The 43,423-nt window shown below is 38.0% G+C and carries 33 protein-coding genes and 1 pseudogene (1 of these 34 cut by a window edge); 8 read left to right on the top strand and 26 right to left on the bottom strand.

Annotated elements, in window-relative coordinates:
- From AUF14_RS15660 to AUF14_RS15630, 7 genes are all read right to left on the bottom strand, one after another.
- A partial coding sequence (locus AUF14_RS15660; protein ID WP_133154529.1) for a hypothetical protein occupies positions 1-232 on the bottom strand: 232 nt, incomplete at its 3' end.
- A 470-nt stretch (positions 233-702) separates the two neighbouring features.
- Complete coding sequence (locus AUF14_RS15655) at positions 703-2,382, bottom strand: SpaH/EbpB family LPXTG-anchored major pilin (protein WP_049221179.1); 1,680 nt, start codon at positions 2,380-2,382, stop codon at positions 703-705.
- Between the two features lie 11 nt (positions 2,383-2,393).
- Positions 2,394-3,140, bottom strand: a complete 747-nt coding sequence (locus tag AUF14_RS15650) for a pilin N-terminal domain-containing protein (protein WP_016181105.1) — start codon at positions 3,138-3,140, stop codon at positions 2,394-2,396.
- Positions 3,141-3,545: 405 nt separating this feature from the next.
- The gene (locus tag AUF14_RS15645) at positions 3,546-5,039 is read right to left on the bottom strand and encodes a helix-turn-helix domain-containing protein (RefSeq protein ID WP_016181106.1); all 1,494 of its coding nucleotides are present in this window, start codon (positions 5,037-5,039) and stop codon (positions 3,546-3,548) included.
- Positions 5,040-5,973: 934 nt separating this feature from the next.
- Positions 5,974-9,258, bottom strand: coding sequence for a vWA domain-containing protein (locus AUF14_RS15640; RefSeq protein ID WP_049221177.1), 3,285 nt, complete (start codon positions 9,256-9,258; stop codon positions 5,974-5,976).
- Between the two features lie 728 nt (positions 9,259-9,986).
- Entirely contained in the window at positions 9,987-11,417 is a 1,431-nt protein-coding gene (locus tag AUF14_RS15635) for a 6-phospho-beta-glucosidase (RefSeq protein WP_049221176.1), read from the bottom strand.
- 17 nt (positions 11,418-11,434) lie between these two features.
- Positions 11,435-12,826, bottom strand: coding sequence for a 6-phospho-beta-glucosidase (locus tag AUF14_RS15630; RefSeq protein WP_016181109.1), 1,392 nt, complete (start codon positions 12,824-12,826; stop codon positions 11,435-11,437).
- Positions 12,827-13,043: 217 nt separating this feature from the next.
- On the opposite strand from AUF14_RS15630, the gene AUF14_RS15625 reads away from it, so the two are divergent.
- Positions 13,044-13,961, top strand: a complete 918-nt coding sequence (locus AUF14_RS15625) for a MurR/RpiR family transcriptional regulator (protein WP_016181110.1) — start codon at positions 13,044-13,046, stop codon at positions 13,959-13,961.
- 42 nt (positions 13,962-14,003) lie between these two features.
- Here AUF14_RS15625 and AUF14_RS15620 read toward each other — a convergent pair whose 3' ends face one another.
- From AUF14_RS15620 to AUF14_RS15610, 3 genes are all read right to left on the bottom strand, one after another.
- Complete coding sequence (locus tag AUF14_RS15620) at positions 14,004-15,914, bottom strand: beta-glucoside-specific PTS transporter subunit IIABC (protein ID WP_102866116.1); 1,911 nt, start codon at positions 15,912-15,914, stop codon at positions 14,004-14,006.
- An 85-nt stretch (positions 15,915-15,999) separates the two neighbouring features.
- A complete protein-coding gene (gene licT / locus AUF14_RS15615) occupies positions 16,000-16,842 on the bottom strand; it encodes a BglG family transcription antiterminator LicT (RefSeq protein ID WP_049221173.1) in 843 nt (280 codons plus the stop codon).
- A 426-nt stretch (positions 16,843-17,268) separates the two neighbouring features.
- The gene (locus tag AUF14_RS15610; RefSeq protein WP_016181113.1) at positions 17,269-17,466 is read right to left on the bottom strand and encodes a hypothetical protein; all 198 of its coding nucleotides are present in this window, start codon (positions 17,464-17,466) and stop codon (positions 17,269-17,271) included.
- Positions 17,467-18,001: 535 nt separating this feature from the next.
- Between AUF14_RS15610 and AUF14_RS15605 the strand changes: the two genes are divergently transcribed.
- Both AUF14_RS15605 and AUF14_RS15600 read left to right on the top strand, forming a co-directional pair.
- On the top strand, positions 18,002-19,189 hold the full coding sequence (locus AUF14_RS15605) for an IS110 family RNA-guided transposase (RefSeq protein ID WP_002297293.1): 1,188 nt from the start codon (positions 18,002-18,004) through the stop codon (positions 19,187-19,189).
- A gap of 116 nt (positions 19,190-19,305) precedes the next feature.
- Positions 19,306-19,767: pseudogene (locus AUF14_RS15600) on the top strand (type 1 glutamine amidotransferase domain-containing protein); the annotation flags it as partial.
- Between the two features lie 258 nt (positions 19,768-20,025).
- Here AUF14_RS15600 and AUF14_RS15595 read toward each other — a convergent pair.
- The 3 genes from AUF14_RS15595 to AUF14_RS15590 all read right to left on the bottom strand — a co-directional run bounded on the left by AUF14_RS15595 (position 20,026) and on the right by AUF14_RS15590 (position 21,451).
- Positions 20,026-20,310, bottom strand: a complete 285-nt coding sequence (locus AUF14_RS15595) for a hypothetical protein (RefSeq protein ID WP_227131702.1) — start codon at positions 20,308-20,310, stop codon at positions 20,026-20,028.
- Positions 20,311-20,422: 112 nt separating this feature from the next.
- The gene (locus tag AUF14_RS22570) at positions 20,423-20,572 is read right to left on the bottom strand and encodes a hypothetical protein (protein WP_016181115.1); all 150 of its coding nucleotides are present in this window, start codon (positions 20,570-20,572) and stop codon (positions 20,423-20,425) included.
- A 177-nt stretch (positions 20,573-20,749) separates the two neighbouring features.
- On the bottom strand, positions 20,750-21,451 hold the full coding sequence (locus AUF14_RS15590; protein WP_218064618.1) for a helix-turn-helix domain-containing protein: 702 nt from the start codon (positions 21,449-21,451) through the stop codon (positions 20,750-20,752).
- A 352-nt stretch (positions 21,452-21,803) separates the two neighbouring features.
- On the opposite strand from AUF14_RS15590, the gene AUF14_RS15585 reads away from it, so the two are divergent.
- On the top strand, positions 21,804-23,339 hold the full coding sequence (locus AUF14_RS15585; RefSeq protein ID WP_049221171.1) for a helix-turn-helix domain-containing protein: 1,536 nt from the start codon (positions 21,804-21,806) through the stop codon (positions 23,337-23,339).
- Positions 23,340-23,385: 46 nt separating this feature from the next.
- On the opposite strand, the gene AUF14_RS15580 is transcribed toward AUF14_RS15585, so the two are convergent.
- From AUF14_RS15580 to AUF14_RS23125, 4 genes are all read right to left on the bottom strand, one after another.
- Positions 23,386-25,038: a SpaH/EbpB family LPXTG-anchored major pilin gene (locus tag AUF14_RS15580; RefSeq protein ID WP_049221169.1), complete on the bottom strand. Its 1,653-nt coding sequence runs from the start codon at positions 25,036-25,038 to the stop codon at positions 23,386-23,388.
- Positions 25,038-25,751, bottom strand: coding sequence for a pilin N-terminal domain-containing protein (locus tag AUF14_RS15575; RefSeq protein WP_049221167.1), 714 nt, complete (start codon positions 25,749-25,751; stop codon positions 25,038-25,040). Before AUF14_RS15575 ends, AUF14_RS15580 begins: the two co-directional genes overlap by 1 nt.
- A 2-nt stretch (positions 25,752-25,753) precedes the next feature.
- Complete coding sequence (locus tag AUF14_RS15570; protein ID WP_102866115.1) at positions 25,754-28,984, bottom strand: SpaA isopeptide-forming pilin-related protein; 3,231 nt, start codon at positions 28,982-28,984, stop codon at positions 25,754-25,756.
- Positions 28,985-29,722: 738 nt separating this feature from the next.
- Positions 29,723-29,845 carry a hypothetical protein gene (locus AUF14_RS23125; protein WP_256137776.1) on the bottom strand — a complete coding sequence of 41 codons (123 nt, stop codon included), beginning with the start codon at positions 29,843-29,845 and terminating at the stop codon, positions 29,723-29,725.
- An 818-nt stretch (positions 29,846-30,663) separates the two neighbouring features.
- Here AUF14_RS23125 and AUF14_RS15565 point away from each other — a divergent pair.
- Genes AUF14_RS15565 through AUF14_RS15550 form a run of 4 tightly spaced genes read left to right on the top strand, consistent with a single transcriptional unit; the run spans position 30,664 to position 33,515 of the window.
- Entirely contained in the window at positions 30,664-31,251 is a 588-nt protein-coding gene (locus tag AUF14_RS15565) for a TetR/AcrR family transcriptional regulator (protein WP_049221017.1), read from the top strand.
- Positions 31,252-31,253: 2 nt separating this feature from the next.
- The gene (locus AUF14_RS15560; protein WP_016181123.1) at positions 31,254-32,111 is read left to right on the top strand and encodes an ABC transporter ATP-binding protein; all 858 of its coding nucleotides are present in this window, start codon (positions 31,254-31,256) and stop codon (positions 32,109-32,111) included.
- Positions 32,108-32,821 (top strand): hypothetical protein, encoded by a 714-nt coding sequence (locus tag AUF14_RS15555; RefSeq protein WP_049221015.1) that lies wholly within the window; start codon positions 32,108-32,110, stop codon positions 32,819-32,821. Before AUF14_RS15560 ends, AUF14_RS15555 begins: the two co-directional genes overlap by 4 nt.
- Complete coding sequence (locus AUF14_RS15550; protein WP_049221014.1) at positions 32,805-33,515, top strand: hypothetical protein; 711 nt, start codon at positions 32,805-32,807, stop codon at positions 33,513-33,515. Before AUF14_RS15555 ends, AUF14_RS15550 begins: the two co-directional genes overlap by 17 nt.
- Before the next feature lie 42 nt (positions 33,516-33,557).
- Here the strand turns inward: AUF14_RS15550 and metG are convergent, their stop codons facing one another.
- From metG to prmA, 9 genes are all read right to left on the bottom strand, one after another.
- A complete protein-coding gene (gene metG / locus AUF14_RS15545; RefSeq protein WP_049221012.1) occupies positions 33,558-35,567 on the bottom strand; it encodes a methionine--tRNA ligase in 2,010 nt (669 codons plus the stop codon).
- Positions 35,568-36,230: 663 nt separating this feature from the next.
- Positions 36,231-36,575, bottom strand: a complete 345-nt coding sequence (locus AUF14_RS15535) for a DUF2200 domain-containing protein (protein ID WP_016181127.1) — start codon at positions 36,573-36,575, stop codon at positions 36,231-36,233.
- 15 nt (positions 36,576-36,590) lie between these two features.
- Entirely contained in the window at positions 36,591-37,142 is a 552-nt protein-coding gene (locus AUF14_RS15530; RefSeq protein WP_227656352.1) for a helix-turn-helix domain-containing protein, read from the bottom strand.
- 66 nt (positions 37,143-37,208) lie between these two features.
- The gene (locus AUF14_RS15525) at positions 37,209-38,378 is read right to left on the bottom strand and encodes an NAD(P)-dependent malic enzyme (protein ID WP_049221006.1); all 1,170 of its coding nucleotides are present in this window, start codon (positions 38,376-38,378) and stop codon (positions 37,209-37,211) included.
- Positions 38,365-39,747 (bottom strand): class II fumarate hydratase, encoded by a 1,383-nt coding sequence (gene fumC / locus AUF14_RS15520; protein WP_049221004.1) that lies wholly within the window; start codon positions 39,745-39,747, stop codon positions 38,365-38,367. Before fumC ends, AUF14_RS15525 begins: the two co-directional genes overlap by 14 nt.
- 131 nt (positions 39,748-39,878) lie before the next feature.
- Positions 39,879-40,325, bottom strand: a complete 447-nt coding sequence (dtd, locus tag AUF14_RS15515; RefSeq protein ID WP_049221002.1) for a D-aminoacyl-tRNA deacylase — start codon at positions 40,323-40,325, stop codon at positions 39,879-39,881.
- A 10-nt stretch (positions 40,326-40,335) separates the two neighbouring features.
- Positions 40,336-42,543, bottom strand: coding sequence for a RelA/SpoT family protein (locus AUF14_RS15510; RefSeq protein ID WP_016181132.1), 2,208 nt, complete (start codon positions 42,541-42,543; stop codon positions 40,336-40,338).
- A 72-nt stretch (positions 42,544-42,615) separates the two neighbouring features.
- A complete protein-coding gene (locus AUF14_RS15505; protein ID WP_049221000.1) occupies positions 42,616-43,359 on the bottom strand; it encodes a 16S rRNA (uracil(1498)-N(3))-methyltransferase in 744 nt (247 codons plus the stop codon).
- 1 nt (position 43,360) lies between these two features.
- On the bottom strand, positions 43,361-43,423 hold the 3' portion of the coding sequence (gene prmA, locus AUF14_RS15500; protein WP_049220998.1) for a 50S ribosomal protein L11 methyltransferase. Its footprint extends 885 nt past the window's final position; only the last 63 of its 948 coding nucleotides appear in the window; its start codon lies beyond the right edge, outside the window — the gene reads right to left on this strand; it ends in the stop codon at positions 43,361-43,363.

Below are 43,423 nucleotides of genomic sequence, written 5' to 3'. Positions count from 1 at the left end.
CTTTCAATTTGAGGCGCTGTTCTTTATCACTCTCTTCGCTTTGCCTGCTAAACGTGATTCGCCAACGATTTGTATCTTCTAATGATTCATATTCATAGGAGACTTTTAAGAACTTTTCATCAATTAGTTCCGTTTTCGTTGTTTCGGCATACGCAGTAACCAGTGATGGTAGTGTTTCTGTAATAAAAGAAAATAGTAGAACAACCAACATGAGTAAGTGCTTCTTTTTCATTTCATAAATTCCTCCTTTCACCCTTTTTTCACCCACTCTCCCTTCCGCATAACAATATGATAACTGATATCATTTCCTCTCGCTAAATGTGTTTTTTTATATTTTTTAGTTATCTAAATTGGATATTTTAGCGTTGTTTTATCTTCTTTTGTAACCTTTAGTGTTATTGAACCCAATTACTTAATTTGATTTAAAGAATAATAAAGTTTGATTGTCGTAAAAAAAATTTGCCTTTTGAATTTTTCGTCAAAAAACAAAAAAAGGCCTCAGAAATGTCTATTTCTGAGGCAAGTATGATTATATTTTATCGATTCTCTTTTTAACCATTTATTTAACCAATAGATTTCCGCTTAATTATTCAAGGAAAAATCAACTATCAAGACTTTGCTGAAATCCGCGATTTACGATTTTAGTAGAAAAAAAAGATGAGGCAAATACTCGCCTCATCTTAATAACTATTCAGTTGTTAATTATGCTGTATGTTGTGTCTTGCGATAGCGAACGACCGCGATTCCCATCAGTGAAAGTCCAATTACTAGGAAGGCAATGATCCCCGCCCCACCAGTAGATGGTAGGAAGCCGCCTCTAGAAACGTTAGCAACTTTTTGTAATGACGTTGCTTCTGAATAAGTATCTTTGTCCACAATGAAAGTAACCGGTCCGCCTAACTTAAATCCGTCAGGTGCTTTGGTTTCCACTAATTTGTACGTGCCATATTTAAGGCCTTTGATTTCAAATAATCCACCGTCTGCAGAGGTAATTTTGATTGCCTCTTCATATTTGTCATCTACAATATCTTTCCAAGTGTAATTATTTGCATTGCCTTGCAAATACTTTGTACCCGCTTCATTGGTAATTACGAATTCTGCGCCTTTTAAGGTTTGAGTGTCTTTCCCCTCTTCGTGTTTTACGAATTTCTTACCACCAGTGGTAAGTGCAGGAGGCGTTTCTTCCGGTACTATTGGTTCAACGTCAGTTTCACCCGTTTGTTGCAAATCTACATAGAAGTTGTTTTCAATATCCTGATCAACTGGCGTATCTTCCGTAAGTTTGACCGTGTAGACAATCTCAATTTTTTTCCCAGCATATTTTTTCAACCATGTAGCAGTATTTATTGATTGAATAGAATCTCTTACGTCATCTAATCTCATCGCAATTTGGAACCCAGCTTTTTTGCCCGTAGCAGCATAACCAGTATCAAAGTTAAACTTCTCCGTTACGGCAACAGGACTAATTGGTGAATCAATCTCTCCCTTAATATCTTCTGGCGTCCCTCCAATAACCTTGATAGAATCAAATTTATCAAAGCGTACGCCATCATGAGTCACTTCATCTTTAAAGACCAATTTACGATAACGTGTTTGTCTTGTTCCATCCGCATTCGTAATCACATCGCCGATATGCATAGGAATTTGATACGTCACCTTATATTTAATTTCTTTTCCAATATCATAAGAAATACGATCTTGATTCACATCTTCTGCCGAGCCATCATCCTTCAGAAGCTCTTTAACAGGTTTGTTTGCTAATTTGTTCTTTGGATACAAGTGAATGTCGTGATTCGCACCTGGGCTACCAGTAATCTTTTCAACTGGCAACGCTAAAAGAACAAGCTGATCAAATTGACCAACACCTTCTTTTTCAGTTTCTTCAAACCAATAAACTCGATAAACACCATTCGCATCGCGGTCAGGCAAGTTTTCAAAAACTACCGTCCCATCGGTGCCAGTGGATTTAGCACCTACTCCGCTTACTGGAACTTTTTTAGCTCCGCCAGTAGGCAGATTGCCTTCGAATGTTTGCTTCGTTGCTTCTTTCATGACCTTCTTGACTGCCGCTTCATAAACTTCTTTAGTTTCAGAACCTGTAATTCCTTCTGCCTTCAATAGATCATAAAATGCATCTGTAACGTCCCACGGTCTGAATTCAACACCTTCTAAGCCTTCATACTTATCAAAGTCTGGATCTATTTCACCGGTGTTGGTTTTTCCTGTTGGAAAATCATCCATTTTTTTCTTGTGTAGTGTTACTTTAATCATTTCTGGTGCAGCCGCCGAGGCGCTCTGCCCAAAACTAAATAAACTCATGCCTATTGGCAGCAAACAAACAAGTGCCATCAACAAACTGACTAATCTCCCTCTTGTTTTCATTATTTTTCCCCCTATTTCTTCTTTTGTATTTTTTTGAATCCTAAAAGCCCGATAAAAATGAGTAATGCACCTAAAACCGTATAGTTTCGAATTAAATCGTTGGTTGAAGGATAATTCTTTCCTGTAGCATTTGAACCATCCAGGTTAGAAGGCGCTGATCTTTCGCTGGAACGCTCCTCTGTCTCAGTTGGTAACGTTGAGGAGGAGATGGGTGGCGTGCTAACATCCTTATATTTCCCATAAATCAGGAGACGCTTGGCTTCTTCTTCTGTCTCTGGATGCTTCTGCGGTAAATAGAGAATAATCGGCAACATATGATACTTTCCTGTTTCGCCGCTTGCCAAAATCAGATACGCTGCATCCTTTTCGCCGCTAAGACGAGGAACATCGAACGAGACATTTCCGCCGCCGTCAACTCCCAGCTCTTCTTGGTTCCACTTGACAAATTGCTCTTCTTGAATGAACTCAGCCATCTTTTCTTTCGTCGAATACGTATTTAGCAGAAATTCCTTTGCCTCCTTTTCATCCCCTCCGTGCTCTTCTCGCCAACTGGTTAAATCATACACATCGAACGTTAGCTTTTCGGTTCCATCGACTCTTTTCCCATCCTCTCCCCACGTATGTATCCACAACTCTACCAACGCATTACTTTGTTCTTCATTTTCTTCTGCGCTTTGCTCATCTGCTGCAAAGACCGTCATACCAAAACAACAAATTCCTAGAAGCAGACATCCTATGAAGGAAATCCTTTTTCCCATTTCCAGCCCCCCTTCTGTCACGGAATTAGTAAATTACTGATAAGCAATCAAAATCCTAGATCTCAAGTGGATTCCTGAATAATCTGCCTATCAGTATTGATATGCTTTGTACTTTTTAATACATTCACATGTCCATTACTCCTCCCACCGATGTTTTCTCCTATTTCTTCATCCATTACCATAGTACATGATATTATTTCTTCGTGTTTTTTCCTTTTTTCGCATTTTTAAGTTATTATATTCATCTTGACATCAGTTATTTCTTTATTTCTATTCATTAACAGAGTTATTCGACTCATTTTTTTTATATTATATTTCAAATAGTAAAACTCATATGTTTTAAAAAAAAGAACTCATTTGGGTGGATTACGCAAAATCTAAATGAGTTCTTTCCATTCTTCTTATTTATCCCGAAAGATCACTGATTAGCTGTTGGAGCTGAACAATGTTTTGATTGGTTAAAAAAGGATCGATGATCACTGTAGGGTAATCATAGGGCACTTCCTCCACACTACTTGAAGTAATCAACGCGTCGTATTTCTTCAATTCATTAATCGAAATCCGCGAGTCACGGGAACGCTCCTCTACAAAATGAATCTTAAAGTTTCCATAGATCCGTTCTTCAATCTGTTCTGCCAAGAAAGTTTCTTCTGTTGGCGACAATTCAGAAAGCAGTAGAATCTTTAGAGGCTGATCCGCGCTCGCTAATAAATTTAAACTTTGAGGAACCATTGTTATCAACAGATAGGTGTAATTCCAGATAAAATCAGTTTCTTGGTAAATACGGTATTTCTTCACAAAGGATTCGGCGATTTTCAGTACCTTCTTCACCGCTTGATAATGAGTTTCCATCATCTTTTCTAAAAAAATCCCTCGTTGACGGTATAAAATATCAATGTAGCGCCCTTTAGGTGGATACATTCGTTGATCATTCACCAGCACAATGGTCAGCTCGTTCATTTCAAGATCCCCCAACGAATGACCTAACAAACGATTAAAATCTTCAACCAGCTCATAATGCTTTTGATACAAATCACGATAGATTCTACTTTGCTTCATCGCAGATTTCCATTGATCCTCGCTGAAAATCAGCATATCCGCATACGACAACCACAAACAATCCTTAATATCTTCCTCCGTTAGCCGAACTCGGAAAAACTCTAAAGCGATTCTCTCAAACGCTTCTAAGGTTTCTTCGTCAGGCAAGCTTAACGGACTCACCAATTCATTTGCAGGATATCGTCGACCGTTTTTGATTCGCCATAGACTGATATAAATGTTGTAGCTTAATCGTTTTCTAAAAATATGGCGATTTTCTAAATGATTGACCTGAATGAACTGATCCACCAAATCGGTGATCGCTTTAACCTGGTATTCCTTTAAATTTGTAAAAAGTGAATCAACATGATCCGATTTTTCTAAAAAATAGCGATAATAGAAATGTCGGATGACACTTTCCTTTCCCTCAATCCGCAACGGCCGATAATCCAGCTTAATCCCAGCCTTCTTTAACGCGGTTTCAATTTTCTTCAAATAACGTTGTGTATTGGACGCACTAAGATATAGTTTTTCTGCTAAATCACTAATACTTGAACATTTCTCATAAAGTAATTCCTCGATAATCTGAAATTCCGGTGCCTGTTGAAGAACATCCGCGTACAATCGATTGATACTCACATGCGGTTTGACATTGATTTGATAAAGTCCCTTGAATTTCTCAATATGGAAATCCTCTTGTTCATCGTTAATCAGTTTGACATCCTTCAATAAAATTGGTAATGAGCATTCTAGCTCTTCTAATAATTGATCACTCGGCAACCCAACTTGGCTTGCATATAGCAACTCAACAAAACGCAGTCGCCTCAAACTGCTCGTACCCAAAACCTCTCTGAAATCCATTTCATCATCCCCTTTGTTCTTCCCCTTTTAGAACGTAACAAATGACTATTTTTTAAATATGAAAAATATCGGATGCTCAGCATACTGAATTTACAACTCACATAAAACTTCAACCAACAGTGACCAACCATCATATATGTGAATCATCAACCTTCGCTGATACCCGAATAAAAAATGTATCTTTTCATATCAAAATAGCCATCGAATCTATATTAGTTTAATCAAATCCACCTCTTATACTTAATATCCTCAGAGCAATTTAATGTTTTTGTTTATTAATTTCCCCAATATAAAGATTATTTAATAACTGATAAAAATATTGATAACCCTCTTTTGATATAATATTCAACCCATTTTCTTTACGATTTCTTTCCTTATATACATGATAACCAATCTTATTTTTTCTTGCTTTTTTATTATTTATTTATTTATAGTTATTAAAAAGCTCAGGAAATCAATAAACAATTAATTCGTAAATAATTTGTCGTTATTTAGTTCTTTTTTTTTAGAATCATTAAAAAATAGTATTACTCATTTTGGAAATGCTAATTAAAAAATTTGAATTATTGCTAATGTTTATTAAAAATTGAAAAAGACTTGGATATAAAGTTTGTTACATTTAGCCTTCGATTAATTATTTATATCTCTACTAAATAGTTTAAAAACTAACTTTTTGTTCTAATATTTCTATCCAATTAAATGAATTAAAAATATTAAATCTGATGATCCAAGAAGTTCAGCTGATTGCTTAAGAAATAGAATCGAGTGAACCAAACTTCAATAATGATCATTTTTACAGCAGAAAGGTTCTAACAATAAGATCGCCCCTGTCATCACTAAAAAAGCCTGAAAGTCTAGCGTTGACCTTCAGGCTTTGATCGAAAAAATTTTATTATTCTTCACTGAATGGTGGGTTCACAGTAGAAACAGAATTTTATTGACCATTCATTTTTCTGGTGTTTCTAGTAAGCTCCTTTATATCCTTGTAAAGATATATGCCTGCAATGACAACTCCGACGATTGTCAGAATACTCGCAATCAAGAAGAGTCCTTTGATCCCATAATTCCCGGTTCTTGGCAGTGTACCTGGCTTTACCTTCTCATTTGTCACTTTCAAGCTAATCGTATTGTTTCCGCCATTGATACCTCCTGAACCACTGACATTCGGGTGATTATTGACGGTCACTTTTCCATCTACCCCAATCTCGAATCCGATCGGGTCTTGAATTCTCTTATAGCCTTTCGGATTATCCATCTCAGTTAGTGTATAAACGCCTGGACGCAAATTATTAAAGTTAAAGACCGATCCCGTGTTTATCGTCTGCTCATAGTTTGGTCCAACCAGTTTAAAGACAGCCCCTGTAAGTGGATTGTCCTCTGAATCGATCTTTTCAACCTTTAAGGAGAAATCCTTCAGCTCATTTATTGCTTGATGCTCTTCTGTCCGATCATTCACTTTAAAGATTAGCGAGGTTGGTGGATTATTCTCTGTAACACTCACTTCAAATTCAGCCATTTCTTTATAACCTATTGGTACATAGGTTTCCTTAACAAGGTAAAGGCCTATTGGCACATCAGGTATCATCACTTTCCCATTGGCATTTGGTTCAAGATTTCTCGCTAATTCTTTGTTATCTGATTTACGCTTCACTGAAAATTTTGGCTTATCTTGACCAAAGACGGTATTACCATCCTCCATACATTTCGAAAACTGATAATTTTCCTTTAGCAACTCATTGGTGATTTCTATACCACCATTAATTATATTTTCCGAAGTGAAGGTTGATTGATTAATTACTGGGGCTTTATAACCCTTGACTCGTGTAGTTTCAACTACTCGATAAGTATTGTCCGCACCACCTTCTACAGCGGAAAAATTCTCTTTCCAGTTATTGTCTTCATTCAAATTCTTTGTTTCAACATCTACCCAATTTGATCCATTTAATCTTTGCAAAGTAGCTGTAACTTTGTCTGGTCGTAACCCCCAATAATCATCTGTTCCTTGATGCTCGTCTAACCAGACCTTTTTCACTGGAATCACAAAATTTTTCTTTTGATATCTAACAGATGGAACGCCAAAATCTAACAAATCAGTCGTACGTTCTGGTGTTGGCTCTAAAGTCGTCCGCCCATTTGTCGGATACCAACGACCTGAAACAAAAGAAGCATCCTCTGTTTTTAACCGAACCTTGTATTCTATCTCAATTTCCTGGTTACGTGATAAATTGAGATTATCTACTTTAATTTGACGGTCCTTATTTTCGAGTAAAATATTGGGCTCAGCCCCTGCTTCAAACAACGGAGCCCCATTCTCAATTTGTCTCACACTTTGACTACCTGGCACCAGTACCACCATATCTCCCAAAGGGTCAGTAACCACTCCCTTATCAACCGTACGAATGATTGTTTCATACCAATTTTTGAAATAAGATAATAAATCATCCCCATTTGATACATCATAGAAATGAAAATCAGACGCATTGTCCTCCAAAGGATTGTTTGTTGCATTGGCCTTTTTTGTAGACATTTTATACAGACCTCGAATTTGATTCTCCCGTACATTTGGTATATTTTCTTCAAGATAGTTAATCATCAATTTTAAAGCAATCGTATGAATTTCTATTCCCGAATTTTTTAAATCCATTGCTGTTGAATTAGTTGTGGTAATATGGCTGTTAATTACGCCATTGTATGCTGGACTTATTGATGTTGTCATTCTTTCTGTATTTGAATGTAAAGAACTCCCTGCATTATAATTTGGTTTAGATCCTTTATTAAAATTTGTGAAATATTTTAGATCCGGAAACATCTCCAAGTTAGTTATCCCTCGATCACTAGTCGTCCAACTTCGATTAGGCGCACCATCTGTTAACACAAATAATAATTTATGACGATCCGAACTTGGCGACGCATCGAATATGTCTTTCGCTTCTTGTAGTCCTCGTTGCGTAAAAGTCACACCATTTGAAGTTGCTCTTTTGTATTCCCTTACCATATCATCCCAATCATCTGGGTTTTTAGAAAGTTTAAATTTTCGCTTTTGACTAGTATCATTTCCTCCCCACGATTGGTAACGAGAATAATCAGAAAATATCTCAGCCCCTATACGAATATTTTCTGCCGTTGGCTCATTAATTTTTTTTAGTTCGTCTACAATTTTCTCGAAAGCTGCATTTGCATTGTCTTTTCTATTCGCATCACCAGGTCTTATATCCGAATTAGATATCATTGATTGTGAGTTGTCTAATAGAAAAACGATATCCACCCCAGGCTTATAGGTTGTATTCCCTCGAATATTCAATTTGATTTTGAACTCATCTGGTTGGTCAGTCTCCTGTGCATATTTTCGTATTTGAATATTTGCATTATCTGCATCATCACCATATTTTATATAAGACTTAGAAAAATCATCTCTTTCGACGTTCCAATTTCCCTCGTGTTCCCATCCTATTTGATTTGATAGTCCTCCTTGATGGTTAATGACATTGGTCTGTCCAGCTGGCTGCCAAGAAAACTCTGGATGTTTTCCCACATCCTCTTTATACGACGGTTCTTTATTTTGATAGGAGGATCTGTACATCAGACTCGAACCATTCGATGCTGGTGACATAAGAAAGTTTCTACTCTTTTTTTCATTAATTTTCGGCCCAATAAACTCCTCTGAACTGACACTTGACATTCTAGTCTCTTTTTTTCTCTCCGAACTATCTGTGGTCGCTGTCTTTTTTTGTGTTTTTCCGTATTCCAAAATGAAAGGCTCTGTTCGTTCCAAAATATCTTTTTGGATTTCGATATCCTTATTATTTTTATCGGCTTTCTTTTGCTGATTTACTTGAACATAGAGCCGGAGCTTTTTAGTAGAATGATTTCGTTTAAAGGTCAGCTGCCCTTCTGTTTTTTTTGAAAATGTTCTTTCTATTAGCCAGCCATCTCTTTCAATCAGATTATCTAATTTTGGATAATCGATCGCTTTATCTTTTTCATCGGTAAGTCTGAATTTTAAACGCTGCTGCTCACCTTCTTCGCTCTGACATTTATATTTCACCTGCCACTGAACGGCGTCTTTTTCTTCTTCACACATGTAGGATAATTTTAAAAAATTCTCATCAACGAGCTTGATCTCCTCCTTTTCAGCATGGGCCGGCATCAATGCTAAACTCGCGTCAACAATCAGTGAAAAAAATAATAGTATTACTATCAAAAAATTTGATTTTTTCATTTAACGCATCTCCCTTTTGATTCCTTTAACGCTCTGACTAACTTGATAATAGAAAGAACAATTAATTTATTTTTTAAAGAATTCATTCCCCGCTTAAAAACATCATGCATTCCTGGATATGAGCAATAATTGACTAACTTATTCTTTGTTTCAACCTTCGTTAAACGGTCTCCTTTATCTGCAACTACATCATAGCAGATATTATTTTTCCGCTATTTATAAATTTATTTCTTCGTAAAAGTTATTAAAATTTATAAATATACGATCCTTGAACTGTTATGGAAAAAAGGAGTGTTATTCGAGCCCGTTTAATTTAAACTATTTTAAAATTATTGATATTCATTTTTGAAATATTGAATTAACGTTTCGATTTTTTTAAACACAACAAAAAAGCCTGAAAGTCATAAATTCCAAGCTTTTCTCCCTATTTTCGAACGATTCCTTTTAAATGTATTTCCATTAACGTATAGAGAAATCCCGCTTAAAAACATCTCTATATTATTTACAAATATTCTTGCAGCTGGATAGGAATGACATTACTTCATTTCGTCTAGGTATAAGGTAGAGTACTTCTCGTTTGTCGCCATCAATTCAATCTGATTCCCTCCCCCAAAGATTCCGCCTGATCCAATAATGTTTACCTGATGAAAAACGGTCAAAAGATTGATACTTCCTTTAAAGCAAAAAGGCTGAGACTCGTTTTTCAACAAGCCTCAGCCGCTTTTTCATTAATTACTTAAATCTTCTCCATTAGTTTCAATGACTTTCTTGTACCAATCAAAGGATTTTTTCTTGCTGCGTTTCAAGGTTCCGTTACCTTCATTGTCGCGGTCTACGTAAATGAAGCCATAACGTTTCTTCATTTCACCAGTTCCGGCAGACACAAGATCAATACAGCCCCAAGTCGTGTAGCCTAATAGATCTACACCATCTAACTCCACTGCATCCTTCATTGCTTGAATGTGTTGCGCTAAGTAATCGATGCGATAATCGTCTTCTACATAGCTATTTTCATCTGGCGTATCAATCGCACCTAGGCCATTTTCTACGATGAATAATGGTTTTTGGTAACGATCATATAGATCATTCATTGTGATACGTAAGCCAAGCGGATCAATCTGCCAGCCCCATTCGCTTGAATCTAAATAAGGGTTCTTCACTGAGGCAAAGATATTGCCGCTGGTTTGTTCTAACAATTCCGGATCAGTCGTAGCGACACGTGATGAATAGTATGAGAATGAGATAAAGTCAACGGTGTGAGCTTTCAATAGCTCTTTGTCGCCTTCTTCCATCTTCACTTCGATCCCATTACGTTCCATTTCCTTCACTGCATACGCTGGGTATTCACCGCGTGATTGCACATCAATGAAGAAATAGTTTTGACGTTCTTCTTGACGACCCGCCCACACATCGTCTGGTTTTGGGGTATATGGATAGTAAGAACCTGCCGCTAGCATACAGCCGACTTGGTTTTCTGGATCGACTTCATGAGCGATCTTCGTTGCAATCGCAGACGCCACTAATTCGTGATGTGCTGCTTGGTATTTGATTTGCTCTTCATTTTCACCTTCTTCAAAGTAAAGGCCTGCCCCCATAAATGGCGCGTGCAAGATCATATTGATTTCATTGAAGGTCAACCAGTATTTGACTAATCCTTTGTAACGATTAAAGATTACGTTACATAAATTTTCGTAGAAGCCGACTAATTCGCGGCTGCGCCATGCGCCATATTTTTCCACTAAGTGCATCGGACAGTCAAAGTGTGTGATCGTTACTAATGGTTCAATTCCGTGTTTTTTACATTCCTTGAAGATGTCTTCATAAAATTTCAAGCCTTCCTCATTTGGTTCCTTTTCGTCACCTTTAGGGAAGATTCGGCTCCACGCTAGTGATAAACGATAAGTCTTAAAGCCCATTTCCGCAAACAGCGCAATATCTTCTTTCCAATGATGATACATATCGATCGCTTCTTTTGCTGGGTAAAAATGCGCATCGTCAAAATCAAACATTTTCTTTTTCCCTGCGATAACGGCAAAACGATCTTCACCCACCGGTGCGAGGTCAACATTCGCTAGTCCGCGTCCGCCTTCGTTATAACCACCTTCACATTGATTAGCAGCAGTCGCTCCGCCCCATAAAAAGTCTTTTCTAAATCCCATTGTTTGATTCCTACTTTCTATACTTTTTCCATATCTAATTCACGTGCTACTTCGTCTTGAACCTCGATGCCTTCTTTTTCTAGGCGTTCGATGGTTTCTTTGAAGTTTGGCAAATGATCTTTGTGTGCAATAAATAATTCATCCATAATCCGTTGCGCTGTTTTACCAGAACGAATCATTGGGTTGATGGTAAATGCTTGCAACGCTGTATTGTAATCACCAGTTACGGCAGCTTCGATTGTTAACAATTCCATGGCTTTCATCACTTGCAGCCACCCGCGTTCTGCTGTTGGCAATTCACCAAATGCAACATTACGAGCGCCTTGTCCGCCAATATAAGCAGAAACTTCTACTACACAGTCTGCTGGCAGATCTGGCACGGCACCGTCATTTTTCGTCGAAACAACTAATTGCGTATTTTTGTTAGCATAAATTGATGCGATTGATTCACATGCTGCATCAGAATAGTAAGCACCGCCGCGTTGTCCTAATTGTTCTGGTTTGTAATCCAAGTTCGGATCTTTGTACAATTCAAACAATTCTGTTTCTGTTTGCTTCACTTGTTGGGCACGCGTGCCGATGGTTTTATATTCTTCTAAGGCATGAGCCAGCGTTTCTTCCTCTTGGTAGTAATAATGATGGTACCCGCAAGGAATCATTTGCATTTGTTCTAAAATCTCTCTTGGGAATGGAATATCATGGATATTTTTCGGCATCCCTGTTTCGTCGCCTTCGTACATTTTATTAATGATCTCTTGTGTCACATCTTTGCCGTGATTATCAGTTACTTTATGCCAATGGAAATGATTCAAGCCAGCAAATTTGTAGATCAATTCATCTGGCTCTTTGCCTAACATCTCGGGCTCCACCATTTGCGCCATCACGGGAACATTACACAAGCCAATTACTTTGTCCCATTTACCATAGCGAACAACTGCTTCAGTCACCATGCCGCTTGGGTTAGCAAAGTTGATCAGCCATGCATCTGGACATAGACGTTTCATATCTTCAACGATTTCTAAAATGATCGGAACTGTTCGGAACGCTTTGAACATTCCGCCGGCACCATTCGTTTCTTGACCTAACATGCCATAATAAGCGGGAATACGTTCGTCTTTGATCCGTGCTTCTAATAATCCCACACGGAATTGCGTCGTAACAAAATCTGCGTCCTTCAAGGCTTCTTCGCGGTCTAAGGTAATGTGAACTTTTACATCATAAGGTGATGCATCCCACATCCGTTGTGCCATTGCACCAACGATTTCAACCTTTTCACGGCCTGCTTCAATATCGACCAACCAGATTTCACGAACAGGTAACTCATCATAACGTTTGATAAAACCTTCCATTAATTCCGGTGTATAGCTGCTTCCTCCACCAATTGTAGCGATCTTTACTCCTGCTGACATCCAATCGACTCCTTCTGTTTTTATTTACAAACTAATTATCTGCTATGTAAAACTTCAATTCAATCCGTTCACAAGTCATTCCATACGAATTTACAAACTCTCTATTGAAAACGGTTGATTTTGTAAATCTCGATGGATATTCTCACATTTCCCTTAAAATCACCCACATCCATTTACAAATGATCTACAATAAATGTAAATAGGAGGTGTGCTCATAATGCTCTTATCAGAGAAAATGAAGCAAACAAATTTTTCTAATGCCGAGACAGCCTTGGTCACTTATATTTTAGAAAAGGGTACAGCGATTGAATCCATGACAATCAAAGAAATCGCAGAAGCTAATTTCGTTCACCCTTCTACCTTGATTCGCGTTGCTAAAAAATTAGGCTACAAGGGCTGGCTAGAATTGCGTACAGAATTTTTAGCTGAACAAACCTATCTTCAAACCTACTTTGAAGATGTCGACGCCAATTTTCCTTTCCAAACCAATGACGGCATCATGACGATCGCAAATAAAATTGCTTCATTAGAAAGAACAACGATCGATGATACCTTAAGCCTGTTGAATCATGATGACCTGCAAAAAGCGAAACAGCTCTTATTAAACGCCAAACAAATCAAAATCTTCGGAAGTAACGCCAATTTACTGATTTCTCAGGATTTTGCCTTAAAAATGCGCCGCATCAAAAAAAATGTTGTGACAAGTCAGACTTTAGGCGAGGATACCTACGAAGCCTATAATAGCCAGGCTGATACCTGTGCGATTCTGATTTCTTATACAGGAGAAAATAATTTTATCTTGCAGCTCGCAAGAATTTTGCGAAAACAAAACATTCCTGTCATCGCCTTAACTAGCATCGGCGAGAATACACTCGCCTCCTACAGCCAAGCGGTTCTGCGAATAACGACACGGGAGCGGCTTTATTCAAAAATTGCAAACTTTACGATTAATTCATCAATCTGCTATTTACTGGATGTGCTATATAGCTGTGTCTTTGCCGAAGATTATCAAAAAAATCTGAATCATTTGATTGAGATTGGAGAGCTTGCTGACAAGCGAAAAACCAGCTCTGAAATCATGGCAGAATCACCAGAATCAATGATTCGCTTCACGGAATCTTTTCGACCAAATTAAAGTTCGGGGAGCTCGCCCCGAACTTTTTTCTGATTTAATTCATTAAACCAATACAGTCAATAACTCATCACTGCTACTGATACCTTCTTTGTGATCAGTCTCGATGATATCCAGATAATCCGCTGAGTTCGTTACAATTACTGGTGTTTCTACACTGAATCCCGCTTCTTCAATTGCCTTGATGTCGAAGCTCACCAGTTTATCACCACGTTTGACCTTTGCGCCTTGTTCTACGTGCGCTTCAAAATATTTTCCATCTAATTGAACGGTATCTAAACCAATATGGATCAACAATTCCAGACCATTATCTGAAATCAAACCAATCGCGTGTTTTGTTGGGAACATCGTCATAACTGTGCCATCAAACGGTGCCACTACTTCACCAACTGTTGGGTGAATCACAACACCCTTACCTAATGCACCTTGCGCGAACGCTTGATCACTTGCTGTTGATAATGGCATCATTTGACCTTGAACAGGTGAAGTTACTATTTCTTTGCGAACTTCCATTGCTTTTTGACCTTCTGGTATTTCCTCTACTACTGTATCATCTCTCCAGAAGAAGAAAGTCAACACAAATCCAATTACTGATGCAATCGCAATGGCAATGACAGAGTAAATTGCTCCCGAAGAATCGCCTGTTTGCTGATTGATATAACTAGGGATACCGAAGACTCCAAGTCCTCCCATTACATATGAACGAACCCCCATAGCTGTCATGAACGCACCAGAAACGGCACCACCAATCATCGAGAAAACAAATGGTTTTTTCTTAGGCAGAGATAATCCGTAAATCGCCGGCTCAGTTACACCGCAAATTCCTGAGATAACAGCTGGCAATACCAACGCTTTTTCTTTCGGATTCTTTAAGCGGAAATACATCGCAGCTACTGCCGCTGTTTGTGCAAAGCTGGCACCGAACATCCCAGTTAAAGCTGTTGCGTAGCCCATCGTACCTAACTGTAAGATCGCAATCGGGATTAAACTCCAATGGAGACCAAACATAACTAATACTTGCCAGAAGAAACCAACGATTAAACCAAATAGGATTGGAGAGAAGGCCAATAAACTATCAAAACCAGTCGCCAGCATGTTAGTCAAAATTGTGATAACTGGACCAATTACTAGGAAACCAACCGGCAAAGCAATCAACAATAAGAAAAATGGTACGAAAAAGTTCTGAATCACTTCTGGAATAACCTTACGTAATGGTCGTTGTAATTTACTTGCTAGCCAAACAATCAAGATGGACGGAATGACACTGCTTGTATAATCGTTTGCCACAAACGGTAGCCCCATAAAGGTCATGTAAACCGGACTTTCAAACATACTTCCGGAAAACAACGTATACAGTGGTTGAACATCTCCGCCGGCAGTCAGCGTTGATAACTGAATCGCTGGATAACATAAGGCACCACCGATCACCAATCCAACATACTGATTCACACCAAATTTCTTAGCAGCTGCGACTGCTACTGCAATTGGTAAGAACATAAAGATCGCATCACCAATCGCATTTAAAACGATGTAGGTACCACTTTCAGCAGTTAGTACACCAGCCGCAACCAGTATCGCATTCAACCCTTTGATCATCCCACCAGCACTCAATGCTCCTAAGAAGGGTTGGAAAATACCACTGATCACGTCGATCAAACGATCGAAAAGACTGCCAGAAGACTCCTCTGGCGTATTACTCTCACCGCCAAGACCAGTCATATCTACTACATCTTCGTAGACTTGCCCAACGTGATTACCAATAACAACTTGGTATTGACCGGCACTATGCATAATTGTCACAACACCATCCATATTTTTCAGCACGTCATCATTTGCTTTGCTTTCATCCTTTAATTTAAAACGTAGACGTGTAATACAATGTGTTAAACTATTGATATTTTCTTTGCCACCGACATTTTCGACAATTTTTTCTGCTAAATCACGATATTTACCCACTATTTTTCCTCCTATTTCATTTTGATGTATGCCCTTCCACTAATTAACAACCCGGGATAATGTGAAAAGCGGGCGGGTTCAACTTTTATTGATTCACTTTTTGGACTAATCGTGCGATATGAATGGTTAAATATAATTTCTCATCATTTGACATTTCGTAATCGTATTTTTTCCTAATAAAATCTGCAATTCTTTCTACGCATTGATACGCGTTTTGATATTTCTTTTGAATAATTAAAAGCAGCTCGTCATCTGTCTCATCAGTTAATTGGCGATGATTCATGATTCGTGAAGCAAAGAAGCGCAAATGCGTTGTAAAACGATAAAAGTAAACAGACTCTTCATCCAGTTGAACTTTAAAATAATAGCTGGTTATTTGAATGATTTCCTGCATCAACTCCGCCATCATATACGCATCTTCATTCTCGCTATCCGACTGCGCATTCACTAAGTGTAAAGCGATATTCCCTGCTTCATCCTCACCTAGATTGACTTTAAACTTTTCCTCGATTCTTTTTACCGCATTCACGCCGACCGAAAATTCATCGGGGAATAAACGTTTAACATCCCACAATAATAAGTTTCGAACCCGAACACCCTCTTTAACTCGCTGGACTGCTGCATATAAGTGATCAGTAATTGATATATAAAGCGAATCGTTCAACGGATTTTTCAACGTTACCTTTGCCTCATCAATAATATCGTTGGCGATTTCTAGGTAAGTTATCGGAACATCGACTAATAATTCTTGAAACTTATGAAACAAATCACTGTTCGCAAGGTGATAGGTTTTATCTATCGCCTCCTCGGCTATCTCATCCCCAATCTTTTTCTGAAAGGCTAGACCACGCCCCATCGCGACAATCTCGTTATTTTTTTGATCAGTCGTGATGACTACATTGTTATTCAAAATCTTCTGAATTTGCATTCAACACTCCTCCGTTCTGTGACATTCGCTACTAAAAATCATTTTTTTCGACTTCGTTCACTTAAAATGATAGATAGCTTTGCAATTGATGTCAAACCCAAAAATGTTATTTTTTATAAACTCACCTCCTGTTTTAGAGCAACAAAAAAACCCAATGAGGGTACGACAAATAATCGTACTTATCTCATCAGGTTTAGCTTGTATTTAAACAATCACTATCCATCAAATGGTCTATTTAATTCAAAATTAGCTTACCAAACACGGAAAGCGCTGTCAACAGATTTTACAAAAAGAATTTTTTTAATAACAAAATTTGTAAATAGAAAGTGACAATTCTTTTCCTGCTTATCTAGCATTACATCAGCGCTTCTCCTTATAGGCGAAATAATGGTAAATGTTATCGCTACTACCCTAAACTGCCCTCAATTAAAAACCGAAATTTCCTACAATAGCATTATACGCGATAACCAAAAATATAATTGCCATTACTAAGCTACTCCACAAACTAAACATTACGAAAGGAGATGTAGCTTCATTCCCTTTATTCCTCAAATTAGAAAAAGAACGCTTCGTTATCCAAAGCTGCCAAATTCCCAAAGCTAAAAAGACAAGTCCGATTATCATTATACATAGCTCCTTTTTCACTTTATGTTCTGTAAATAATTGTACTCTCAAAAATATAAAAAGCAATCAAAGAACTAAGCGGAATCTATCATCCCAAACATATTATTTGAACTCTTGGCGATTATCCTTTAGGGTTAAAGTGTACTTAAAAGAAAGGATGGAAATTCAATGACCAAAAAAATTGCAGCGATTGTTACGGATTTAGTCGAGGATGTTGAACTATCCTTGTATATTAGAGTTAGGGTTTTAACCTTCCGGTTTTGATTGGATAACCCTATGAACCATCGTTATTTTAATTTGGTATTAACTCATTTCTTTTGAGATAATATATTTATTGGATTGAGAGGCTAAGCCGTTCCCCCCTTGGGTCATTGAACCCGCACTCGAGAGACTGGCTCCTCTCTCTGATAAGTGGATTGCGTATGAGTTAGATGTTGAAAGTCCTTACTTTACTCCGTATCTCGTACAAGGTAGTGACGCTTTTCAGTTGAGTGGATTTCAATCCAAAATTCTTTTTTTGAAAGGTCAGATATACATGTACTTTTTAGGCATTGATATCGGTAAACGCACTCACGTTGCTTCTATCATGAACGAGGAAGGAAAGGTATTACTAAAAGGTTTTTCATTTCCTAACACCACTGAAGGAGCAGAGTCATTAATTGAGCGAATGGTCGACTATTCCGGAGCACCCAGTGACTTTGTTATAGGGATGGAAGCCACGGGGCACTATTGGCTGTCCATCTTTTCATACCTTCACGAATCAGATTATTTGATTCACGTTGTGAATCCCCTTCAAACAGACGGATGGCGTAAAGGTACAGAAATACGGAAACGAAAAAACGATATTATTGATTCTGTTTTGATTGCTGACTTAATGCGCTATGGCTCATTTGTCGAAACGGTCTTATCCGATGAAAATGTTTTTTCTTTGAAACAACTTTCTCGTTACCGAACTTATTTAGTAGGTACAGCGAGCGACTTCAAAAGAAAAATTATAGCCGTATTGGATCAAGTCTTTCCAGAATACGCGACGATTTTTACCAAGCAGGGCGTTTTCGGAAAAGCTTCTAAAGAGTTATTGCTGGCGTTTAGTGCCCCGATCGACTTAGAAAACATTTCCTCAGAAACTTTGGCCCAATACTTAGCTGAGTTAAGCAGGAACCGAATCAAGGCAGAAAAAGCGGACCAATTGAAGCAAGCAGCTTCTAACTCCTTTGGAGTAAAATTTGCTCAAGAAGCGTTCACCTTCCAACTACGTTCAATGATTGAACAATTAAAATTCATTGAAAGCCAAATAAAGGAAACGGAAAGAGAAATCAAGCACATAATGGACACTTTAAATTCTGTTATTCTCACAATTCCTGGAATTGGTCCTATAAACGGTGCGACTATTCTTGGTGAGATCGGAGATATTCAAAAATTTTCTAACCCGAAAAAACTCGTTGCTTACGCTGGGATAGACGCTTCCGTGACACAATCAGGGCAATATGAGGCAACGCATAATGTTATGAGTAAACGAGGGTCTCCATATTTGCGAAAAGCCTTGTTTTCGGCGGCTTTAGTAGCTTCTCAATGTGATCCTGTTTTTAGTGCGTTTTACCAGAAAAAAGTTTCCGAAGGAAAACATCATCTAACTGCCTTAGGTGCGGTTTCTCGTAAGCTTTGTTACGTGATTCATGCTATTTTGACTAAAAACGAGCCTTATATAATTGTTTCTGATTAGCTATTGAACATTCAAAAAAACTAATGGTAAGAAGCTTATTTGTTGTACCCTTTTTTCGGAATTATCTGTTATAAAATATTTTTTGATTTGGCTAATTTTTACTTGACTCTATATAGTTAGTCTCTCCAAAAGAAGCACTGGAAAAAGATGGCAACGAAGTCACAATCATCAGCTTTGAAGCCAATCAAGAAATCACAGGAAAAAAAGGAACCAAATTCAAAAGCGACAAAGGAATTGATGAAGTGAAACCTGAGGACTTCGATGCATTACTGATTCCTGGCGGTTTTTCACCTGATCAATTGCGTAGCGATGCACGTTTTGTATCCTTCGTGTCTTATTTCTTAGACAAGGATCAACCGTTATTCGCCATTTGCCATGGTCCACAATTGTTCATTCAAACAGGACTTACCAAAGGGCGCACAATGACTGCTTACACAACCGTTCGTCCAGATGTCGGCTATGCTGGCGCAATCGTCAAAGATGAAGCAGTTGTAGTAGACAACAAATTAGTAACTAGCCGAACTCCAGATGATCTTCCTGATTTCAATCAAAAAATCGTCGAAATATTACATGGTTAACGATAAATTTTGACAGAAGAGGATAGCCTAAAGAAATACAAGGATCTAGGAACAGATGGTGAATGATACCTACTCAGTGTTTCTAAAATTTTGTGAATTTTCGGCTTATTTCTGTAGACGCTACTTATGAATCGCCGTGTATTCGTGAATAGGAGCTGATCCACAAGTCTATAAGACTTTCGAATCAGCTCCTATTATTTTTTCTCTCTATAAAGATAATTCTTTGCAAAATTAGTTAACCGCCTTGCAAAGCCCCTATTAAGACAAATAGGTCCACAAAAGTAACAATAGAAATCCAATCAAAAACGGCGGTACATACTTAAATATAAAATAACTGTAAGCTTTTCCTGCCCTACGTTCCGCCTCAAATCTTGGATCATCTCGATCGTTTACAAACTGCCATGGAAACCTTGAGAAAAAAAGCCCATTTGTTAAGCGAGTAATCAAAGCGATCACTAGTAAAAGACCCGTACAGAAAATACCAGCAAACGCAACATCTCTAATCACATGACTATCCAAAACAATCACCAGCTTTCGCTTCACATTCAAAAGAGCAATCACAACACGAACGAACCAGCATTATTTGAATTCATCGCCAACTCGCTTTAAAAAATACCACTAAAGTCTTTATTGATGCCAACAAGTTAGTTCGCTGCTACTTCACATACCCAACCGCGAGACAATTCATCCCATTGGAGCCCACAAAAGCATTAATCACTGTTCCGTTTTGCGGCAAATACCCATCCTTTTCTTTGTTTTTATTATAATCCTTCACTGTAAAAATAACGATACACTTAAACTTCATCAAGTTACACCCTTTCAATTCATACTTTTTTAATTAAATTCTCATTGTAATTATGATAACACGAATTTTTTTCTACGGTCACTAATCTTAGAAAAATCATCTAAATTAGAAAAATATTTTGTGTACAATGATGAATATCCTCTTCAACTTTACAATAACTTCACTCCATCAAAAAGCTTAAACGGTCTCGCCGTCAAAATTCCTTTGTTTCAAACGGTAGCCTTTGCCCCAAATCGCCTCTACGACTAAGGCACTTTCCATTTCTTTCAGCTTCCATCGGATTCGTTTAGCAATAATAGACATTTGAGCTAATTGTGAACTATTAGGACCGTCTCCCCAGATTGCTCGTGACATCTCTGTTCTGGAAACTGTTTCATCATTTGAATTAAGCAGTTTCTCGAAAAAAGCTGTTTCTTTTTTCGATAGTACATGTAGAATCGCTCGTAACTCGTCTTGTTTAACTTCGCCCTCTTTATTAAAAATCAGCCTTGCTTGCTCCTTTTCGTGATTCATGCTGGCTAAGTTATGAACTACGTATTCTCTAAGGCGATCAATTGATTGACTTTCACTGATCCAATCGTAAAAACCTATTTTTTTAATCATTTTCTGTTCTTCTTCATCTGGTTCGATCGATGTTTTTCTGATAAAACAGCTCATTTTGCTCAAGTTTAAAAAAAGTTGTTTCGCCTCATTATCACTGATAGTTTCACTAATAATAACCGCCGCAAATTTTCTATCAATCTGTTCCTCATCAAATTTATGCAGTAGCTTATCGAAAAGAAGCTTAGAGCAATACACTTCATATCCCAAACATTGCAATCGATTCTGCAGAGGTTGCTCAAACAATACATTTTTCGTCAAAATTAAAAATGGTTTCATCTCATTCACTACTTTCTTTTCCTGCTTTACAAATAATTTATATTTTTATAGTTACTTGTTGTCTATTGAAATAGTAAAAGGCCCTCAAAGCATTTTTTTATAAAACTGTTTGCTACCATTACTATAATGTACGTTTTTTTATTTTTCAGTTTCGCTAGAATAATCAAATCAGATGCCGTAATTCCCTAAGGTACCCGAATAAGAAAAGAGTATATCAAAAAAGGAGACCCAGATATTTCAATTTTGTCGGGTTCGTTCGGTGAATACTGAAATACCGGATGTATGATAGACTCTGTTTTCCTTACTAGATGTTATAATTAAACTATGAAGGACAATGCTAGGAGGAAATCTTTTGGATTATGAATTATTTGAATCCGCGATTAAAAATAAACTTTTATTATTAGATATTGTTTACCAAGCAGGAGATTGGGTAAAAATACCAACCTTGTGTTTTAAAACGGAAATAGGTGAAAAAAATGTCGTTAAAATTATGGAGGAAATTAATGAGGATCTGATTCAGATGACACTTTTGAAGGAAGCTTCTGGAACGATCGATTATATCAAAGGGAAAGGATTCCTTTTCACTGGAGCAGAACTTGATTATAAAAAACTCACCCTTTATATTTTGAAGCAATCTTTGATCTTTAACTTGCTTCAAGAATTGTTTCTCAGCAGTCAAGTGATTACTTCAGATATTCTTAATAATTACTTTGTTAGCGAGAGTACCCTAAGGCGCAAAGTTTTACAAATCAATGAGTTTGTCGCACCCTACCATTTATCCTTGAAATACAGTACTAAGCAGCTAAAAATCACCGGTAAAGAGATCAACATCCGCTATTTTGGATACCACTTCTTCTGGACTTTCTATACGGGTGTTGCTTGGCCATTTTCTAATGTAGACCAAAAGAAAATCGACGGATACGTAAGGTATGCCCTAAAGAATTATGATTTAGCTAAAAAAAATACCTTAACAATTGATTTTTCTTATATGTTTGCATTGAATGTTTCACGCTTCCATTTGAAACATCCGATCAATGATGAGGATATTCCAGCTTACATTAAGAAAATCAGCCAACGTCAGCTTTTTCCACGTTCAACATTTTATACGAATTTTCAAAAGGAGTTTTTTCTCTCTGATTCTGAGATTGATTACGTTGGGCTCCTGTTTCAATGTCGAGCGCAGTTTTATATTAGAAAAGACAATTTAAAAGAAGTTATCCAATTGCATCGTGAGCTCGAAACGCCAATCTATCAGCTATATACTCTCTTTACTGATGAAACAAATATCATGTATACACCAGTAAAAGATGAATTGAACTTAAAGCTTTGCCACTCAATCATTTTATCAACTTTTTTGCATGCGACCTTTTTCGAAAATTTTATTTCTGTCGCTTCTGGCTATGATCTTTCCTATTTTTACCAGAAAAAGTACCCGCACCTTTATAATTATATGAAGGATGTTCTTAAGAAAATGCGCGAAAAATCTGATTCACCAGTGTTAGACAATACGGAATTTCTCTTGCCGAGGTTTTGTGAAGCCTTCTCTGCGATTAATATTTTTACTAAGTTCGAACCAGAGGTCATCGTCAAAATTGATACAAACCTAACGATGGCCTTAGAGTATATTCTGGCTCAAAAATTGGAACAAATTTTCCAAAACTTTTTCAATGTTCGTTTTCTATCCTTTATTGAAGTTGATCAAACCGAAGATCAAACATTTGATATGGTCTTTTCTTCAATCATTCAAAATAGTGAAGATAGTCCCTATCGAGGAATCCCAGTCTATACCTTCCATCCGCAAATATCTCTTTCTGACATCACGAAAATCAACGAAATTTTAAGCAAATATATCGAAAAGCTAGAGCGTCAAAAAAATTTGTTAGAATAATAAACAGTGCCGTATCTCTCATGGATACGGCACTGTTATAGCTTGCTTATACTGTTTGTTCGCGGACTTTACGATATTTAATGATTGCGAACAGCATTAATCCCAATCCAATAACTAGGAAGGCGATAATCCCTTGTCCACCTGTTGATGGTAAGAAGCCGCCTTGAGAAACGTTCGGAATTTTCAATCTTGTTGTTTCTTCATAGGAATTATTTTTGATTTCAAATTGAACATCATCTGCTAATTTAATGAACCCATTAGGTGCTTTTGTTTCTCTCAAGAAGTAAGTCCCTTTTTCTAACCCAGTTACTTCAATTTTTCCGTCATTTCCAGTAGTGAACTTCTTAGCATCGGCTAAGCTTCCGCCACTAGGTAGTTCTGTCCAAACTGGAGTACCTCCGTCTACAGCTTGCTTCAAAAATTCTTCTTTGCCGTTATTTTTGCGAATCACAACGAACTCTGCTCCAGCCAACGTTTGATTCTCTTTGCCACTTTCATGTTTTAAGAATTTGTGTCCGCCAGTCCCAAAGCCTGGAGGAGGATTAAGAACGTTCCGATTATCATCAGTATCCCCATCACGAGTCATCTGAACCACAAAATTATTGTTGATTTCTTGATCTACAGGCGTATATTCTGTCATGCTCACGCCATAAGTTATTTCTAATTTTTTCCCAGCAAATTGCTTCAAGTATTCAGCGGTTGCTTTAGATCTCGCATATTCGGTCGCATTACTCACACTTGTTTCAGCATTCAAATTAGCTGTCAAAGTAAAACCGGCATAATTTAAATATGGAGTCACTGTATTTTTAGAAGTCAAGATCATATGAGAATAAAATGTTGTTAATTCAGTATCACTCAACTCAACACCGCCGATGACAATCTTTGAAATTCCTTCAAATTTTACACCTGTTTGGGACACCTGATCGTCAAGTACAAATTTATTGTAGCGTGTTTGCTCTACACCAGCCTCTGTCAAAATTTCACCAATTTGGCTTGGGAAGGTGAATGATGCTTTATAGTTGATCCGTTTTCCTACTTCAAACGTATAGAACGTTTCGCCTGCCGGAACACCCTCTAATGCTTTGCCTGCTTCATCAACTAAGATCTTTTCAGGTTTTTCTTTATCATCAATCTTATTTTTTGGATATAAATGAATCGTACTTAGTTCATTTGCGCCATCCATTGCAGGTAGAACTAGAATAATTGGATTTGAATAGGTAGTGTAGCCTGCTGGTAGTGTTTCTTCAAAATAGTACACCTTATAAATTCCGCCAGCTGTTCGTTTTTCTAACGTAGGGAAGGTCACATTCCCGTTAGCATCCGTAACATCACTTACTACATTTGTCGCATTTCCTTTATCCAAAACGAACGTTTGCATCAACGCTTCGGTTTTCGTTTTTGCTACAGCGTCTGTTTCGCTTCCAGTTAACCCCAGCTTACTATAAAAATCTTCAGTGACATCCCATGCGGTAAAAGTTACACCTGGTAATCCTTGATAATGATCAAACTCATTCATTTCTTTACCTGTGTTAGCTATTGCTGTGTTAGGAAATTCATCCATTTTCTTTTTATGCAATGTTACTGACACGGTTTCCCCAGCAGCCTCTGCATTCTCGCTCAGACCAAACACCCCTGTTAGTAGTGGTACGAGACATATAATTGCTGTTAATAGTCCTGTCCATTTCACTTTATGTTTCATTATTTTTTCCCCCTATATTTTTGAGTCTTTTTCAAACCCATAATTGCTGAAATAAGTAGTACCCCGCCAAGTAATGAGTAGCTTTTTACGAAATCATTCGTTTGCGGCAATGTTTTATGCGAAGTGACTGCTGACGCTTTAGGATTTTCTGTTTGCTTGGCCACTTCACCTGGTGGTACAGTTGTCACCAGTTCTTGTTGTTCCGCATATTTTCCATAAATCATCACTTTGAATGTTTCTATATTGGAGTCAATAGCGTACTGTGGAAAGAATAAGACAATTGGTAGAAAACGAAATTTTCCGGTTTCTCCGCTAGCTAAAATGAGATACGCCGCGTCCTTATTGTCTTGATAGCGCGGAAGTAGGAACTTTGCTTCTCCTTCGCTATTGACAACTAAAGGTTCTTCTCCCAGTGCTTTTAGATCTTGTGTTCGAATAAAGCTCTGCATTTCCTCCTTGAGAACATTTTTATCCAGCAGATACTCTTTTGCTTCTTTTTCAGACATCGTGGTCGATTGACGCCAGCTAGTTAAGTCATAGATAGTAAAGTTCAAATGATCCGTTCCTTGAACTTTTTCTCCTTCTTTTTGTCTTGTATTTATTATTACTTCAACTTTTTCATCAGATGGTGCTGCTAAAACGGAGCTAGTTAATCCGATAACACCGATGAAGACTATCAGAAGGGACAAGAAAAAAAGATGATATTTTTTCATGTTTACCCCCTCCTTCGATTAACATACAAATAGACTGCACCCAATCCGCTGCCTATTACTAAGCAAATAATAGAGAATAATATGAAGTAGCGATTACCAAAACTTCCTGTTTTCGGTAATACTCCAAATTGTCTTTTATTTTTCACCTTCATAGTAATAAGATTTTCTGTTCCATTTAGATTGACTGACTTTGTTATCAGTGTATGATCTTCAATTGAAACAGAGCCATTGTCAAAAATATCAATAGCAATTTCTTTGTTCAGACCAACATAGCTATCTGGCGCAGTGACTTCTTTCAAGAAATAAGCGCCTGGTTCCAATCCCGTAAAAGTAAAAGTAGAACCCGTAGAAATCGTCTTATTATAAGTGCCCGATGAATTCCTCAATTGGAACGCAGCACCTTCTATTTCTGCTCCTAGCTCATTGGTCTTTATAACTGTTAATTTGTACTCCTTCAATTCATTTACGATCGTTTTATTCGTTGAAGTAGCAATAACTCCCGTTCCATCCGACCTCTCTGCCACTGTAAATGTGAAATCATCACACTTTTTGAATCCTTCCGGAACAAATGTTTCGCTTACTCGATAGATACCTGCAGGAAGGTTAGTGAAATGAACGACTCCTTCATCATCAGGTGCAACGTCTCTTACAACTTCTATACTTTTAATCGTTTCTGTCAAAGTAAATTTTGGCCGTTTCTCATCTGAAATAGTAAATGGTTGTCCGTTTTCCATTACTTTCTTAAATGAAAAATCAGTAGTCAGCAATCGATTCGTGATCGTTATTCCTGCTGATTCTAGATTACTAGATGTGAAACTCTCCTGACTGTAAGTGGGATTAGCATAACCAGGTACTCTATACAGATTGCTGATTTTTTCAATAACTCGGTATTCAATAGTAGAGTTGCCAGAAACTGCTGGAAATTGGTTTGTCCAATCATTTCCTTCATTTAAATTAACCTCGTGTAAATCAATCCACTTAGTTCCGTCTTTTTTTTGCAGAACAGCCGTTACTTCTTTGCGCATCTGCCAGCGATTATCGTTATCATTTGACCAGATTTTTTTTACCGGAATGACAAAATCTTCTGTAGAGGCTCGAACAGAAGGAACACCAAAATCTAGCTTATCTGTTGTCCGGTCAGGTGAAACGTGTAACGTTGTTTTTCCATTGGCTGGATACCATTTACCTGAAATAAAACTAGAATCCTCTGTTTTCAGGCGTACTTTATAATTTATTTCAATTTCTTGATTTCCATAAAGATTGATATTGGTTACTTTTACTTTTCCTGAGTCTGAATTATCAACTACAGCCATCCTATCCGTGTTGATAGACTCTGTGCCCAACCCATTCCTCAGAGAGACATCTGTAACAACTGGTGTTCCGACTAACTCCACCATATCCCCCAGTGGGTCTTCAATTACACCATGTTCAACAGTCGTAAGGGTCGATTGAAACCAATCTTGGAAAGAGTCCTCAAACCCTTGCAAATCTTGTGCCTGATAGAAATAGTAATCACTTTCTGAACCCCCTGTGGTGTTCGCTCTTTGAGTGGTCATCCTATAGAGACCTTTTATCAACTCTTCTGGAGTATGATATTCCAGAGTTCCACTATGGTATCCCATGGCGATTGCTTGAATTTCTGTACCAGTTTCTCTAATATCTGCTGCTTGTGAGTTTGCCATATCCAAATGGGATTCAATTTTCAGAGCCGCTCCACCTTCGATATTAGGAATGGTAAACCTTCTATCCACATCACTCCATGGAGGATTATTCAATACATAAAGGGAGGTAGAGCCATTTGACTGCAAAGAGTCGCCCAGTTCACTGGCAACATACTCCGTAATTCTCACTTGCGAAGGAAAGATCGTCGAGTCTTTTTTTCCTTTTACTGGTTTCCTACTCCTATTTGGAAACCCATCCGTTAAAAGAAAAATAACTTTTCGTCGTCCGTTATTATCGGCTAACAATCTTTTTTGTGCTTCAATCAATCCTCCTTGGGTGTATGTCTGGTGTCCTTGCGTACTGGCCGCTTGGTAATTAGTCACCATTTGATCCCAATCGCTATATTGCGCTGACAAATTAGAAGTGCTGATTACATCCGAGCCAAAAATGACACTTCCAAGCCTCAGATAGCCCAAGTTATCTGGAATATTCTTTTTGAATTGATCAATTAGTTTACCCAGCGATTCTACTGAAACATCCTTTCGCAATCTGCCGTTAACGAGAGATTCCGGATTGTTGTATATCATGGATGCAGAGTTGTCCAACACAAACATGACATCAACACCTGGTTTGGTAAGAGAATCTCCTCGGACATTTAAACGGACATTAAACTCATCTTCCTTAGCAGTTTCACTCGCATATTTTCGTAAGGCAATATCTCCTTGCGCCTTTTCACCTACTCCGTAATAAATATAAGAATTCTTATAGTTATCTGTAGAAGTATCCCAATTTTGCAGACCGTCCCAAACATTGGCCGCTGCATTGTCCTTTCCGCCTTGGTGATTGATCACATTCGTCTGTCCATTTGGCTGCCAAGAATATTCAGGATATTCCCCATTATCCGTTTTGTAACTTGGTGCCTTATTCGTGTACGAATTTTCGCGGGTTAAACTATTGGCGCTTATTCCCGCTAATGGTGACAGACTATTTTGTTCAGAATAAAGTGAATAACTACTGGTAGTAGGTGGAACTTTTTCACTAGCCAAACTACTGGTAGGTTCTTTTTTTGAACTTTTCGAACTGTCTGTTTTACTCATTTCCAACAATAAAGGCTCAGTTAACCCAAGAACGTCTGTATCAGAATCATTTTCGCTCATTTCCTTTTGTTCATTTAATTCGATGAACAATTGAAGCCTTTTTTCTTTCTTAGGAAGTAAGAGCTCCAATTCATAGTTTGCTGAAGGTGTAAATTCTTTTTCATTCAACCACTCATCAGTTTCTTCCATCCCATCGACTACAGGATAATCGATTACTTCATCACTCTCTGTTAGTATTTTTACCTTTACACGACTTTTTTTCTGCTTACTGTCAGCTTCTCGTTTCAACTTGATTCGAAAAACATTTCCTTTTTCTGTTAGCTCAGTTTCATAAGAAACGTTCAGAAATGACTCATCAAGTAAAACTTTTGTATTTGTTTCTGCAAATGTTTGTGTCCTCACACCCAGCAAACCCGTCAAACTTGAAAAAATGACCCCTAACACAATTAGAAACCGCAGTTTTCTCCTAAGCATATTTTTACCTCCTTTCACCCTAAAGTACCGCTACCAGTGTTATTATCTTATAAGATGAAATAAGTATTTACAAATTCAACATTAATTAAATTTTTGTTATTTATTAATATTGAAAAGATAGCTTAACGCTTGGTAGCACATCTGTTATCATCTGTCTATCGTTATTACACTCATTTCTTTTATCATTTGTTAAAAAAATGAATATTCATTTTATTAACATTAAGTTAATTTAATGGTTTTTAATTACACGAGTTTCTTTATAAAACAGTCAATAAACGTTAATACAAAGCCTTATAACTGAGGTGATTGCAATTTTTACGAATTAAATTTTCCGTTTCTTTATTCAGGAATATAACCGATTTATAATCCTGAAATATAAAATAGTTTATATAAACCTTAGAAAACCTACAATTAAATCGTTATCTTTGCTAATATGGTTTATATTTCTCTAAAATACTTAAAACGTTATTTTTAAATTGTGAAATCCTCTGATCATCCCAATATAAAAACCTTAATAATTCGTTTTTTTATCTACCCTTAAAAGAACTTAAAAATGAAGAACAACGTTAAAAGAAGCCTCACTTTAAACCGAGATTCTTCGCAAAAAATCTATCTTTGCTATCAAAAAAAGATAGTAAGATAATAAAGCTAGACAAAGTATTTCAAAAAACATGGCCAATCATTCCAATAAAAAAGAGCCTCTAATAAAAGAAGCTCATACTCATGCTAAAAATTCTATTATAATCCTGCGAAATTGCCTTCTGAATTAATATGATAACGACCTGTATCACTTTCAACCTGTGCATTGGGCGAATCAAGGATAGCAATAATCCTACTATCAACGCCCAACTGTTGATTCAACTAATCTCCTTCCAATTTATTCTACATAACAGCTTTCACCATATTAAAACCTTAGCTATTATGATTCGAATTATACAATTTCAGCTTGAAGAGATGATTTCTAAAATCGCATAAAAAGAAACCCTAAAGCCCTTTACAAATAAAAGTCCCAAAGATTCCGAAAATGAACGATAGCCCGCTCAATTAAGAGCAGGCTATCTAACTAATCAATATTTATTATTCTAAAGTTGAGGGTGTTGACTATTACTAAAAATTAACTATTTCTCGTTTAAACGATGTATTCCCAAATCCTACTAATACATCCTTGTAACCCTTTAGTTACGCCAGTTTGATTAAATTTCATCAAAATGAGTTAAAGTATCGCATAAAAATATTTTTCGTATTTTTTTATTTTAGCATACTTTTAGATAATTGAAGATATTAAATCAGAATATTATTCAATTCTTTTTACTAATTTAATAACTTTATGGGAGTAAAACTTTTCGTTTGCTGCCACTCTTGATGCTTGAGAACTTTTATAATGTATTGTCAAAATCCAAAACGCCTTTCAAAACTAGTCATCTCAAGATGCTCCAGATCGTTGATACATTCTCCAATCTTCATCATCAGTTATTGGCTTGTTTCATTATCACCTTTCTTATATATTTTCAAAATCAGCCATCATCATTATCAAAAATTCTTTATTCAAAAAAATTCTTATTTGTCTCCATGCTGGATGAATCATCTAAAAAAATTATATTGACATTGAGCAAGGATCATTATACGATTTATATGACCAAAAAATATTTTTGGTCATATAAATGCAATTGGAGGATTCTATGCCAAAATTTAGTAAGCATGAAAAACAACTCATTTCACAAAAATTATTGACTGTCGCAGAAAAACTTTTCTGTGAATATGGATTAAAAAAAGTAACTGTCGCAGAAATCACTAAAGCAGCTGCAATCGCTAAGGGCTCTTTCTATGCTTTTTATCCCAATAAAGAAGAACTCTATTTTAATATATTAGTGAATTGCCAAAAAGACATGTGGCAAAAAATGGATTGCTACTTGAAGCAAAATCATAGGTTAAAGCAAAGAGAATTGGTAAAAAAAACAATGATTTATCTGTTCGAATTACTCCCGCAATATCCTTTAATCAAAAAAACAGACAGTGAAACGATGGCTGTATTATTCCGGAAGTTACCATCTAAAGTGATCGAAAATCATTCTAGTGAAGATGCTGAAGCCTTAAATCTTTTTATGGATTACGGTGTTCGATTTACTCAACCTATTGATGTAGTTACAAAGGCATTCCAAGCACTCTATGGAGTGATCGTTTTATTAGAAAAAGAGGATGAAGGGCTACGTTGGCAAGTGTTGACTGTGATGATGAATGGTTTAATCAATGAATTAGTGGAGGAATAACGATGATTCGTGTAGAAAATCTCTTTTATCATTATCCCAATAGCAAAACGCCTACTTTGAAAGAGATAACTTTTGAAGTAAAAAAGGGGGAAATATTTGGATTTTTAGGTCCTTCCGGCGCTGGGAAAAGTACTCTTCAAAAAATCCTAACGGGAACTCTTTCTGGTTATCAGGGAAATGTGTCTGTAATGAATCATTCTCTTAAACATCTACCTGAAGATTATTATGAAAAGATCGGTGTTGATTTTGAGTTTCCAAATTTTTACGGGAAATTCACGGCTTTAGAGAATTTAACTTATTTTTCTTCTTTATATAAGCAAGATCCTTTAGATCCACAACCTTTTTTGACTCGGATGAACCTGTGGCAGGATAGAAAAAAGACAGTTAATCGTTTTTCAAAAGGGATGAAAACACGCTTAGGTTTTATTCGTTGTTTACTCCATAATCCAGATCTTCTATTTCTAGACGAACCCACGAGTGGTTTAGACCCATCGAATGCCCGAATACTTAAAGACATGGTTAAAGATTTGAAAAAAGACGGAAAAACCATCATTCTAACGACTCATAACATGCATGATGCAGAGGAACTCTGTGATCGTGTCGCCTTTATTGTGGACGGCGAGATACGAGCATTAAATACTCCAACTGCTTTTCGTCGTTCTAATGCTGTTAATTGGGTAACTTATACTTTTCTCAATCAAGATAATAGGGAAAAAGAATGTCATGTGCCACTAGATGACTTGCACTCTGATCAGCATTTCTTACATCTATTGGCAGAAAAGAAAATCACTCGAATTCATTCTCGAGAAAAAAATCTAGAGGATGTTTTTATTTCATTAACAGGAAGGCGATTGCAATGAGACTCCTTTATACGATCAAAAACGACATGTGGTATCAAGCAAAATACGGTTTCTATTTCATTTATACGATATTGACGATTGTGTATACTTTGATTCTCCGACCGATCACTGACCTAACGATTAAAGGTTGGGCTGGAAGTTTGATTGTACTTAGCGATCCTGCCGTATTGGGCTATTTTTTTATCGGCGGCATTTGGCTCTTGGAGAAAGACGAGGATCTGCATAACTACATCAGAATCACACCGCTGAAAACGACGGAATATGTGTTGAGCAAGATTATTTCTTTAGGAGCGGTTTCTACCTTGTCAGCTACGTTTATCGGTGTTATCTCCTTACCTTTGCAGCACCCGTTTTTATTAGCCGCGATCGTTTTTCTCTCCTCGTGCTTCTTCACATTATTTGGATTGATTTTTGCAACCTTCGCTAAAACGGTCAATGGCTATTTACTGACCAGTGTACCACCTGCTCTTTTACTTTTAACACCAGCGATTTTATCGGCTCTTGGAATTGAATTTCCCTTTGCAAAATTAGTCCCTGGGACAGTTGTACTCGAATTAATCAACAACATTTTGCTCAATAAAACAGACGGATTTTTCTTTTATATCATTGAGTTATTGCTGTGGATCGGACTGACCTTTTGGCTGGCACTTCATTTTGTTCGCCAAGAAACAGGATACGGCAGGAGGACGAAATATGCGGCAGACACTTAAAGTTTTCTCGATTGGCATGCATGTTGTCATGCGGGATGCTATCATGCTATTTTTAATCCCTGCACCATTGTTAGTTGGAATCACTTTTCACTATTTGCTTCCATGGTTGAATCAGCTTCTTTTAGAACGTTTCGGCTTTTCATTTGAAGAATGGTATCCCCTCGCAGATGGGTTGATGATTATTTTGACACCGACCTTATTAACCATGTCCAGTGCCTTTTTGCTTTTGGAGGAATGTGATGAAGGACTTGGCAGTTATTATCAGATTACACCGGCCAAACAATTTCACTATCTTATGGCTAGAATCGGACTTCCAGCACTCTGGGGATTTCTATGTGCGCTTGGGATTGCTAGTTGGTTTGGTCTTTCTCAGCTTTCGTTCTCCGTTATCATTGCCTGTTCATTTCTCGCTGTCTTATTCGGCAGTAGCGTTGCAATCATGATCGTAGCTCTAGCATCAAATCGAGTAGAAGGTTTAGCGATCTCGAAGCTGACTGGGATTACTATGCTGGGAATGTTTATCGCTGGTTTTGTCTCTGATTCTTGGCGTTGGTTAGCAGGAATTCTTCCGAGCTTCTGGTTAGGAGAATTAATTTTAGAAAAAGCGCTCTGGTTTAATCTATTGCTTGGAACGGCAAGCAGCTTAATCTGGATTATTCTTTTCACTAGAAAATTTATCAAAAAAATCAGGTAAACAAAAAGTCGAAATCCACTTGATTGGATTTCGACTTTTCATTTATCCTACGATTGCGCCATTAGGCATATCAGCTGGTGCTTCCACGACCTTCAATGTACCGTCTGGTGCTTCCGCTGAAAGAATCATTCCTTGACTGATCTCGCCGCGCATTTTGCGTGGTTTCAAGTTTGCAACAATAATCAGCTTTTTACCAACTAAGCTTTCTGGATCTGCATAAAATTCTGCAATGCCAGACAAGATTTGACGATCTTGCTTGTCACCAGCATCTAAACGGAATTGCAATAATTTGTCGGCTCCTTCGACTTTTTTACATTCCATGACTTCTGCGACTTTTAATTCAACTTTATCGAAAACATCAAATTTGATTTCCTTATCCTTGACTGAAACAAGTTCGGTTTCTTCTGGATTCCATTTGATCTTTTCTTCTTCTGGCTGACTACCTTCTGACATTTTTTCTTTAATATAAGCAACTTCTTCATCCATATCCAAACGTGGGAAGATTGGTTTGCCTTTTGGTGTCACCTTCGTATTTTCTGGAAATTCTCCAAAATGAATTGTCGCTAAATTCATCATGTCAGCATTTAGACCTAATTGTTCAAAAATACGTTTAGGTGTTTGCGTCATGATTGGTTGTAAAAGAATCGCTACGATCCGCAAGCTTTCAGCTAAATGAACCATCACGCTTTCTAATTCCGCTTTGCGTTCTTCATCCTTCGCTAAAACCCAAGGCTCTGTTTCGTCAATGTATTTGTTTGCACGAGAAACCAATGTCCAAACTTCTGCCAACGCGTTGTTGAATTCCATTTTATCCATTGCTTCACGGTAACGACTCACGACATTCGCAGCCGTTGTAGATAGTTCACTATCAAAATCCGTCACTAACGATTTATAAGCTGGAACAACGCCGTCACAATATTTGTTGATCATAGCCACTGTACGATTCAATAAGTTTCCTAAGTCATTCGCTAAATCGTAATTCACCCGAGAAACAAAATCTTCCGGTGTAAATACGCCATCTGAACCAAATGGGATTGCTCTTAATAAATAGTAACGTACAGCATCTAAACCATAACGTTCGACTAACATTTCAGGATAAACAACGTTTCCTTTTGATTTAGACATTTTTCCGTCTTTCATCATTAACCAGCCGTGACCGTAAATTTTCTTTGGTAATGGCAAGTCCAAGGCCATCAGCATGATTGGCCAATAAATCGTGTGGAAACGTACAATTTCTTTACCAACCATTTGAACATCTGCTGGCCAGTATTTTTGGAATAGACTGTCATCATCAGAACCATAACCTAAAGCAGTAATATAGTTTGATAACGCATCAATCCAAACATAAACCACGTGTTCAGGATTCGCATTCACTGGAATCCCCCATTTAAAGGTTGTTCGTGAAACCGCTAGATCTTCCAAACCTGGTTTAATGAAATTATTGATCATTTCGTTTTTACGTGATTCCGGTTGGATAAATTCAGGGTGCTCTTCATAATATTCCACTAAACGATCCGCATACTTGCTCATACGGAAGAAGTAAGATTCTTCACGCACCAATTCGACCTCATGACCACTTGGCGCTTTCCCGCCGATCACGTTGCCTTCTTCATCGCGATATACTTCATCCAATTGTGTCTCAGTAAAATATTCTTCATCAGAAACAGAATACCAGCCTTCGTATTCGCCTAGATAAATATCTCCTTGTTCCAACAATTGGTCAAAGATTTTTTTAACCGCTGCTTGATGATAATCATCTGTTGTCCGAATAAATTTGTCGTAGCTGATATCCAACGTCTTCCATAACTTTTTGATATCTGTTGCCATCTTATCTACATACTCTTGTGGGTTTACACCAAGTTCTCCGGCTTTCTTTTCAATTTTTTGTCCGTGTTCATCGACCCCAGTCAAATAAAACACGTCAAAGCCCATCATGCGTTTGTAGCGAGCAATCGCATCACAGGCAATCGTTGTATAAGAATTCCCAATGTGCAGCTTGCCACTTGGATAATAAATTGGCGTGGTAATATAAAATGTATCTTTCTCTGCCATGAGGCTCCTCCTTTAAAAATAGATTCCTACGTAGTATACCACAAAACCATATATGGTTTGAAAATTCCATCCATTAAATGGCGCTTTTTTTCCATTTATACCCATAAAAAAGAAAGCTTGCTTAGCGGTCCTTTATATAAAAATTCTAGAATTAAAAATTGATTCATTGAATTTCAAGTAATTTTTAATGAGAAAACTTGAGTCAACATGACGGAACCTATAAAGAAAATACTACCTAATAGCGGTTTGATACTATCTTGTTTTATCTAGTATTCGTTAGGTGCGGTAAAAATGCGATAAGGCTTTTTTGATAGTAAATGTAACCCTGTTTTCCCTCTTTGCGCTTCCCGTCAATGGATACTCCATAACTATTCTCAGGGAAATTGATAGTCTGAACACCCTTTTCAATATGGATCGTTCTCAAAGTAAGCCCCTTAGCACTTGCAAAAAAACGCTTGTTCCATTTGCTAATTATTATAAGAAATATAGAACATCGAGATTCCAAGTAGCACAAAAATGATCCTTCTCAGTCTATTGATCACTCGCCACTTTCGATCCATTACAAATCCTGATTTCTTATTTAACTGCACGTAGTTTAACACGACAGCATTCAATAAAAATGTTATAAAAAAACAGCGAATCCAAGAAGACTCGCTGCGACAATTATTTCCGTAAGATTTTTTCCATCTTCTTACCTTTAGCTAATTCATCCACTAATTTGTCCATATAACGGATTTTCTGCATCAAAGGATCTTCAATATCCTCCACTCGATAGCCGCAGATTACACCTTTGATCAAAGAAACATTTTCATTCAATTCTGGAGCTTCAGCAAAAAAAGTTTCCATATCATTGCCAGAATCAATTTGCTTTTGCAAACCTTCTTCGTCATATCCAGTCAACCAATAAATAACTTGATCTAATTCTTCCTTACTTCGACCCTTTTTTTCGATCTTTTTAAGGTACAGCAGATAGATCGAACCAAAGCTCATTTTAAATATTTTACTCATTTGCGAACCTCTTCTCTAAATAAAATGCAAAGCGATCGTAAATAAACACGTGAGTATAATCGTAACTATTCCGAGAATCTTCATTTGTTTTAGTTCTTTTTTGAATTTCTCTTCATTGCCTTTTAACTGAGCAATTTTCCCTTTAAATACGCATAACGTAAAAAAATTTGTTAATGAAGCCGCACTGATAAAAGACACGGCTCCAGTATTACTCATTTCTGGAAGTGAATACATCATGACAATCAAAAGAATCGCGGTTAAGACAGGTCCTATAAAGTATACCCATGACAAATTTACAATTTCTTCTCTTCGTTTAATTTCATTCACTACAGTTGAATCTTCTAATAATAAGTCATCTAACGAAACATGAAATACTTTTGCCAGACGCAAGACACTTTCAATATCGGGCACGGTCCTTCCGGTTTCCCAATTTGAAATGGTTCGTTTCGATACAAAAATTTTATCTGCTAATTCTTCCTGTGTCCATTTTAAAGTTTGTCGTTCCAATTTGATTCGTTGACTGATTTCCATCTGTTCACCTTCAATAGTTGAATTTACTACTTTCAAACTATCTGATTTGCGAAAAACTGTCGAGAGAAAGTTCTTTCCACCCTTGATATGATAACATTTGCGTTAACGCGTTACACCATCTTTCCTAGCTGCCTCGGCGACCTTCATGGTAATCAAATCCACTAAATTTTCATCAAAAGCAGAGGGAATGATGTAGTCAGAGTTCAGTTCGCTATAAGGAATCGAGTCTGCTATTGCATGTGCACAGGCCAATTTCATCCGCGAGGTAATTTTTGTCGCTTCAGCAGTGAATGCTCCTCGGAACAATCCTGGAAAAGCTAAAACATTATTAATTTGATTTGGAAAATCTGAACGACCCGTTCCCACTACTGAGGCGCCACCAGCGATCGCTTCGGCATAAGTAATCTCCGGTTCTGGATTGGCCATCGGAAAGACAATGTTTCCGTCATTCATCGATGCGATCATTTCTTTAGTAACTAGATTAGGCGCAGAAACACCGATGAAGACATCTGCCCCTACAAAGGCTTCCGCCATCGTACCAGAAAAATCTTTTAGCGCGATCAATTCTAGGATCTCTTTTTCTACAAATGTCGCATTCACCATCTGTTCATTCAAAGCCCCATCTTTATTAAACGCTAGGATGTTTTTCACCCCAAGATCAACCAACATGTGGATAATTGCACTGCCGGCCGCACCTGTTCCCGAGATCACGACCTTCAAATCTTTTGCTTCCTTCTTAACCAGCTTCAATGCATTAATTAAGGCTGCCGTCACAACAACAGCAGTTCCATGCTGATCATCGTGAAAAACTGGGATGTCCAATGCTTCGATCAAGGCACGTTCAATCTCAACACAACGTGGGGCACTAATATCTTCTAAGTTGATTCCGCCAAAAGTAGGCGCGATCGCTTTAACAATTTGGATAATTTCCTGCGGATCCTTTGTGTTTAAACAAATCGGTACAGCATCGATGTCTGCAAACTCTTTGAATAGCAGTGCTTTTCCTTCCATTACCGGCAAGGCAGCCTCTGGTCCGATATCCCCCAAGCCTAAAACAGCTGTGCCGTCCGTAACAACCGCAACACTATTACTTTTCCAAGTATAGTCATACGCTTTATTTTTATCTTCGGCAATTTTCCGACAAGGCTCAGCTACCCCTGGCGTATAGGCTAAAGATAAATCATCTTTGTTGTGGACTTTAGCTTTGCTAGTTACTTCAATCTTTCCATGCCATTTTTCATGTGCAGTTAAGGCTTCATCATAAATAGTCATCAACATTCTCTCCAATCATTTTTTCCGGACGAACCCAGTTCTCATATTCTTCCTCTGTCACATAACCTAACGATAAAGCAGAATCTTTCAAAGTCGTTCCCTCGTTGAAAGCTTTCTTAGCAATTTCAGCACCTTTATCGTAGCCAATATGCGTATTTAAAGCCGTCACCAGCATTAGAGACTGTTCCAAAAGGTCTGCCATCCGATCCTCGTTCACAACCAATCCCTTTAAGCATTTATCACTAAAGGAATGCAACGCATCTGTCAGCAATCGAATACTTTGCAGCAGGTCAAAAGCGATCAATGGTAAATAAACATTCAACTCAAAATTCCCCTGTGAAGCCGCAACTCCAATTGCCGTATCGTTCCCCATTACTTGTACTGCAACCATCGCTAACGCCTCGCACTGTGTCGGATTAACTTTACCCGGCATGATCGAGCTCCCAGGTTCGTTAGCTGGCAGAGTAATCTCTCCTAGACCACTACGAGGCCCACTTGCTAACCATCGGATATCATTTGCCATTTTCATACAATTCACTGCCAATGCCTTTAACGCGCCGCTAACATACACAACGGCATCACGATTCGCTAAAGCATGAAACTTATTGCTCTCTCCGACGAAATGGATTCCTGTTTCTTCATTTAAAGCCTCAATAAATGCTCGCTCATAAGCTTTCGATGCATTCAGACCGGTCCCAACAGCTGTACCGCCAATTGCTAACTGTCGCAATTCTGTTAAACTATTGGCCAACATCGTTGCATTATGCTCTAGGGATGAACGCCAACCGCTGACTTCCTGTGCAAAGGTCACTGGAGTCGCATCTTGTAAATGCGTCCGTCCAATTTTAATCACATGCTGATTCTTTTCTTCTAATTCTTTTAATACACTGACCATCTCATGGATTGCCGGTAGTAAAGTTCTCTCAATAGCAAATGTTCCAGCAATGTGTAGCGCAGTTGGAAAAACGTCATTCGAGCTTTGAGACATATTCACATCATCGTTCGGATGAACAGTCAAATCCTTTTGACTTGCCAAATGAGCAATGACTTCATTTGCATTCATATTACTCTGTGTGCCGCTGCCTGTCTGCCAAACCACCAATGGAAACTCATCCCAGTTTTCACCTTTTAACAGCAGATCAGCGGCATGCTGAATCGCCAATGCCTTTTCCGCAGCTAGTTTTCCCGTCCTCTGATTGGCCACAGCTGCCATTTTTTTTACCAATACAAGAGCACGCAATAATTCCGGTGGCATTTTTTCACCGCCAATCTTAAAATTTTGGCGACTTCGTTCGGTTTGCGCCCCCCACCAAGCCTCTTTTGGCACTTCAATTGGGCCCATTGAATCATATTCCGTTCGTGTTTTCATACATTCGACTCCTTGTTTATATTAGGAGGAACTGAAATACTTATTCTCCTATTTTGTACAATTATCTCTTATTTATACTGAAATGGATACAAAAAAAGTACAAAAGCGATCAAACTTTTGTACTTCGTTCGTTATTTATCTCTTGTGTCAAAAAGAATCGTGACAGGCCCATCATTGATTAATGCTACATCCATATCGCCACCGAATTCACCGGTTTCAACGACTAACCCTGCTTTGCGTAGGCCTTCGTTGAAATATTCATATAAGGGGATCGCTGTTTCAGGGCGGGCTGCCTTTACGAAACTTGGTCGATTTCCTTTTTTCGTATCCGCATATAGTGTGAATTGTGAAACACTCAGAACGCTGCCGACAACATCCTGCAATGACTGATTCATTTTTCCTTCTGCATCTTCAAAGACACGTAATAAAGGGATTTTGCGAATCAAATAATCCGCATCTTCCTGAGTATCCTCTTCATGAATGCCTAGAAGAATCATGAAGCCGCGACCGATCTTGCCGACAACTTGTTCATCAATTGTTACACTTGCCTCACTCACACGTTGAATAACTGCTCGCATAAGAAACCTCCTACCCTTTCGTCCGTTTCACACTGTAGACATCTGGAATGGTCTTGACCTTATCAACGATTGAATATAAATGATTCAAGTTTTGAATCTTAAAGGTCAAGTTGATGACAGCCAATCGATCTTTGGTTGGTTTTGCTTCGACGCTAACCAATTTTTTAGTCATACCGCTAACGATATTCAAAACATCGTTTAGCAAACCATCACGATTGAAGCCATAAATTTCCAAATCAGCATTATATTCTTGGACTGAATTTGTCGTATCTTCCCATTCCACTTCGATCAACCGCTGTTGAATATCTTTTTGCTTCGTAATATTCGGACAGTCGGATCGGTGAATCGAGATCCCGCGACCTTTAGTGATATAACCGACGATATTATCCCCTGGAACAGGATTACAACAATGACTGATCCGAATCAATAAATTGTCGATTCCTTGAATGACAATACCGCCTTCATGCCGTACCTTGATTTTTTCAGGCTCTTTGGGATTATTGACCATCTCATCAACAGCATCACGCTGTTTTTGCTTCATTTGTTCCCGGCGTTCTTTTTCGGTTAGACGATTAGCAAAGGTCAAGGCGCTCATTTCACCAAAGCCAATCGCTGCATATAAATCTTCTTCACTGTGGAAATTGAACTTGTCCAGCACATCCGAAAGCTTGTCCTTCGTCAGCATCTCCTTGGGTACAAAACCTAGATCATTGATGCATTTAACAACTGCATCATGACCTTTGGTAACATTTTCTTCCCGATCTTGAGTTTTAAAGAAGCGTTTGATTTTATTTTTTGCTTTACTGGTTTTTACTAAGTTTAGCCAATCACGACTTGGTCCAAAGGAGTTAGCCGAGGTCATAATTTCAATGATATCGCCATTTTTCAATTTATAATCCAACTGCACCATTTTGCCGTTAACCTTGGCTCCAGTTGTTTTATTACCAACATCGGTGTGAATACTGTAAGCAAAATCCAATGGTCCTGAACCTTTAGGCAACTCTGTCACATCACCTTTAGGGGTAAACACATAAACCTTATCGCTGAAAATATCGCCTTTAACGCTTTCCATAAATTCAGACGCATCGTAGCTTTCATCTTGTAGCTCGATGATCTCACGGAACCAATCCAACTGCTTGTTATCTTGTGTTGTTTCCTGCTTATCAGTCTTGCCTTCTTTGTAGGCCCAGTGAGCTGCAACCCCGAACTCAGCGATTTGATGCATTTCATGAGTACGAATTTGAACTTCTACTGGATTGCCGCTCGGTCCGATGATTGTTGTATGAAGCGACTGATACATGTTGGCCTTTGGCATCGCAATGTAATCCTTGAAACGCCCCGGCATTGGTTTCCATTTCGTATGAATCGCACCAAGTACAGCATAGCAATCCTTGATCGAATCCACGATTACACGAATTGCTAACAAATCATAGATTTCGTCGAATTGTTTCTTCTGATCTCGCATTTTGCGATAAATTGAGTAGATATGTTTGGGACGACCATAGATATCACCTTCGATCCCTAATTCTTTTGTTGCCTCTTTAATTTCTTCGACAGCTTCGGCAACAAAACCTTCTCGTTCATCACGTTTACTGCGCATCAAATGAACAATCCGGTAATACTGCTTTGGATTCAAATAGCGTAATGCGGTGTCTTCTAATTCCCATTTAATCCGGCTCATCCCTAAACGATCAGCTAGTGGGGCATAGATTTCCAGCGTTTCGCGGGCAATTCGACGTTGCTTGTCATCACGTAGATATTTCAGAGTCCGCATATTATGCAAACGGTCGGCTAACTTGACCATGATGACGCGCAAATCCTGCGCCATCGCTAACAGCATTTTTCGGTGATTTTCTGCTAATTGTTCTTCGTGAGACTTGTATTTGATTTTCCCTAATTTGGTGACACCGTCAACTAACGAAGCAACATCTTCACCAAATTCAACCTTCAAATCCTCTAATGTTACAGGCGTATCTTCTACAACATCATGTAAAAAACCTGTCGCAACCGTGTGAGGGTCCATATGTAAGTCCGCTAAAATCCCTGCAACTTGGATCGGATGAATAATGTAAGGCTCTCCTGATTTGCGAATCTGAGGCTTATGGGCTTCATATGCAAAGTCGTAGGCCTTTTGTACAAACGCCACGTGCTCTTTTCCCATGTACGTACTAACCATCCTGATGACGTCAGGACCGGTCAATTCAACTTCTTTTGCCATGTGACGTTCCCCCTTGTTTTCTGAAAATGATTGTTCTTATTATACAAACTCTCGTAAGCTTTTTCAATCAAATCAGTGTTGTAGTTCATAATAGAAACTTGCCGCGCTCAAAAGATAGAAGGGCGCTGTTTCTGTTCGTAAAATTCGTGGTCCTAAACCGCAAAGCTTTCCGCCAGCTTCCTGAAAATTTTCGATCTCTTTTGGAGTCAATCCACCCTCTGGACCAAATACGACTAATAATTTTTGTCCAGAAGTTAATTGTTGAAATGTTTGAACTAGCTGGGCTTGCTCTCCTTGCTTGGCCGATTCCTCGTAAGCGATCAAAACAGCGTCATAATCAGCAAAACCAGCGATCAATTCCTTTTCTGAAGCAAATTTCACCACTGGTAAGACTTGTCGATGGGATTGTTCCGCTGCTTCTTGCGCGATTTTATTCAACCGCTGCTGTTTTTTTTGCTGCTTCTTCGCATCCCACTTAGCTACCGAACTCTCACCAGGAAAGGCAATAAAATCATGGGCTCCGAGTTCTGTCCCTTTTTGGACGATCAGCTCCAGTTTTTCCCCTTTCGGAAAACCGCTGGCAATCGTGATATCAATCGGTAACTCTCGTTGCAGTCGCTCTTTTTCAACCTCTTTCAACGTCACCTTATCATTATCGATGGCGATGATCTTCGCCTTAATCGCAGTTTGATCATTGAATACGAGAAATACTTCCGTGTCGACCGTCATGCGCATCACACGCGACATATGATGATGCGGATCGCCGCTGACTTCTACAGTTGGTTCATATGCCTGATCTAAAAAATAGCGTTGCATTCTAGTCTTCCTCTGGTTTCTTCAAAATAATCGCGAACCAATCTTTTTGCTGGAAGATTCGATC

This window comes from Enterococcus avium (assembly GCF_002891025.1).
Lineage (GTDB): Bacteria > Bacillota > Bacilli > Lactobacillales > Enterococcaceae > Enterococcus_A > Enterococcus_A avium.
The sequence above is the reverse complement of the archived record's forward strand: the minus strand, read 5'-3'. Positions and strand labels throughout refer to the sequence as shown.

What these genes read in the sequence shown, in the direction of transcription:
- AUF14_RS15655 (WP_049221179.1), bottom strand. Translation starts at nt 2,382, where the DNA reads ATGAAAACAAGAGGGAGATTAGTCAGTTTGTTGATGGCACTTGTTTGT.
- licT (WP_049221173.1), bottom strand. Translation starts at nt 16,842, where the DNA reads ATGCAAATTCAGAAGATTTTGAATAACAATGTAGTCATCACGACTGAT.
- metG (WP_049221012.1), bottom strand. Translation starts at nt 35,567, where the DNA reads ATGGCAGAGAAAGATACATTTTATATTACCACGCCAATTTATTATCCA.
- AUF14_RS15535 (WP_016181127.1), bottom strand. Translation starts at nt 36,575, where the DNA reads ATGAGTAAAATATTTAAAATGAGCTTTGGTTCGATCTATCTGCTGTAC.
- AUF14_RS15630 (WP_016181109.1), bottom strand. Translation starts at nt 12,826, where the DNA reads ATGTCAGCAGGAGTAAAGATCGCTACAATTGGTGGAGGAAGCAGCTAT.
- AUF14_RS15650 (WP_016181105.1), bottom strand. Translation starts at nt 3,140, where the DNA reads ATGGGAAAAAGGATTTCCTTCATAGGATGTCTGCTTCTAGGAATTTGT.
- fumC (WP_049221004.1), bottom strand. Translation starts at nt 39,747, where the DNA reads ATGAAAACACGAACGGAATATGATTCAATGGGCCCAATTGAAGTGCCA.
- AUF14_RS15550 (WP_049221014.1), top strand. Translation starts at nt 32,805, where the DNA reads ATGCGGCAGACACTTAAAGTTTTCTCGATTGGCATGCATGTTGTCATG.
- AUF14_RS15605 (WP_002297293.1), top strand. Translation starts at nt 18,002, where the DNA reads ATGTACTTTTTAGGCATTGATATCGGTAAACGCACTCACGTTGCTTCT.
- AUF14_RS15625 (WP_016181110.1), top strand. Translation starts at nt 13,044, where the DNA reads ATGCTCTTATCAGAGAAAATGAAGCAAACAAATTTTTCTAATGCCGAG.
- AUF14_RS15525 (WP_049221006.1), bottom strand. Translation starts at nt 38,378, where the DNA reads ATGACTATTTATGATGAAGCCTTAACTGCACATGAAAAATGGCATGGA.
- AUF14_RS22570 (WP_016181115.1), bottom strand. Translation starts at nt 20,572, where the DNA reads ATGAAGTTTAAGTGTATCGTTATTTTTACAGTGAAGGATTATAATAAA.
- AUF14_RS15510 (WP_016181132.1), bottom strand. Translation starts at nt 42,543, where the DNA reads ATGGCAAAAGAAGTTGAATTGACCGGTCCTGACGTCATCAGGATGGTT.
- AUF14_RS15610 (WP_016181113.1), bottom strand. Translation starts at nt 17,466, where the DNA reads ATGATAATCGGACTTGTCTTTTTAGCTTTGGGAATTTGGCAGCTTTGG.
- AUF14_RS15575 (WP_049221167.1), bottom strand. Translation starts at nt 25,751, where the DNA reads ATGAAAAAATATCATCTTTTTTTCTTGTCCCTTCTGATAGTCTTCATC.
- AUF14_RS15565 (WP_049221017.1), top strand. Translation starts at nt 30,664, where the DNA reads ATGCCAAAATTTAGTAAGCATGAAAAACAACTCATTTCACAAAAATTA.
- AUF14_RS15505 (WP_049221000.1), bottom strand. Translation starts at nt 43,359, where the DNA reads ATGCAACGCTATTTTTTAGATCAGGCATATGAACCAACTGTAGAAGTC.
- AUF14_RS15640 (WP_049221177.1), bottom strand. Translation starts at nt 9,258, where the DNA reads ATGAAAAAATCAAATTTTTTGATAGTAATACTATTATTTTTTTCACTG.
- AUF14_RS15560 (WP_016181123.1), top strand. Translation starts at nt 31,254, where the DNA reads ATGATTCGTGTAGAAAATCTCTTTTATCATTATCCCAATAGCAAAACG.
- dtd (WP_049221002.1), bottom strand. Translation starts at nt 40,325, where the DNA reads ATGCGAGCAGTTATTCAACGTGTGAGTGAGGCAAGTGTAACAATTGAT.
- AUF14_RS15580 (WP_049221169.1), bottom strand. Translation starts at nt 25,038, where the DNA reads ATGAAACATAAAGTGAAATGGACAGGACTATTAACAGCAATTATATGT.
- AUF14_RS15590 (WP_218064618.1), bottom strand. Translation starts at nt 21,451, where the DNA reads ATGAAACCATTTTTAATTTTGACGAAAAATGTATTGTTTGAGCAACCT.
- AUF14_RS15635 (WP_049221176.1), bottom strand. Translation starts at nt 11,417, where the DNA reads ATGGGATTTAGAAAAGACTTTTTATGGGGCGGAGCGACTGCTGCTAAT.
- AUF14_RS15555 (WP_049221015.1), top strand. Translation starts at nt 32,108, where the DNA reads ATGAGACTCCTTTATACGATCAAAAACGACATGTGGTATCAAGCAAAA.
- AUF14_RS15645 (WP_016181106.1), bottom strand. Translation starts at nt 5,039, where the DNA reads ATGGATTTCAGAGAGGTTTTGGGTACGAGCAGTTTGAGGCGACTGCGT.
- AUF14_RS15570 (WP_102866115.1), bottom strand. Translation starts at nt 28,984, where the DNA reads ATGCTTAGGAGAAAACTGCGGTTTCTAATTGTGTTAGGGGTCATTTTT.